This is a genomic window from Deinococcus betulae, assembly GCF_020166395.1.
GTDB lineage: Bacteria > Deinococcota > Deinococci > Deinococcales > Deinococcaceae > Deinococcus > Deinococcus betulae.
Genome location: NZ_JAIQXU010000017.1, coordinates 54,929 through 112,599, shown reverse-complemented (window position 1 = coordinate 112,599; position 57,671 = coordinate 54,929). Strand labels below are relative to the sequence as shown.

The window sequence follows — 57,671 nt, the reverse complement described above, 5'->3', positions numbered from 1 at the left end:
GGCGTCCCGGTACAGGGCCAGGCGCTGCACGCCGTTACAGTTACTGAGGACCAGCAGGCGGCCCAGGCCCGGATTCTGGGCTGCGCGCACGTAACACACAGGGGTGAAGCCTGGGGCCGGGAACGTGCCCTCCAGCGCCAGTTCCGGAGTGCGGGTCTCGGTGGCCTCGGTGCGCACCAGCACGAAGCGCCGGGCGTCGGCGCCTGGATGCACACTGACGCCGCCCGTCACACTGACGGGACTGCTGGGTGTGGCCGCCGGCGAGGTCGAGGTGGCGGCGTTCGTCACCGTGATGCCGCGCAGGGTTGCCGCGCCTTCAAGCACGATCAGGCGCAGGGCCGGCGTGGTTTCCTCGGTGCCGGTGCAGGCGGCCAGGAGGCCAGTCAGGGCCAGAGAGAGAAGGGGCAAGCGGCGCATGGAGAACCTCCGGGGGTCATACGGACTCCGATTGAATCGCTTGCAAAAGCGATTTAATCCGAGCGGGGCGGGGGGGGAGAAAAACGGGTTCCGGGCGTGGAGCTGGCATATCGGCTCTTTTCCGATTTGTCGGCGGAACAGACGGAATCCGTATCAGGGCAGGGTCGGCAGCAGCGGCACGTTCACGCGCTCGCGCTCCAGGTCAAAGAGGGGATAGGCGGTCTGGCCCGGCAGGCCCACCGCCACCCGGAAACGGCGCTGGCCCAGGTCGGCTTCGGCCTGCAGCGCCCAGCAGCAGCGGTCAATGGTGAGGCCCAGGACGGGCGACAGCGGCTGCGGGTTTTGCCGCACGCCGTCCAGCCAGGTAAAGGTCTGGCGCAGCCCGGCGGTGACGTAAGCGCCCGGCGGCTGCCCCGCCCGCCCCAGCCCCAGGCTGAACCGCAGCGGGTCCAGGGTCAGGGTGTCCAGCGGTTTGTCGTCCGGGAACGTGCCCACCCGCGTGCGGGTGTACAGCGCGCGGCCCGCCAGCGCCACCCGCTCGGCGTTCCAGGCGGCGTCCAGCTCGGCGCGCGTGAGTTCCAGGCGCGGCTGGTCCAGGCCCGGCACGTTGGCGGTGGCGCCCAGGCGCAGGGTCTGGCCGGGGCGGGTGGTGGCAAAGTTGGCGCTGAGGGTGGGCCGGGTCCAGTCGCCCCGCACCAGGTCGTAGGGCCCGCCGTAAGTGACGTTCCAGTTGGTCGCCGCGCCGCCCACGGTGCCCACGCTGAAGGTGATGGGGCCGTTGTCCGTGGCGCCTGCCGGGCGCTGAAGAAAGAGGCTGTGGGCTGTTTTGAGTTCGTACTGGCCCCGCCAGGTCAGGGTGGCGTCCCCGCTGATTTGCCCGGTGGGCGGCAGCAGGGTTTCACGGCCACTCAGGCGCAGGCTGTTCAGCACGCTGTCACGGGTGCTGGTCAGGTTATAGGTGACGGCCACTGAGTTGATGTCGGGGGTGCGGATGTTGTGCGCCGCCGACACCGAGAAGGTGTTGGTGCGGTCGCTGCCCGTCACCGTGGCCGTCACTGTCAGGGGGCTGAGGCCGCCCGCCTTGGTGTACCCGCCCGAGGCGCTCAGGGCCAGGCCCGGCGCGGGCCAGCGGCTGCTGCGGGTGGTGACAGCGGGGCGTGCGGGGGTGGTCGCCGTGGCCGGCTGGGCCGGCGTGACCGTCACCGTGCCCGAATTGGGGTCGCTCAGGGTGGCGCTGAAGTTCAGGCTGTCGAGTTCTTTCGTGTACAGGTTGACGCTGGCCGAGGCCGAGAGGTTCAGCGGCACGCGGCTCACCCCCAGGGTCAGCCCCAGCGGCCCCTGCTCCTCGGGCTTCTTGAACAGGTCGCGGGTGTAACTCACCCCAAACGTCACGTCCTTGACGGGCACCGTGTTGACACTCAGGCTGACCGGCGCCGTGAGGCTGCGGCCATACAGGGCGTCAAAGGCAAAGGGGCTGGTGCCTTCCAGGCGGTTGTACTCGCTGCGCAGAGTCAGCGTGTTGGTGGTGTTAAAGCGCTGGGTCAACTGCGCGCTCAGCTTCAGGTCCACGGTCCTGGCCCCGTTGCCGTAGTAGCGCCCGGTAAAGGAGTTGCTCAGGCTCAGGTCGGCGTCCCGCCAGGGCTGGGCCGTGTAGGCCAGGGTGTGGCTTTCTTCCAGGCGGCTGGTGGTGGTGTTGGGGCCCTCACCGGGGGCATTCCGGGAAAAGAAATTGCGGCGCCCGGTGTAGCGCCCTGCCGAGACCCGGAAGTCGGCGCTGAAGCCCCCATTCGTGTAGACCTTGGGGTCAATGATGATCTCGGGCGTCTTCAGGGGGCTATCGAGGGCGGTGGTGGGCTCGGGGCCAAAGCGGCCGACATAGTTAAATTCGGCGCTGAAGAGGGGGTACTCGGCCTTGGCGCCGAAGGTGACGTTGGTCACGCCGCGCGCGGGGTCATCGGCGGCCCTGCCGATATCGCGCTGGTTGACGGTGAAGGTGTAGTCCAGGTCGCGGGTGGCCGTCACCAGCGGGACGCGCCCGCGCACGCTGAAATCGAGGTCGAGGTCGTAGCCGCTCTGGCCCACGGGTCTGGGGTTGGCCAGGGTATAGAGGGTTGCCCGGTCAACAAACGGCAGCGGCGCCACCGAGCGCAGCGCCACCCCGGCGCCCAGGCTGGGGCTGCGGTTCTGGTAGTAGCGCAGCAGCGTGGTCCCCAGCGTGCTGCTGCCAATGGAAAAGGGCAGGTCGGCTTCGGCGGTGTAGCCGTCTGTGGCGTCCCGGCCAATTTCCAGGCGCGGCTGGCGCTCTTTGTCGTTCAGGGGCAAGACCAGCACCGGCAGAAAAAACACCGGAATATCGGCCAGCAGCACCTGGGCGTTGTAGGCCACCAGGCGGTCACCGGGATACACGATCAGGCGCTCGGCGCGGAAGGCGTAGTCATTGGGGGTGCGCCCGCAGCGCGCACAGGTGGTGAAGTAGCCGCCTGTGGCGCGCAGCTGGCCCGGAATGCGCTCCACCTCGGCTCCCCGGATTTCCAGAGCCGCGTCGCTGATCAGCACGTCCTCGCCGGTGACCTGTTCCTGGCCCAGTTCGACCACCAGATTCTCGCCGCGCAGGTCCTGGGCGTCTTTGGCACTGCGGTAACTGGCCGCGCCCACCAGGGTCAGGGTACGGCGGGTGCGGTTAAATTCGACCCGTTTGGCGCGCACCACATCCTCGTCAACACGCAACTCCACGTTCTCGCCGGCGATGATGACGAGTTCCTGGCCGTCCACCTGACGCAGTTCCAGGGTGTCGGCGCTGATGATTTTGACGGTGCGGGCCTGGGCGCCCCCCAGCAGCCCCAGGGCCAGGAGCGCGCCCACCAGCCGCCGGCGGGCGCGGCGCTGGGGGCGGGTCACTGCGGGGCTCCGGGGGTGGCAGCCAGCAGGTCCAGCCCAGGCAGCGCCGGACCCTGCGCCAGCGCGGGCGCCGCCCGGTCACTGGCGGTCAGGGTGCCCAGGCTGGTGCCGGGGTAGTAAAAGCCCAGCACATGCAGGTGGGTGTAGCCGGCCCTGGCCATCCCCAACGCGCCGTACTGCGACAGGCCCACCCCGTGCCCCGCGCCGCTGCCCTCCATGACCAGCGGGGACAGGCCGCCCAGGGTCAGGCGAGTCCCCGGCGCCCCCAGCGCCCGCACGAAGCCGCCCGCTTTGGCCCCGCCCAGTTTTAGGGTGCCGCCCGCCGCCGTCAGCGTGAGTTCGGTGGGCCGCCCCGACGCACTGAGTTTGCTGATCGTCACGCCGCGCAGGGCGCCGCGCGCGCCGTACTGTTCGGCCACGGCCTGCACGCGGCTCAGCGGCACCTCCAGCCGCCAGCGCGCGCGCGGCCCACCGGCTGAAAAGGGATCGGTCCTAGCGCCCAGATAGGGCAGGTCGGTGCCCCAGACCTCGGCGCTCGACGCCGTAAAGCCGCCCGAATCGCTGCTGAAGTAGGTGCTGGCCGCGCGCCCGCCGTAGGCCACGACCTGCGCGCGGGTGGCGTTCACGGCGGCGTCGGTCTGCGGCTTTTCGGTGCCCAGGCCGGGATAGACCTGGCAGCTTTCGGTGGCGCAGGTGTCGTACGGCGCGGCCGGGTTCAGGCGCGCGGCGACGTAGGTGCGGGCCACGACGGCCTGCGCGGCCAGGGCGGCTGGGGGCCAGGACGCGGGCATCTCGGCCGGCACGACGGCGCGCAGATAGTCCTCGACATCCACCACGTTGATGCCCTGCACGCCGCCGGATTGCACGCGCACCTGCACGCCGCCCCGGTAGGTTTTGCCTGCAATCTCGACCGTCTGGCCCGGCGCAGGGGGGAGGTACAGGCTGGCGTTGCCGGTGGGCTGGCCGTTCAGGGTCAGTCCGCCGCCCGCTGCGCCTACCGTCCAGGTCTGGGTGGGCAGCGGCGCCGACGCCAGGGTGGAAGGCAGCGGCGCGCTCAGTGGCCCTGCGGGCGCGGCGGGCGCCACCGGCAGGCGCACAGTCAGTTGCGGCGCGCTGGCCACCAGCACCCGCACATTCAGCGCCGCCCCTCCGGCGCTCAGCAGCCACAGACTGCCCATTACAGCGCCGCAGCGCACCAGGAAACGCATGATTAAGCCCGAGTATACGTGCGTGTACCTGCGCGCCGCCTGACAGCCGCGTGAGAAGTGTCGCGTCGCTGGACAGAGCGCGCCCAGCCCTGTAAGCGCGGCATCATGGCCAGCATGACACCGAACTGCGGCAGGCTGGCCATGATGCCAGGGCAACCATGACCCCGCCCGCCCCGCCCGGCCGCGTGTGGGCGCATGTGGGCCAGCCATTTGAGCCGGCCGCCTACGACGTGCTGGTGATCGGTGCCGGGCGGATGGGCAGCGCCGCCGCGCTGTTCCTGCGCCAGCTGGCCCCGGAGGCGCGCCTGCTGCTGATCGAGGAGGGTGGCCTGCCCAACGAGGACGGCGCGACCATCCTGGCGCCGGGGGTCTGGACGCTGGCGGGCCTGCCTGAAGCCCACCACGCCGCCGCCCACTGGACGCGCGGGGCGGCGCAGACCCTGGGCGACGTGTCGTGGCAGGCCCGGCCGCACGTCACCCTGCACCCCACACCGGGGCCGGGCCGCCTCCCCGTTGAGGAGGCGCTCAGAGAGCACCCGCAGAGCCTGGCTCTGCTGGACCCAGCCGCTCTGCCCTGGGCTGAAGTGGACCCGCATGCGGCGACCTACCGCCCCGGCAGCCTGGCTCTGCGCGCGGCGCAGCAGGCCGTGGCGCTGGGAGCCGACCTGCTGCTGAACACCCGCGCGGCGCTGTGTGGGGGCGGTGAGGTGCAACTGGAGCGCCTGACCGTGACCAACACCCATCAGATCGTCACCCATGAGACGCACCGTCAGGGCGCCCCCACCGTCATTCTGGCCGCCGGGGCCGACGCGCCGCACCACGCCGAACATGCCCTGGGGGTGCACACCCGCCACGCCCGCGCCTACCGCCAGACGCCGCACCTGGCCGCGCCCAGTGACGACACCAGCCCCGTGCTGCGCGCCGCCGGCCTGACCCTGCGCCCCCAGCACGGGGCTTACACCCTGATTCCGCCGCTGCATTGGCGCGACCCCCACGGCTACCAGCCGGCCGGGGGGCAGCTGACCGGCGTGCCCACCGGCCTGCGCCGCGAGACGCTGGAAGACCTGGTGGCGCAGATGAACGCGCTGCCGGTCCTGGCCTCGGAGGCCCTGCACCTGGGCCGCAGTCTGTCCGATGTTCCCGGCGCGTGGCTGGCCCTGCCAGGCGGCACCCCAGGGGGGCGGCCCACCTTCGAGCCTCTGGACGACCACACCTGGCTGCTGCTGGGCGGCCCGCAGGCCGATACCCTGGGCCTGCACACGGCGTATGCGCTGGCCAGCACCCTGGCGCAGACACTGGTCGCCCAGACCGCAGAGCTCTGACTTCATTTGGCATGAAGAACCCAGGCCAGAGAGGGCAAGGCCTGGGTGGATGACTGGTCTTGAGGACGCTTCATACGGATTCCGTGCAGCACATCTAAAGACAGGCACCGTCTGCGCGTCCATATTCGCGAAACCCGTATATCTTCTCGCTCTTCTGCGCCGCTTTCCAAGTCCGCTCAGATTCCCCCCGGCATTCTGCTCGGTTCAATCGGAATCCTTATCAGCGGGAGAGAGAGCCGTTGGTCTGTGCCTGACCTAACCCAGCAGCGCTGACCAGAGCCGCGCGGCGCCTTCGGGTGCGGCCTCGCCCGGTGTGACAAAGAAAAAAGCCAGGGCCAGCGCCAGGTACACCGCCAGCAGCAGCACGCCTTCAAACCAGGTGGTTTCGCCGTCCTTGGTTACGCTGGTGACGATCAGCGCCACGGCAATAATCGCAATCAGTTCCAGCGGCGAGCTGAACACCAGATTCATGGGATGGCCCAGCAGCGCCCCGATAATCACCAGCAGCGGGGCCGTCAGCAGCGCCACCTGAATGGTGGCCCCCAGGCCGATGTTGACGGCCAGGTCCATCTGGCCCCGGCGGGCAAAGTACACGGCGGCAATGTACTCGGCAAAGTTGCCCACCACCGCCAGCACGATGATGCCCAGGAAGAACTCGCTCAGGCCCAGCTGGCTGGCGGTGGCTTCCAGGGCGCCTGACAGCAGTTCGGATTCCAGGGCAATCAGGGCTGTGCCGCCCAGCAGCACCCCCAGCGCCGTGGCCAGCGGCCAGGGTTTTTCAGGGCCGTGCCCGTGCCCAGCTTCCTCGCTGATGGCAAACACGTCCTTGTGCGTCACCAGGGTGTAGACCAGATTCAGCAGGTAGACCACGATCAGCAGAATCGCGACCCCGATGCTCAGGCGCTCGTCTAGGTTGGCGCGCGCCTCGGTGCCGGCCGCGAAGGCGGGCAACTGCTCGGTGTAGTCAAAGATGGCCGGCAGGGTGAGCATGATGACCGTGAGAAACAGCATAGCGCTGAGCTGCCCGGCGTTGGCCGCGTTGAATTTCTGTCGTGTGCCGCCCCGGACAAACCCGGCCGCCACAATTGCCAGCCCCAGCCCCAGCAGCGCGTTGCCGATAATCGAGCCCGTAATCTGCGCCTTGACCACCTGGGTATTGCCGTCCAGCAGAATAAAAATGGCGATGATCAGCTCGGCCATATTGCCGAAAGTCACGTTCAGCAGGCCACCGATGGTGGGCCCGGCGTGGACTGCGACGTGTTCGGTGGCTTTGCGCAGCCAGTCGGCCAGCGGCACGATGGCCAGCACCGCCGTGACAAACACCCACAGCGGCGGCGCATGAACCACGTAATTCAGCAGCAGGCTGATGGGCAAGAATGCCAGCAGGCTATTCATGAGCATGCGCGCAGTGTAAGCGGGCGCGCCTCTGGGCCACGCTCAGTTCATTTACATACACGCCTCGCACTGTCCGGACCAGTCAGGCTGGGGGCTATGGACGTTGCTTCTGCCGCCCTGTGGCCGCTGCTGATCCAACTGCCTCTGCTGGCGGTGATGGGCGTCGGCTTGGGGTTGGCAGGGCTGCGCTTACATGCCCGTCTCGCCCTGCGCTGGGTGGTGCTGGCCTCTGTGCTGCTGGGGGCGTGCGGGTGGCCGGAACCGTCCTCACAGCGGAACTTAGCGGAGTTGAGGGGAGTTGTTGGGCCCTCAATGGAACTGGCAGCCGCTGTGAGTGTCTGGCTGCTCCTGTGGGCGCCGCCGCAGGGCCGCTCAGTCAGCGAGATTCTGCCGCTGATGAGGGCAGCCGGCCGGAGTGGGCTGCTGCTGGAACTGGTGGGGTGGGTCTGCTCGCTGATGGGGCTGTTCAGCGGGCGCCCAGCTGGTGAGGCAAAGGCTCGGGGTCAACTGAACCACTGCTAGAGGCGGCAAAGCCTGCTCCTGCCGCCCACGTTCCTTATGACCAGGGCAGGCCTGAGCGGGTGGCCCAATAGGTAGAGGCGTCCTGGGTCAGCGCCCGCAGCAGAGGTGCGGGGCTGGCATCCAGCGTCAGGGCCACCAGATTCTGGCGCAGTTGTTCGGGGGTGCTGGCGCCACTCAGGACCACATCCGCCCAGGGCTGGGCCAGGGCCGCAGCCAGCGCCACTGCATCTGGGGTCACGCCCACCGTCCGGGCCGCGTCAGCCAGCACTGGGGGCACGTCGGCCTGGCCGGTCAGGCCGCGCGCGCTCAGGCGGCCGTTGGCCACGGCCTCTTTCACCACGACGGTCCAGCCGGCTGCGTGAGCCTCGCCAAGGGCTGCGCCCGCTGACGGCTCCAGCAGATTCCAGGTGGCCTGCACCGCCGAAAAGGGACACACGCCGCCTACCCGCACGGCCAGCGCCCGGCGCAGTGTCTCGGCCTGGCCAGGGCCGCTGGTGGACAGGCCCACCCGCACGCCCTGGGCGGCCAGGTCCGACAGCCGCGCCAGCACCTCGGCGTTGTCCAGCACCCCCGACTCCAGCGTGGCGGAATGAATCAGGTAGACCGCCGGGGCGCGCCCCAGCGCCGAACAGGTCTCGGGCCACTGCCGGTCCAGCGTGGCGAGATCGTGGGTCTTGACCTCGTGTGTCTGGGCGGCCACCTGCCAGTCGGCCACATAGGTGTAGCCCCACTTACTGCCCAGCACGGCGCCGGTGTGCCCCCGCTCGCGCTGCCACTCGCCCAGAAAAGCTTCGGCGCGGCCATAACTGCGCGCGGCGTCAAAGTACCGCAGGCCCGCCGCCCAGGCCGTGTCCAGCACCGCCCAGGTCTGCGCCTTCAGGCCCTCCACGTTTTTGTGGGGCAGGTCGGCGCCGTGCCCCAGGTTGAGGTAGCCGGGGCGTCCCAGCGCCGCCAACCCCAGCCCCAGCCGGGGAGTACCGGGGAGCAGCAGACTCAGAAGTGCCCCGCGTCCCCACCTGCGCCGCTGCCCGCGTCCTGGCCAGGCGTGAAGTGAAAGTCAGCCGCCGCGCCGCCGCGGGCCCAACGCCGCTGCGCCCGCCAGTGTTCACGCACCGCGCGCAGCTTGGTCCGCAGGGTCAGCAGATTAAGCAGCAAATGGATGAGGGGCCATTTCATGCCTTCAGGTACGCGGGGTTGCCGGGGTGCGTTCCCGCAGGTCGCGGGCCAGGGCTGGGGGTACGGTCAGCCGCAACTCGCTGGCCAGGTCCAGTGTCCAGGTGACGGCGCCGGCGTAAGCCCTTTCCAGGTCAGGCAGGCCCGCCGTGATGCCCGCGTAGCGCGTCAGACTCGCCACGCTCAGTTCCTGTTCGGCGCGGCGTGAGGGGTTGGGCCAGTGGTCGGTTCTCTTCTCCTGCAAGCGGGCCAGACGCAGCAGGCCGCCCTGAACCCAGCCCAGCAGCTCATGGGCGCGCACGCGTTCACCGCGCGCCAGCACGTTCAGCCCAAAAGCCAGCCAGTTCAGCAGCTGGTCAAGGATGAGCCCAGCGTCGTCGGCAGGCTGAACGGTGCGCCCCGCCAGCACCGCCAGATGCCGGGCCAGGCGCCCGTCCTCATCCTTGACCAGCATCTGTGTGGGCCGAACATGCTGGGGCGTCCAGTCCTCGACTTCAGGCAGACGTGCGGCGGACACGACATGCAGTTCCACCCGCCGCAGACCCGGCAGCAGTGCCGTGGGCGTGCCGAACTCGTTGACCACAAAGTGCTGCACGTCCAGCTGCGTGCTCAGCCAGTCCTGCGCCTCGACGGCGGCGCCGGGTGCCAGGAACGCCCAGTACTCCAGGTCGCTGTGGGCGTCCGCCTGACCCTGCGGGACACTGCCGTAGGCGGCCACATGCGAGAAGCCGCCTTCGGCCTGCAGGGCCGCGCGCAACTGGGCGTCCAGCGCCAGCAGCCCGGCCAGCCCTCCGGTCACGGCCCGTCTGGGTACAGTTCGCCCTCGCGCGCGGCCAGCGTCCAGTCCTTGACGGCCCAGCCCTGCGCGCCGCGCGTGAGGTTGATGGTCATGGTGTACCGCTCGCCGTCAATGTATTCGCTGTCGGTGGTCTCGTTGGTAAAGCCCAGGCTGACCGGCAGAACGGCGCGGGCCTGCGCGGCGCTGTCCTGGCTGAGTTCCAGACTGTCAAAGCCGAAGTTGCCCAGCGTGCGCGCCGGGGGCAGGTCGGCGTTCGTCAGCTTCAGCCACGGCTGGGCGCGCGCGGCGGCGGCGTCAATCCGGCGCTGCACCTCGGCCACCTGCGCGGGGGTGCGCCGCACGTCCCGGTACTGTGAGGCCACCTGCTTGGCCACGTTACTCAGGTCGCCCAGCAGCCGGGCAGTCACCGCCAGCGCGTCGTCTTTCAGTTCGGTGACGGCACCCGCTGACACCCGGTAGGCCAGGTAGCGGGCGCTGCCGCTGCGCTCGTCGAACACCAGCGCGTCGTCGCGGCCTGAGGCCCGGCGCACGGTGGTCAGCGGAAACCAGGCGGTGTCCAGGTAGCCGTCTGCCTGGCTGCGAATGGGCCCGCTCAGCAGGGCTGGTCCGGCCACAATCTCCGCGCCCTGTGGGCGGTACAGGCGCAGCGTGGCCGCATTGCCCTGCGCCACCAACCCCAGATATTCACGCTTGCCCGGCGCCGTGAACGCACCCCCCAGCCCCAGGCGCGCGGCGCTGAACGGCACGCCCGCGCGCACCGGCCAGTCGGTCATGCCGTAATCGTTCATGACCTGGCGGATGTCCGGGCCGTAGTTGGTCAGCCAGGCCCGGAAGCGGGCGGGCAGCTTTTGCACGTAGCCCTGCGCCTCGCCCGGCTGCCCGATGGCGACCAGCGTGGCGTAGTTGGCCAGCACATCGCCCCCGCTGGACTTGTCATTGACCGTGCTGGCCGGCCCCGTAAAGCCGCGCAGGAATCCCGGAAAGGAGCGCGTGTTGTCCACGTATTGCCCATTCACATACGAGAACACCACCGGCAACGGAATGCTCTCGGCAAAGCTGAGGCCGTAGGCGTAAGCAAAGCGCCAGTCGGACCCCACCAGTTCCAGCGGGCCCTTGCCGTCCAGCTGGCGGGCGTCCAGGCCGTCACTGTGGGCACCGAAGTAGGTCAGCAGCTTGCGCGGCGGCGTGGTCAGCGAATACAGGGTGTGGGTAAAGCAGCAGTGCGCGCCGCCCGAAAAGCCGGACAGCAGCACTTCCGGCACGCCGTCGCCGGTCACGTCACGGCACCAGTTCACGTCCACGGCCGTGTCGCTGATGGTGGCGGAGGTGACGCCGCCCCGGGTGATGCTCACGCGGTCGGCGGGGTCGTCAAAGCCGTTCTCACTGAGTTTGAGGGTGTAGGCGCCGCAGGTCTTGATGCTGGTTTTGATGGGCGCAGTGGGTTCTTCCTGGGCCGCAGCGGGGGTTGTTAGCAGGGTCAGCAGGCCCGTGAGGACCAGAAGGGATGGAGCGGGGCGAACCATAGAAAACCTCCGGGATAGGGGAGAATAGAGAAGCCGGCGAACGCCCGCATCATCCCGCGCCGAGGGGCTGAAAGGAAGACGCGAATGATGAGGGCTTTGTTGATGACTGGGGGAGCGCCAAGCCATCTTGATGCTTGCGAAGTCAAGCGCGGGTCTGCCCGGTCAGGGGCTGAGGCGCAGTGTCCTCCGGGCCGGTGGAGGACACGTAGGGCGGAACATCCCCGTCCACACAGGGAAAACCTCCTGCGCACCTGCTAGCAAACGTGCGCCCTCGCAACATTCCTGCCCATAGGGGGAAAACAATTGAGGCGCGAGCGAAATTTTGCCCGTCTGCGTAACATCTCCGCCCACACGGGGAAAACGACACCGCCCTTCTCTGAGTCCACACTGATCACGGAACATCACCGCCCACACGGGGAAAACGGGCCATGCGCCCGCAGCATGGCGACAATGTGCGGAACATCCCCGCCCACACGGGGAAAACTCTATCTGAAAATGAGCTGGGTCATGCGTGAACGGAACATCCCCGCCCACACGGGGAAAACGTGCCACCGGCAAAGAGAAGAAGGCCTGGTGTAGGAACATCCCCGCCCACACGGGGAAAACCAGAGTCGGCCATTGTTAAGATATTAGCCCTTAGGAACATCCCCGCCCACACGGGGAAAACGCGGGGTCAGGGGCGCGGGGTTCGGTCTGCGCCGGAACATCCCCGCCCACACGGGGAAAACGCCCCAGTCGGCGGCGAAGGTGGCGTCATGACCGGAACATCCCCGCCCACACGGGGAAAACGATTTCCTGCATCACTTCCGGGTCGATGTCCTCGGAACATCCCCGCCCACACGGGGAAAACCCGAACAGCGCCCAGCCCAGGCGCTCATACCACGGAACATCCCCGCCCACACGGGGAAAACCAGGATGTCGCCCGAACTGAACTTCGCAAACGCGGAACATCCCCGCCCACACGGGGAAAACCAGCACCAGCCACTGCCGGGTCCACCCAACTGCGGAACATCCCCGCCCACACGGGGAAAACACCGACCTGCACAGGCAGCTGCTCGGTCTTGACGGAACATCCCCGCCCACACGGGGAAAACACCCCGCAACTGTGCGTCCACAGCGCGGGAATCGGAACATCCCCGCCCACACGGGGAAAACATTTTTAGCTGAAAATGGTTATAAATTCACAGCGGAACATCCCCGCCCACACGGGGAAAACGTTTTGCTGGGACATGGAAGTAGTGATGATGTAGGAACATCCCCGCCCACACGGGGAAAACTCCTTCGGATCCCGCTTCTCTTTCTGGCTGGCCGGAACATCCCCGCCCACACGGGGAAAACAATTGGGTGGCGTAATAGCCACCCGGAACGGTCGGAACATCCCCGCCCACACGGGGAAAACGAGCGCAAGCTGTACCGCGAGACGTTCCCCAGCGGAACATCCCCGCCCACACGGGGAAAACTAGCGTGTACGACGCAGAATCCGCCGCACGCGCGGAACATCCCCGCCCACACGGGGAAAACCGCGGCTGGGTTCTGCTGGGCCGCGTCCTTCACGGAACATCCCCGCCCACACGGGGAAAACGCTGGTGGTCAGGGTGGCAAATCCAGCGATGGCGGAACATCCCCGCCCACACGGGGAAAACCTGGCCTACACGGAACGCGTCTTGAACGAAGATGGAACATCCCCGCCCACACGGGGAAAACCTCCGCCCTGGTGCGCCTGTCCTGGCTGCCTCCGGAACATCCCCGCCCACACGGGGAAAACACTTTGGGATAACGGTACCGGCCGCCCCTCACCACTACCAAGGGCCTTACACCTCGTGCTTTTCAAGTCACAAAGTTTCAAGTTCCTCGGGAGGTTGATAGTCCCGCATCAATTCTGCGTGGCGGGCGTCGCGCACAGCCACCAGCGCGTAACCTTCTAGGTCCAGCAGCGTGCGGTGCTGCTCGCCGTGCATGCGGATGGCAAAGCCCTGCTCGGTGTTGGTGCGGTACACCTGCGTGCAGCGGCCCGCGCGGGCGTGCTGTACCACCTTGTCCCACAGCAGGTCGCGCACCGTGGCGCTGACCCGCCCCACGTAGACGCCCGTTTGCACCTCTATCAGCCAGCGGGTCAGCTCGCCGCGCAGGCTGGGGGGCACCTTTTCAAGCGTCATCACCAGCATGATTCACCCCGCCAGCCACGTCGCCGTCGGGGTCCCACAAGTCGCCCACATCGTCGTCATCGCCGTCCTCCTCGTGGTGGTCGTCCAGCAGGGTCAGGAGGTCGTTGGCCATCCGCTCCAAGAGCCGCAGGTTCGTCATGTGGTCCCGTAGGCCCTGGCGCACCCGGCGGTCAAGCTCGTCTGGGCCGCGCGCCGCCTCGCGGAAGGCGGTGGGCAAGACCACCTCCAGCTTGTACAGGTCGGCCACGTCATACACGAAACTCAGCTGCTTGCCCGTGTGAATAAACCCCAGGCCCGGACTGTACCCGCAGCTGAGGATGGCCGCGTGGGCCAGCCCATACAGGCAGGACGTGCCGCTGCTCAGGGCCTTGTTGATCGGCGTCGCGTCGTCCCAGTTGGCCCGGTTGTATTTGCGCTCCGTCCATTTGACGCCGTGCGCCCTGCTGTAGCGGGCGTAGGCGTCCCGCACCCGCGCGCCCTCACGGCCCCGAATCTGTTGCAGGGTCAGGCCCTGGGGGAGCCCCTCCGGGAAGCGCATGGCATACATCTGCCGCACGACGCGCAGGTGACTTTTGGGGTGGGCCCACAGCCGGGCTTGCCGCTGCAACCGGACCGAACCGCGCGCCTCGCCCACCCCGCTGGCGTACAGGCGCACCCCCTGTTCCCCCACCCACAGCACCGAGCAGCCGGTGTCGGACATGGCCTTCATGGCGCTGTGGCTGACGGTGCTGCCCGGCCCCAGGAGCAGCACCCCCAGGCTGGCAACCGGAATGGTCACCATGCCGTCAGGGTGAAACGCCTGGATGCTACGGCCGTCCTGCTCCAGCCGGGTGTGTTCCAGGTACAGGTAGCCGGTGCCGTCACGGAACTTGGGCAGCTCGCGCAGGTTCTGCCGTTTCCAGATGATGGCGTTGCCTTCGCCGGTCACGGCTTACCGCCGCGCCAGGCTCAGCAGCCCAAAGCCCAGCGCCTTTGCTTTGCCGAGACCGTGCCCGACGGTCTGCCCCAGCTGTGCGGTGTCCTCCACGTGCAGCACGCCTTCAAAGGTCACGGCAAACAGGGTCAGGGGCCTGGGGTTGGCCGACTTGTACAGGCGGACGTTGCCGCTCTGGGCAATGTCGGCGCCCAGCACGCGAAAGCCGCCGCGTTCGCCCTGGCGGTCCAGCCACGCCAGCTGTTCGCGCGCGCCGCGCAGGGCTTCCCGCTTGGTGCGGGGGTCGCGTTCCCGGTCCTGCCCGTCGCGGAAACGGCTGACGGTCACGTTGGCCCGCAGCCGAAAGCGCAGCTGGTCGCCAGTGCGCAGGCCCCCCAGGTCCAGCACTTTAACCTCCGGGGCTCGCCGGAAGTACCCCGGCCAGCGGTCCTCTACCGCTTGCCAGTCTGGGTGGGTGACGCTCTGGCAGACGATGAACGCTTGTTCCTGGCCATCTTCCGACCAGGTGTCTTTGCGCCACAGCAGGCGCTCGCCGCCCGGCAGTGGCACACCAGCCTCACCAGCACCGGGAAAGCCCCAGCGCAGGGTCTGGTGCAGGCCATAGGCGCTGCGCAGGTCGCCCGCCGCCTGGCGGTGGCGTTCACTTAAAAAGAGGTGAGAAAGGTACATCAGCCCACCTCCTGCGGCGCAGCGCGGCTGACCCAGGGGTCGGGGGGCACGTCCAGTGGAACGGTCAGCGTCAGCACGTCGCGGGACACGTAACGCCGCCCGGCAAACGGTCCAGCTGGCACGTCCTGCCAGCGCGAGGGAGACGCTTTGGCGCGCTGCGACTCGGGCACAGCCTCGCGGTCCATGACCAGCGTGTAGGGAGAGGTGTCTGTGTCCTCCCAGGGCTGGGCGGGGGGCCGGCGGAGGCTGGGCGCCTCACTCAAGGCCTCCCACAGAGGCAGGTCCAGCGGCCCGTGTTCCGTGAAGATGGGCAGGCTGGCCTGAAACGCCCGGCGGCCCAGCGAGAGCGGCCAGTGCGGATTTTTCAGCGCTGCGTTCAGGCGGGTCAGCAGGTCAGGGTCACCTTCCAGGCCGGCCCAGAATGCGGCGTCGGCCAGGTAAAAGCGGGTGGTGACATCGGTCTTGGTCTTGGGATGGCCGGGGACCAGCTGCGCGGTGTGGTAGTCGCGCCCGACCCCGCCGGGCCGGTCAACGCGCACGCCAAAGCCCAGGGCCACCAGGTCATCAACAGGCGCGGCGCGGTCAATCCCCAGGGCGGCGGCGCACAGCCCCAGCACCCCGCTTCGGCTGGGGGCCCTTTCGGTGTCGCGGTCATCAAATTTGCTCTGGGTGCCCCACGTCTGCATGGGGCCCACCAGCCGGAGCAGCAGGGTCGCCACGCTCAGGCCTCCAGGGCGCTCATGGCCTCCGCCACCGTCGCGTCAATCAGGGCGTCTACGGTCTCCATCGGCTGCCCAAACACCTCATCGGTGCCCTCGCGGGCGATATGGCGGGCGCTGCCGGCGTCCCCAAACACGCTGTTCTGCCAGCGCATTTCTCCAGCCAGGGCCTCGGTGCTGGGCTTCAGGTAGCCGCCGCCGCGCTCGGCCTGCACACCCCGCTCAAAGGCGTTGGCGAGGTTACGCGGGGAGGTGTCCCGCCGGACGACCTGCACCATCAGGCCCGGCAGGTTGTGGGCGGCGAAGGTGTTCTGCTTGCCGGTGGGGGCCGCAAAGACGCTGGCATAGAGAAAGGCCCGCAGGCCACGCGCCAGCAGGTCGCGGTCACCCTGCAGGTTCTCCAGCAGCTTGGCCAGGTCAAGGCAGGCGTAGCGGTAAACGGTCGCGCTGGCAAACTCGACGGTCCCCAGCATGTCGGCCCCAGCGTTGTCCTGCGGTTTCAGGTCGTCCACGGCCGTGTAAAAGTCATACTGCCGCTCGCGCAGGGCGTGGGTGCTGATGGGGTGAGCCACCTGCGCCGCCGCGTCGGCGTTCTTGTCAGGCAAGTCGGCCAGCATCCGGCCAAACAGGGCCACGTCCACTGCCTTGCTGCCGTTCAGGGCGCCGGCCAGCTGTTTGCCCAGATCGCCGCTGAGGGCGGCCTTTTTGCTGGCTTTTTTCTTTTTGCCGTCACCGCTGTCGGGTTCCGGGGCCGCCGCCTGAAATTCGGCCCAGTTGGCATTCACGATGTCAGCCACCCGCTGCAATTCGTCGCGGCCCAGAAACAGCAGGTACTGGTTCTTGCCGTCCTTGACGGGCAGGCCCAGGCCGCCCAGCGCCAGCTCAGCCGCCGCCAGCCGCTGTTCGGGCGTGCGGCCTTCCCCCTCTAAGAGTCCAGCAATCGCCTCGTGCGCCCGCTTGGTGCGCTGGCCCAATTCGGCCGTACTCAGAATCTGGCGCGCGGCGAAATCCTGCCGCATGGCCCGCTTGAACGACTGCGAGGAGATGCGCAGGCGGCGCGATCCGCCAAAAAAAGCGTCCTTGGGGCTGCCGGTGTCGTCGCGGTTGAGGTTGCTAGGGGCGAAGTTTTGCAGGTAGTGCAGCTCCAGAAGTGCTTTCATCAGATACCTTCCTCGGTGTCGTCGGTGTCTATCGTGCGGGTCAAGGGTTCGTCGCCTGTGCTGTCGTCGTCGGCCGTGTCCTGGCGGGACGGGGCCTTGGGCGCGGTTTCCTGGTAAAAGTCCTGTGCCCACTGGCGGCGCACACTGTCGCCCCAGTGCAGCAGGTCGCCGGTCAGACGCACCCAGTCGGGGGTCAGGTCGCCTGCACTGAGCAGCATCACCGCCTGTCGCAACTGGTGGTTCAGGCCGTCGCGGTCGGTGTCCAGCAGGGCCAGAAAGCGCTTTTCTGTGCTGGGCCGCGCGTCCTGTGCCAGATACAGGCGGCCCATCAGTCGGCCAATGGTGTTGGCTTTGGCGGCTTTTTCTGGAGGTTCTGGGGACGTGTCCTCAGTGAGGTCGCTGTCGTCGTCGGTCTTGGGCTGCAGGGCGTATAGGCCCGCCAGCAGTTGCAGGGCCGCCCTCTCATAAGGCTGCGCCCTGTCATAGCCGGTGCGGGCGTATATCCCTTCGAGCCAGTACACGCTGCGCTCGTCGCCGCCCAGGCCACGCCGGAGTTGTGCCCGGGGGCCACGTTCCAGCCTGTTCAGTTCGGCCACGAACCGTGCAGGGCGTTCGTCGGTGGGTCTCTGTGTCATGCGTCCTCCGTCTTGAACTGAGCCAGGGCAGCAAACAGCGGCCTCCCGGCTACCTGCACAGCCCGTAGCCCCACCGCGTTCAGGCCCGCCGCTTCCTCGGCGGTGCGCCAGGCGGCCCGGCCCGCGCGGCTCAGGGCGTGGTGCCAGCCCTGCCGGGCGGCGGCCGGGTCGCTGTCCAGTGCCAGCAGGTAGGTGCGGAACGGTGCCTCCAACCCGGCCCAGTACGTCAGTTCGGCGGGAATCTGAGAAGCAAGTTTGCTCACGTCGTCTTTGTGCGGCTCGCGCTCGCCGCCGCGTCCCAGCAGGGCAGTGGCCAGGCGCCGCACAGCCTGTCGCAGCGTGTCGCCCAGGGCCGTCGCGTCGCCCAGTGCGTCTCCGATGTGATTCCGGAAGTTCTCCGGGTTCTGAATGAAGGCTTCGGGCAGTGTATACGACTCTTGCCGCATAGCGAACGCCTTGCCCTGGTCCGTCAATTGTCCGAAGGCCAGCATGGGAATCACAGGATGAGCGGCGCGGGCATCGGCGGTGCCTTCTGCCCAGGCGGGGGCCGCCTCCGTTTGAGAGGGGAGAGGTGGCCGCGTGGCCTCAGAAGCCCTGACCCGTTCGGCCACCGTGCGCATCACGCCCCCTGCATGCAGCAGAGTTTCGGGGGCGCGGCCAGGAAATGGCTTCGCCTTCCCTTTAGTTTCTTTGACCGTCTGTGCCGGGTCGGGCAGCAGCGCCGTCAGGTCGCGCCACAGCAGGCGGTCGCGGCGCAGTTTGTAGGGAAAGGGCTGCTCACCTGTGCGCAGCGTGACCATTGGGTCCACGTTGGCCCCGGCCCCCTCGCCCAGCCCTTCGAGTGGTTCACCCGCTCCAAAGCCGATGGTGCGCACCACCAGGCCCTCGGGGGTCTCTTCGGGCAACAGCAGGACGCTGCGGCTGGGCCACATGTAGCGGCTGACGTAGCCTCTGGCAGCCACTGGCCGTTCCGGGTCATAAAGCGCGCGGATACCGGCCACCGTCTGCTGTGGGCGCTCCCAGGACGGCAGGTCGTGGTCCTGCATGGCCTGACGGTAGGGCACGAGGTTTAAGCACAGTGTCTGGTGCAGGGTGCTACCCTCGGCTAGAAATAGGGCAGCCGTGGCGATGGGCGCGGCGCGGGCGGCTGTGGTGAAACGCTTAATCAACCCTCCCAGCGCGAAGGTCTGATGCTCGACCAGGCGCAGGGCCGCTTCCTCAGGCGTCAGGGCGTCCGAACGGCTGCCTCCGGGCCGGGCCTCCACGTTGAACAGCGCAGTGGTGTTGGCGCTGCCCTGCTCACCGCTGATTCTGGCCCAGTGGCTGCGGAAGTTTTCCCCCTCGTGCGCTGGGTCCAGACCCGCCACCTGCATGAAAGGCTGCGGCCCAAACAGATGAAACCGCGCTGCGTGCGCGTCCAGGTAAGTCTCTAGCTGTTCCCTGGGGAACCCTTGCAGATACCAGTCGGCGGCTTGCCCCTCATCCTTGGGGCCTCTTAGCGCCCGGTGCAAGATCGCCAGGTGCAGGCGGTACAGCGCGGGCGTCTGGAGCGGATGCCCAGCGTCAATCCGGCGGTACAGCGCGGCGTTCAGCAACGACTCGCGCAGAGAGACCAGCCGCCTCTGACCATCCAGCGTCACAGTGGGAATCCATTCCCGGTCTAACAACGGAAAACTGTCCAAGGTCACCTCCAAGGGGAAGTGTGCAAAGAGGGTGTCGCTTAAGTGTCACAGCTTTATAAAAGCCATGACACCCAGCAAGAAATAGGAGTCAGGCAGACTCACTAAGGCTTAGCAATAACCTTTCTGCCTTCCCCATGCTTCGGCCAGCTCGATTTCCAACTCTTGCCTGAAATAACGTATAAATTCGTCTAAATCTGCTGGCCATCTCAGGCGTGCACGTCTGCTAGCTGCTGCAAATGCCTGCCTAATATCGTCGTTGCTCATATACCCTCCCACATTTATGAGCGCGAGGAGCAAAGAGACGCTGTTCAGGCGCTAAACTGATGACAGCAATCTACGGAGGTTGCTAGTAGACCCTCCCGCCCTCTCCGGGCTGGCACCCGGAGGGGAGTGGTCTCCCAGCTACAGCTAGCATAATGTATGAATGTCTGAGGCGCGAGCTAGTTGGCGGCTTCGCCTTAACCAGTCCTTCGATGCTTGAGGTCTTTGAACATCCCCGCCTTGTACGGGGAAAACGTTGGCGGTACGCCATACCCAATCCTACGATGTGGGTCATCCCCGCTGAGCGAGGAGCATCCATGCTATCAGCTCACTTCAAGCTGGATATTTAGGCGTGCGCCTAAAGCGTCGGCCACGCGGCGCAAGGTGCCCAGGTTTTGCCCGAAGTAGAACGGGTCGGTCAGACGCGAAATCTGCGCGCGGTGGACACCCATGCGGCGGGCCAACTCTGACTGCGTCCAGTGCCGGGCCTGCAAAGCGCGGCCAATTTCTAGACTGATGGGGTTGGTTTCAGCGGGCGTCAGCCAGAGCAGTTCATCGTCGTCCTGCTCCCGCTCTACATCTGCTTCGGTGCTGGTCGCTGCAGGCACAGGCAGACCGTTTGCCTGCAAGTACAACTGACTGAGCGCCATGCCTTCTCGCAGGCTTTGAACGACGTCCTCGCGGGTGGGTTTGCTGATGACATTGCTGCTCAGGTCGAGGCAGTAGCCGCCATAACTGACGCGGCCCCCCTCGTGTTCTTCGCGTTCGACAACGCACAAATATTGGGACATCATTTCAATCCCCCATTAAGAGAGGTTTTCAATCTATGGCCTACCTAGATGAAAGGCCGATTCAACAGGACAGGGTGAGGTTTTATGGGAGAGTTCAGTCCCCTACCGCATGGCAGTCTGCCGGAACATCCCCGCCTACAGGATTCTTTCGCCTGATGTGCAGAGGAGAGGGCCTGATGTGTGGCCCAATCCTCTGGCTGGGTCCTCAGCGAAAGAAGTCTTCTGAGATAAAGGCGGTGCGGAGCATCTGCTTGAACGTGCCTTTCTTGGGTGGGTCTTGTCCAGGGTCGAGGGTCAGGTAACGGGTTTTATCCTCCCGATGTGCCCAGACCTCGTGGTCACCTTTGCCCAGACCAGATTGGGGCTCGAAGCCGAGTTGCCGCAGGAATCTCTTGAACGCCCGAATCGAGGGGACATTCAGCCGACCAATGAAACCTCACCTCCCTAGATAGGGTAGTCAAGATTTTAAGATTTGTCTACAAAAAGCGCAACTTTCGCCGCGTCATGAATAGACGCATTCGGGGGCTACGCTACTTCTATGACTTCACTCAGTCCGGTGCATCAGGCGGCGCGCAGCCTCTGGTCGAAAAGTCCAAAAAAGAACGCTGACGACTCGGCGGGGGCCAAGCTGCCGGTGCTGAATCACCTGCTGGATGTCGCCGCCTGCGCAGCCGAGATTCTGGAGCTGGAGCCGCCGCACACCCGCAACCTGTTCCGGCGTGACCTGGGCCTGCCAGAGGACCAGGCCCTGCCCTGGCTGTACGCGCTGATTGCCCTGCACGACCTGGGGAAAGTCAGCCCCGCCTTTCAGGTGTTGTGGCCAGAGGGCCGGGAGGCCGTGGACCCGGCGCTCCTCTTTGCCCCAGACCTGCGCGAGCCGTTCACGCCGCACGGGGTCGTGACCGAGGCGCTGCTGCCTGGTTTCCTGACGGGGCTGGGCTGGCCCGGCGCGGTGGCCCGTGCAGTGGCAGACGCGGTGGGCTGTCACCACGGCTTCCGCATTGACAAGCGGGAGCTGAATCAGCCGGAGTCGCAAACAGGGGACGTGCGGTGGGAGCAGGTCAGAATGGAACATGCCCGCCTGGTGACTCTGGGAACCGGGGCCGCCTGGGAAGCTGTTCCCTCTGTCCCTTCACTCTCGCCCGCCGCCTTTATGCGCCTGGCGGGCCTGACCAGCTTTGCCGATTGGCTGGGCAGCAGCTTTCCCTTACCGACCCAAACGGATTTCTCGGCCTATGACGATCCAGTGGGGTATTTTGCGCGGGCGCGGGGGCGGGCGCGGGCCACGCTGGCGCAGATTCACTGGCCTGTGTTTGCGCCCCTACGGGCAGTCTTGCCCTCTCTTCCCGAGGCGTTTGCCTACTTGAGCGCCGATTTTCAGCCCCGGCCCCTGCAGTCGGCGCTGGCGCAGGCACTGTCCGAGGTGGATGGGCCCGCCCTGGTGTTGGTAGAAGCCCCGATGGGCGAAGGGAAAACCGAGGCGGCGTTCTATGCCCACCTTCAACTGCAGGCGGCCGCTAGGCACCGGGGCCTATATGTGGCACTGCCCACCCAGGCCACCGGAAACGCCATGTACAGGCGGTTTCGGGATTTTCTCCAGGCGCAGGGCCGGGCCACGCCGCCCGACCTGCAACTGGCCCACGGCGGCACCCTTCTGAGCGAGGATTTTCAGGCTGTCGTGGCGCAAACAGCTGTGCAACACGCGCGCAATGCGGCGAATGACCCCGCCGAGCAAGACGGGCGCAGGGCTGGCGACTCCAGCGTGCGCGCCGAGGAATGGTTCACGCAGCGCAAACGCGCCCTGCTGTCCGAATATGGGGTGGGCACGGTGGACCAGGCGCTGCTGGGGGTGCTTGGGGTCGGGCACCAGTTCGTGCGGCTGTGGGGGCTGGGCAACCGGGTGGTGGTGCTGGATGAGGTTCACGCCTACGACACCTATACCTCTGAGCTGATTGCGGCGCTGGTGGCGTGGCTGCGCGCCCTGGGGTCCAGCGTGGTCATCATGAGCGCCACCCTACCGGACGAAAGCCGCCGTCACCTGCTGCGCGCCTGGGGGGCAGAGGAGGCCCCCAGTGCGCCGTATCCGCGCCTCACGGTGGCCCCAGCCGCTGGAAAGGTGCAGGTCCGCCATATTCCAGCGGTAGACGAAGCCGGGCACCGCAGCCGCGAGCAGCAGCATCTTCAGGTGCAGGCGTTGGGTAGTGCCGTCCACGAGGTCGCCCAGCAGGCGGTCAACCTGACGGCCGGGGGCGGGTGCGCCGCGGTGATTGTGAACACTGTCGGCCGCGCCCAGCAGGTGCAGCAGGCGGTGATGGCCGAACTGGCCCGCCAGAACATCACGGCCAGAACCTGCGCCAAGAGTTATCAGCGCGGGCCGCAGGAGGTCAGCGTGCTGCTGTACCACGCCCGCTATCCCGCCGATGAGCGGCTGGGCCGTGAAGGGCGCGTGCTGCGTTACCTGGGCAAGGAGCCGGAGTCCGTGCGCCCAGAGCGCTTCATTCTGATTGCCACGCAGGTGGCTGAACAGAGTTTAGATTTCGACGCGGACGTGATGATCACGGACCTGGCCCCCATGGACCTGATGCTGCAACGTGCCGGGCGCCTGCACCGCCACGCCCACAACCAGGGCCGGCGGCATGGCCATGAGGACGCCGTGCTGTATGTGGCGGGCCTGAACGAATGGCCCGACCGCAGCCTGGAGCAGGAATTCTGGGGCCGGGTCTACGCACCTGCCCTGCTGTACCGTTCGTGGCTGGCCCTGACCCGCCGACCTGGGCAGAGCCTGACCCTGCCCGATGACTTAGACGAGTTGGTGCAGACGGTCTACCGCGCTGAATTTGAGACTGCCGGCCTGACCGACGAGCAGCGCGCCCAACTGACGGCCGCCGACGCAGACCTGCACACCCAGCGGGGCAACCAGGCGGCGGGTGGCATGTTCGCCCACATCGGCCGGCCTGACGACTTCTGGCAGACCCCGCTGCACCGCCAGGACGAGCCGGACACCGAAAGCGTGAATGACGACGGCGCTGCCGTGGGCGCCGAGACCGCTGACTTTCCCCGCACCCGCCTGGGGGAACAGGGGGTGCGGATTATTCCCGTTGAGCAGAAAGACGGCACCTGGTGGGTGGTGCCCACCGCCCTGCCGGCAAAGGGGCAAAAGCCAGAAGCACTGAGGACCCAGTTTCAGAAGCTGGAAAAGGACAAAACTGGCCAGGCCCACGCCCTGAAGATCTATCGCCGGTCCCTGAGCGTGTCGCGCTGGGAACTCGTGCGTTTTGCGGCGCGCGAATGGGAAAAGACAGGTCAGGCTCTGGGGACAGACCGCAAAGGCTGGAAGGCGCATCCCCTCCTGCAGGATGTGGTGCCGGTCGCTTTCAGGGATGGTCAGGCCGAGGTTGGCGGCCTGCGGATTCGGCTGGACAGGGAATTGGGCCTGGTGTTTGAGGCGTAATACGGACTCCGATTGAATCGTTTGCCAAAACGATGAAATCCGAGCGGAGCGAGGAGGAGCAAAACGGGTTCCGGGCGTGGAGTTTGCAAATCGGTTCTGTTCCGATTTGTAAACGAAACAGACGGAATCCGTAGAACAGGTAGGCGTGGACCGTTGGTCTGAAGCGAGGAGGACACAGCCCCGCGAGGAAAGGGTTCCACAGCCTCTGGGCGCAGTCCGCTTTGTTACAGCTCAGGCTCTTGGGGGCCTGGTGTGTCGTATCGCCGCAGCGTTTCGCGTAACTCCTGCAGCCAGTGGGCGCGGACGTGCGGCGGCCCCAGCACTTCGGCGCGTGGCCCCCAGCTCAGCAAAAAGGGCATGAGTTCCAGAGGAAAGCCCTTGCTGTCGGTGCCCGCACTGAACTCCATGTCCACAAAACGGTCACGCCTGACCTCGCGGGCATTCGGAAAGCCGCCTTCTATGACGCGGTAGGCGGCTTCGGGGGCAAAGCGCACCAGCACCTTGATGGTCTGCGCGCCGCCAATAACGCCCCAGGCATCGCTCAGGAAGTCTCTGGGGTCAAACTTCGGGTCGGGGTCGTAGCTGCCGGGCAGCAGCTGCAGATTCTGCATCCGCGAGAGCTTGAAGGTGCGAATCTTGTTCCGGTGGCGGCGCTCCAGGCCAATCACGTAGGGAGCCAGGTTGGTGCGGCTGATTTCAATGAAATACACGCACAGCTCGTTGCCGCGTTCGAGTAGGCCATTGGGCCGCTGATAGTCAAAGGACAGCACGCGCCGGTCCACCCAGGCCAGGGCGACCTGCTCCATCTGCCGCTCGGCAAACTGCGCGGCCCCGGTGTCGCGCACGCTGGCATTCAGGGTGTGGCGAATATGGTCGGGCAGGGCGCGCGACAGGTAATCCAGGGCGTGTCGGTAATGGTTGGCCAGCGCGGGCGCGTGATGGTGTGCCAGCCGCAGCGCCGCGTAGGCCGCCAGGGTTTCGGCGGGACGCGGCAGGTCTGCTTTCAGGTGAATAAAGTAGTGGCCCCGTTCGTCCCTCTCCAGGCCTACGTCCATGGTGCCCAGCACTTCCATGTCCCGCTGAATGCTGCGCGGCCCCACCTCCAGCTTCCGGGCCAGTTCGGCGGTGCTGTACGGCCGGGTTTTAAGCAGGTCCTGAAGCCGGACCAGCCGCTTGGCCTTGTCCCAGGTTTTGGCTTCCCGGCGGGCGCGCTGGGGGGTGGGAGGCGTGGCTGGGGTGTCAGGGTCATCCATGCTGGGCAGCGTACTGGGCGGCTGTCGCCCTCATGTCGCTGAGGAAGGCACAAGTCACCCTACCGCCAGTCTTCTGAGTCGCCCTGACGCAGATGCTGTTCACGTTCAGTCGCCCAGGGCAGGTGAATGCCAGTGCAGTAGGCCTCTATCGTCTGGCCCTTCCTAAGGGCGTCCAGCACGTCAGAGGTCCACTGCACGCTCTGGTCCAGATGGTAGGCGCGGTCCCGGCTGATAACGCTGCCCTCCCAACCCAGCGCGGCCCGCACCTGACGCACCGCCGCCGAGACCCGCTGCCCCGCCTGACGGGCACTGCGCGGCATGTGGTCGCGTACCACCTCGGCTAGGGCTTCGGCAGTCAGCGAGCCGCGCGCCTCAACCAGCGCGCACAGCGTCAGCAGGGGCGCCGCTGACAAGGATACGGCGCGGCCTCCTACCTGCACCTCGGGCACCCCCAGTACCCGGAGGCTCACCCTCAGCTGCGCCGAGCGGGGTAGGGGCTGGGGGCGCTCTGCGTCTGGCAGCAAGGCAAACAACTCTGGGAAGGCGTGCGCCTCTTCCCGAATCCACAGGCCACCTTGGTGCAGGGTGCCCAGCAGATCGCGGGCCGCATCCGGCTGATCTGCTCGGCGTAGACCCTCGGCCTGGACCAGCGTGGCCCGGCCCTGGTCTTCTGTACCCAGGGGGCCGGTGCGCGATAAGAACTCGCGGATGACGGTTTCGTTCAGCTCTGCGCCGTGCGGTGGCCAGCTGCTATAGGCCGCCGCCAGGTCAACATGGACCCACGAATAACCGGAGGTCCGGTCGGCCTCTACTGCCACCGCAGCGGCGTGCAGAGGCTCCAGCGCGCGGGTCACCTGCCCCGCCAGCCTCCAGGTGTGGCCCAGCCCCCGCAGGGCTTGGCGCAGGTCGTCCTCGTCGCCTGTGCGCCGGGCCAGCCGCGCCGCCTGGTCATAGAGCGACGCGGCGCGCGGCCACTCGCCAAAAGCCCGCCGCGCCGCCGCCAGCCCTGAGAGCGCCCGGCTGGCGTGGGGCGTGTTCAGCCGACTGGAACGGCTGTAAAACGTCTCGGCCTCTTCTAGTTGGGCCAGGCGCAGGCACACCGTCCCCATATTGTTTAGCGTCCAGGCCTGATAGGCCGGGTGGCCGCTCAGCAGCGGCAGCGCCTCGCTGAACAGGCCCATGGCCTGCGCTTCCTTCCCCTGGTGACTTAACGCCGCGCCCAGGTCCAGTAGGGTCAGGCCGCGGCTCATCCCCTTCAGGTCGCGCAGGGCCTCCTTCGCGGCCTCCTCCCAGCTGCTGTCGGCCCCCAGCATGAGCAGAGAGCGGGCCAGCGTCCGGTAAGCCAGGCGGCGTTCGGCCGGCAACAACTGGGCTTCCTGGCTGAGGGCCTGCTCGGCCAGGGCCTGCGCCTCCTGAAACCGTTCCTGCTTGGCCAGTGCCCAGGCCTGGTACGCCTGCATGAACGGCTGAAGAGGCTCTGTCTGGGCGGCGGCCTGCACCAGCGCTTCTATCTGCCGGCTACCGTCCTGTAGATTGGCGGCGCAGCGCCACTCCCAGCGCACGGCGTCTGGCCCCAGCGTCCAGACAGCGCCGGCCTCCCGCAGGAGCGTCAAGAGTTCGGCGTACTCGGCTGGCCCCCGCACGGCCTCGGTGGCCTGCCTGAAGGTCATGACGAGTCCGGCTTCAGGACCGCTGGCGATGAGGACCTGAAGCGAATGCCGCCAGGATGCCCAGGACAAAGCAGAAGACTGCACATTGACAGCTTAAAACGCTCAGAAGCAGAGTGAGGTCTTCTCTCACCCTGCTTCCTCTTGGAAAGGCTGGCTTAGCCGACGGGCGTGCCTCCCTTGGTGTCGTCTCCGGCGACCATTGGCCCGGAGACTCCCGGTGTAGTTGGTAACGTGGCACTGACTAAACAGAGCGCAGCGAGGACAGAGCAGACAGCGAAAGCGAATTTCGACATAGCAACCCCTGACATGGCCCCGGCTGGGGTCATGGATGACAAAGGCTTCTAGGCACCAGCCGCGCCGTACGCTCGCGGGTGGGCTCTAGGGAGCCGGGCGGAAAACGGTCCAACCGCCACCTGATCAGGGGAGAAGGGCCGCAGGCAGTCCTCTCTGGCGATGACTTCAGCTTGCTGGGCGTAGGCGTCCAAACGTGACGCTGTGCTCTATCGACACATCGGGCCCTACACTGAGGAGGGCTGCACGCCGGGGCGCATGAAAATGTAAGCTGTATCTACCCTGGTGGCAGAGACCTGCGGCCAGGATTCGAGCGAGAACGCCGATGTTCCGAAGTGTTTTCCCCGTGTAGGCGGGGATGTTCCGTGTGAAATGGGATGTTCAGCGTCAGGCTAATAGTTTTCCCCGTGTAGGCGGGGATGTTCCGCGAACATCCATACCCGTTTTGACAACTTGATCGTTTTCCCCGTGTAGGCGGGGATGTTCCTTCCCCAGCGTGGTAGATAAATAGATCAGCCAAGTTTTCCCCGTGTAGGCGGGGATGTTCCGCGTTCGCACTGGGGATGGGTTACGACTGGCCGGTTTTCCCCGTGTAGGCGGGGATGTTCCGGCCCTTGGTTGACAGCTGAGGCTCTGCCTCTAGTTTTCCCCGTGTAGGCGGGGATGTTCCGCCTGAGCGCGTGGCGATGCTGACCCCTATTGCGTTTTCCCCGTGTAGGCGGGGATGTTCCGCCGCTGCACACGCCAGAGCTGCCTGACTGGGCGTTTTCCCCGTGTAGGCGGGGATGTTCCGCTAAGCTGCGCCCCTTCGTCACGTCGGGCCGCGTTTTCCCCGTGTAGGCGGGGATGTTCCGGGGCTTGCGGCCTGTGTCCTGCATCCACTGAGGTTTTCCCCGTGTAGGCGGGGATGTTCCGCCCATCGGCCCCGGCGACGTGGCAACCCTGAGGTTTTCCCCGTGTAGGCGGGGATGTTCCGAACTTCCGCGCTGAGCAGGCAGCTGCCGATGAGTTTTCCCCGTGTAGGCGGGGATGTTCCGGCGCTCACCAGTGCGGGCAACAGCGCTGGTGCGTTTTCCCCGTGTAGGCGGGGATGTTCCGCACCTGGACATGCTGCGCCGCGCCCGCACACAGTTTTCCCCGTGTAGGCGGGGATGTTCCGTCCGCCCTGGTCAACAGACTCACGGCCCAGGTGTTTTCCCCGTGTAGGCGGGGATGTTCCGGTCTCGGGGGTATCGGCCGGCACAGGAAAGGTGTTTTCCCCGTGTAGGCGGGGATGTTCCGACAGGAGAACGGCACTCCCACCACCTGGGACGGTTTTCCCCGTGTAGGCGGGGATGTTCCGCACGATGACCCCGCCTACCACGGCGAGGATGAGTTTTCCCCGTGTAGGCGGGGATGTTCCGCTGGCGGGCCTGTTGGAATCGGATGAGCCTGAGTTTTCCCCGTGTAGGCGGGGATGTTCCGAACAACCCGCGCGCCCGTTCTCCCTCCCCTGTGTTTTCCCCGTGTAGGCGGGGATGTTCCTCCAACGGGGCTTGGGGGCCACCAGCTGAAACAGTTTTCCCCGTGTAGGCGGGGATGTTCCGAGGACGTGGAGAGCCCGAAACTGATCGGGAATGTTTTCCCCGTGTAGGCGGGGATGTTCCGCCCTGATGACCCAAATCAGTGCGGGCATACACGTTTTCCCCGTGTAGGCGGGGATGTTCCGGGTGGGCAGGGGAGGGTAAACCACATCTCCGGGTTTTCCCCGTGTAGGCGGGGATGTTCCGCATCGCAACATCAAACGCGCAAAAGCCCGAGAGTTTTCCCCGTGTAGGCGGGGATGTTCCGCCGGTATCTACGGGCAGCAGGAACACCACGGCGTTTTCCCCGTGTAGGCGGGGATGTTCCGCCCTCGCCTCGCTGGACGGCTTGGCCCTTGGTGTTTTCCCCGTGTAGGCGGGGATGTTCCGTAGATACCCTGTAGCAGTCGCCAGTAAAAACCGTTTTCCCCGTGTAGGCGGGGATGTTCCGTCTCAACCTCTTTGGTGTTGGTGCTTCCGCAGGTTTTCCCCGTGTAGGCGGGGATGTTCCGCCGCCGCAGGGAGCTAAATGTTCAGCCGCGATGTTTTCCCCGTGTAGGCGGGGATGTTCCGAATGTCGTGACCACTGGAGTCAATCAAGCCATGTTTTCCCCGTGTAGGCGGGGATGTTCCGGCGCGGTAGGCCGCTGTCAGACGAGAGATTAGGTTTTCCCCGTGTAGGCGGGGATGTTCCGAAGTGACCGAGGCGCAGGCGACTGAACTGATCGTTTTCCCCGTGTAGGCGGGGATGTTCCTCCACGCCCGCCCACAGCAGGCTTTGGTGCCCTGTTTTCCCCGTGTAGGCGGGGATGTTCCTTGGTTGAACTGCTGGGCGCGGAAGCTGCCGCCGTTTTCCCCGTGTAGGCGGGGATGTTCCTCACTTGACGGGTTGCCTTATCCACAACCTGCGGTTTTCCCCGTGTAGGCGGGGATGTTCCGACATGGGCCTGCTGACGGAAATCACGCAGGCGGTTTTCCCCGTGTAGGCGGGGATGTTCCGATGGGGTCATTGACCCGAGTGAACAGGCGCAGGTTTTCCCCGTGTAGGCGGGGATGTTCCGCTGCTGGAGTTCCGCAGCCTTGAGGAGATTTCGTTTTCCCCGTGTAGGCGGGGATGTTCCGTCCTTCCACCAGTCGCCCGTCTTGGCGTTGGCGTTTTCCCCGTGTAGGCGGGGATGTTCCGTCACCGGCAGCATCACCATGCGGGCCGGCGCCGTTTTCCCCGTGTAGGCGGGGATGTTCCGTGGCACATGCCCTGCTGGGTGACGGGGCGCTAGTTTTCCCCGTGTAGGCGGGGATGTTCCGTTCAGCACAAACTGCTGGGCCTGCTTGAGTTCGTTTTCCCCGTGTAGGCGGGGATGTTCCGTCTTCATTTTGCCTGAGTGACTTTCCATCCTAGTTTTCCCCGTGTAGGCGGGGATGTTCCGCATCCTGAGGCGCATCTATGCTGAGCAGGACCGTTTTCCCCGTGTAGGCGGGGATGTTCCTAACCGAAGCGAGATTTACAATCTCGTTAATAGGTTTTCCCCGTGTAGGCGGGGATGTTCCGGCCGTTAGTAGGAGAATGATGGCCGCCGCCGCGTTTTCCCCGTGTAGGCGGGGATGTTCCTGCATGACTTGCCATCAGGCGACGATTTAAAACGTTTTCCCCGTGTAGGCGGGGATGTTCCGCCAGGCCATTACTCGCCTTCCTCTTGACCAGCGTTTTCCCCGTGTAGGCGGGGATGTTCCGTGTGCTGCCCATGCTGCATTGTGTCCTTTCGTGTTTTCCCCGTGTAGGCGGGGATGTTCCGGTTGCGGCTGGTAAGAGGCCTTTCTCTGCTTTGTTTTCCCCGTGTAGGCGGGGATGTTCCGAATTTTTCTGGTTTTCTCGCTCGTTCTCGCTCGTTTTCCCCGTGTAGGCGGGGATGTTCCGCACCAGGTCGCCGTCCTGCTGATGCCACACCCGTTTTCCCCGTGTAGGCGGGGATGTTCCGGCGGTGCTGGTGCCGGGTAACCCGGCGCAGCGGTTTTCCCCGTGTAGGCGGGGATGTTCCATTCGCATGGCCCATATGGAATGTTATCGGGCTGTTTTCCCCGTGTAGGCGGGGATGTTCCGGGTCAGGCTATCTAGTAGAACGCTTGACACATGTTTTCCCCGTGTAGGCGGGGATGTTCCGCAGGGAGGAGCTTGGGGAGGGCGTTGCGGCCAGTTTTCCCCGTGTAGGCGGGGATGTTCCGCTCCTCGGCAGCACCCCACTTACAAACGTAATGTTTTCCCCGTGTAGGCGGGGATGTTCCGGTGCCGCCGATAATCGTCACGCCCTGCCAGAAGTTTTCCCCGTGTAGGCGGGGATGTTCCGGCTCTTGACGCCGGGGCACCTCGTGGGGGTGGGTTTTCCCCGTGTAGGCGGGGATGTTCCGCCAATGAACGCTTTGTGCAGCGTATGGCGGACGTTTTCCCCGTGTAGGCGGGGATGTTCCGAACGGGGATTCGTTCCCGATGAGTGGGTGCAGGTTTTCCCCGTGTAGGCGGGGATGTTCCGGCCCAGGAGCTGCTGCTCCCGCTCTGCCTGCGGTTTTCCCCGTGTAGGCGGGGATGTTCCGAACGCGGCAGATAACGAGATTGTTCCGATGTAGTTTTCCCCGTGTAGGCGGGGATGTTCCGACGTCCTCCAGAATCTGGTCCAGCGTGTGGTTGTTTTCCCCGTGTAGGCGGGGATGTTCCGGACTACTGACATGACTAAACTGATCTACACCAGTTTTCCCCGTGTAGGCGGGGATGTTCCGTCACCCGCTCGCGCATCGCCCTCGACTGGGACGTTTTCCCCGTGTAGGCGGGGATGTTCCGGCGGACGTCGCGGTTTAATGCCCGCCCAGACGGTTTTCCCCGTGTAGGCGGGGATGTTCCGCCGACACCAATCTGACGACATTCAGCGACCACGTTTTCCCCGTGTAGGCGGGGATGTTCCGAGGATGTAAGAGCACAGCGTGTCAAATATCTTGTTTTCCCCGTGTAGGCGGGGATGTTCCGCTCGTTCTCGTACCTCTGTCCTCGTCCGTAAGGTTTTCCCCGTGTAGGCGGGGATGTTCCTCAGCGGGCGGCACGATCACCACGGCCGCGAGCGTTTTCCCCGTGTAGGCGGGGATGTTCCGTGCCGTCTTCTGCTGCTTTGATCTCGGTGTGAGTTTTCCCCGTGTAGGCGGGGATGTTCCGTTATCCGCGCGCCGGTTGTCCTGTATCCGCACGTTTTCCCCGTGTAGGCGGGGATGTTCCGCACATTGCAGCGCTGGAAGCGAAATACGATGTGTTTTCCCCGTGTAGGCGGGGATGTTCCGGCGTACGAATGGCTAGGGCCGCCACCGCGCAGGTTTTCCCCGTGTAGGCGGGGATGTTCCGCCCTCATGGGCGCTGTGCAGGGGCGCGCGGTGGTTTTCCCCGTGTAGGCGGGGATGTTCCTAACTGCCCCAGCACGGCGGGTCCGTCGTGTCTGTTTTCCCCGTGTAGGCGGGGATGTTCCGCTGCCCCTGTCGGCCTTTGGGCGGGAATATCAGTTTTCCCCGTGTAGGCGGGGATGTTCCGGCGCGGGCGGCCTCCAGCGTGGCCGGGTCCAGGTTTTCCCCGTGTAGGCGGGGATGTTCCACCGATGCCCAGCCGCACTGAGTACCTGGCGGGGTTTTCCCCGTGTAGGCGGGGATGTTCCGACAGTGTGCGGGTCAGTCCCAGCACCAACGTCGTTTTCCCCGTGTAGGCGGGGATGTTCCTGATTTCAACGTCGGTATTCCACTGGGCACGCTGTTTTCCCCGTGTAGGCGGGGATGTTCCGTCCTGATGCTCGGACCATGTGGCTGTCATGCCGTTTTCCCCGTGTAGGCGGGGATGTTCCGTTACTCAGAAAAACACCATCTGGAAAGGTTTCGTTTTCCCCGTGTAGGCGGGGATGTTCCGTACATGGCAGCCGGCGCGGTCACGCTGAACCTGTTTTCCCCGTGTAGGCGGGGATGTTCCGGCGCCACCTGCACCTGCTCTGCCAGTCGCATAGTTTTCCCCGTGTAGGCGGGGATGTTCCTTTCTATTGAACACGCCCCTGGCCGTTCCCCAGGTTTTCCCCGTGTAGGCGGGGATGTTCCGCGGTACAGGGACCATCACCATCCGGGATGAGGGTTTTCCCCGTGTAGGCGGGGATGTTCCGCGGTCTAGCGCCTTCCCAATGTCAGCACCATCGTTTTCCCCGTGTAGGCGGGGATGTTCCGAGGCGGCAGACGCGCTGGTCGCCGCCCTGAACGTTTTCCCCGTGTAGGCGGGGATGTTCCGTAGTCCATGTCTTCTGCGTACCGCTTGCCGAGGTTTTCCCCGTGTAGGCGGGGATGTTCCGGCCATTGAGCAGGGGATAAAGTTTGAGGTGTAGTTTTCCCCGTGTAGGCGGGGATGTTCCGAGATTGACAATCGCGTCCACAGAAAACCCCCAGTTTTCCCCGTGTAGGCGGGGATGTTCCGAGAACGGCAGCAACAGGGAACAGGGTGCACAGGTTTTCCCCGTGTAGGCGGGGATGTTCCGATCAGGCTCTGACCATCTGCGACGAGGTCGGCGTTTTCCCCGTGTAGGCGGGGATGTTCCGTATCTGGCCGAGGATCTGGCCTTCGTTGAAGCGTTTTCCCCGTGTAGGCGGGGATGTTCCGTACAGCTGCGGGAAGGTCAGCGCCATGACCTGGTTTTCCCCGTGTAGGCGGGGATGTTCCGGTTTCCAGCTCGGCCACCACGCGCAGACCACGGTTTTCCCCGTGTAGGCGGGGATGTTCCGGCGGCACTTCCGAGTGCTTCTATCTCGCTGGGGTTTTCCCCGTGTAGGCGGGGATGTTCCGTTTGGGGAGCTGGTCTTTGTGGACGGCCTCAGGTTTTCCCCGTGTAGGCGGGGATGTTCCGTATCGCCGGACAGCGGGCATGTTGCTGCCGCTGTTTTCCCCGTGTAGGCGGGGATGTTCCTATCCTTGCCGAACAATTCCCACACGCTCTCGGGTTTTCCCCGTGTAGGCGGGGATGTTCCTGAGGATTCGGGGCCGCTGTTTGGTCATGGGGCGTTTTCCCCGTGTAGGCGGGGATGTTCCGTCAGTAAACCAACGAGAGGCGAGGGTGGGGGCGTTTTCCCCGTGTAGGCGGGGATGTTCCGCTGCCGCAGCAGCGTTTCGGCCTGCGTGCGCGGTTTTCCCCGTGTAGGCGGGGATGTTCCGTCAAGCCGCGAACGGTCAGCGGGCCAGATGGTGTTTTCCCCGTGTAGGCGGGGATGTTCCGCTGTCGCAGGGCATCCGGCCATCCGTTGACCAGTTTTCCCCGTGTAGGCGGGGATGTTCCGAATTTTTCGATACCGGCGTCGTTCTCTGCCCCGTTTTCCCCGTGTAGGCGGGGATGTTCCGTGGGGCGCGGCTGAAGAGATGACCAAATTGCAGTTTTCCCCGTGTAGGCGGGGATGTTCCGACCAGGACGAACAGAGTCAGGGGCCAGAGACCGTTTTCCCCGTGTAGGCGGGGATGTTCCGCGGCTGTCAGGCGGGAAACCAAACCCGTGTCAGTTTTCCCCGTGTAGGCGGGGATGTTCCTAATCTTTTCGGTAATCATCTTCGGTTCCTTCGGTTTTCCCCGTGTAGGCGGGGATGTTCCGACGCTTTGGTCATGTACAACCCCATTGACGCCGTTTTCCCCGTGTAGGCGGGGATGTTCCTCTCGACAGAGGCCACCGGCAGATTGATGACCAGTTTTCCCCGTGTAGGCGGGGATGTTCCGGCCATCCCCAGGCCGGGAAATTTGCCAACAGAGTTTTCCCCGTGTAGGCGGGGATGTTCCGTTTTAAGCGGAAACAAAAAATCCACTCGCACTGTTTTCCCCGTGTAGGCGGGGATGTTCCTTTGGCGACTTTCAGGGTTTGCGTAATAAACGGGTTTTCCCCGTGTAGGCGGGGATGTTCCGCGCGACCGTTGCTCATCATCCTCGACCCCGGCGTTTTCCCCGTGTAGGCGGGGATGTTCCTGATGTTGGGCAATTTATTGAACTTCAGTGCGGGTTTTCCCCGTGTAGGCGGGGATGTTCCATGGACATGCGGATTTCCCCGAACGTGTCCTCAGTTTTCCCCGTGTAGGCGGGGATGTTCCTCACACGCTCCTGGGCGCGTGTCACGCGGGCATGTTTTCCCCGTGTAGGCGGGGATGTTCCGGCATTTCGCAAATTCCTGTGATGCTACTGGGAGTTTTCCCCGTGTAGGCGGGGATGTTCCTCTGCTCGGTATGCTGCCGGATGGCGTCACGGGGTTTTCCCCGTGTAGGCGGGGATGTTCCGCCAGTTGAGAAAATGGGCTTTTAATTCTGGGGGTTTTCCCCGTGTAGGCGGGGATGTTCCGGCCCTGCCGAGTAACAACGCCCTGCGGCAGTTGTTTTCCCCGTGTAGGCGGGGATGTTCCTTTAGGCAGCCGCTCCCGGAGAAATTCACGCAAGTTTTCCCCGTGTAGGCGGGGATGTTCCGAAATCACGCCTTTGGCTTACTCCGGTGCTCCCGTTTTCCCCGTGTAGGCGGGGATGTTCCGCCATACGCCCCCCTCCAGGTGCTGCCCAGCCTGGCCGAAGTTTTCCCTGTGTAGGCGGGGATGTTCCGTCGCCACATCATTAGCACTCGCCATCCTTCTTGTTTTCCCCGTGTAGGCGGGGACGTTCCGCTGATGATGTCCAGCGCCACCGACGCCATAGTGTTTTCCCCGTGTAGGCGGGGATGTTCCGCCCTCTACGCGGCAGCGGAAGCGGGAGGTGACGTTTTCCCCGTGTAGGCGGGGATGTTCCGACGGTCACGGTGCGCGTGAATGACGCCATTGCGTTTTCCCCGTGTAGGCGGGGATGTTCCGGCGCGGGGGTGGCCCAGGGAGACCGCGCGCTCGTTTTCCCCGTGTAGGCGGGGATATTCCGGCGGAAACAGAGGTCGCGGCCGCCGCGTTGAGGTTTTCCCCGTGTAGGCGGGGATGTTCCGGAGTCTATGACTCGGTTAACAATCTTCGGGAGGTTTTCCCCGTGTAGGCGGGGATGTTCCGCACAGGAACGAGTGGCCAGTCCAACATAAATTGTTTTCCCCGTGTAGGCGGGGATGTTCCGAGCCTTTAGAGTTCGCGTGTTTGACAGATGTGGTTTTCCCCGTGTAGGCGGGGATGTTCCGTTCTGCCAGATTTCCGAGTGAACGACCAGCCAGTTTTCCCCGTGTAGGCGGGGATGTTCCGCCGTCTGAGAGGTCGAATATCTCTGTGTAGTTGTTTTCCCCGTGTAGGCGGGGATGTTCCGGCGTTGATCAGGGCACTGTCCAGCCCCCCGACGTTTTCCCCGTGTAGGCGGGGATGTTCCGCCGTCGTCGATCACGCTTGAGCGCGGGCTGAAGTTTTCCCCGTGTAGGCGGGGATGTTCCGGACAAGCTTTGGAATCGGAACCCTCTGTGGACGTTTTCCCCGTGTAGGCGGGGATGTTCCGTCATCGCTGACACGACGCTGGTGTTCCTGAAGTTTTCCCCGTGTAGGCGGGGATGTTCCGTTCAGCCAGCCAGTCTCGTTCAGCATCCGCATGTTTTCCCTGTGTAAGCGGGGATGTTCCGAGCCTTACCCGACTGGTCTGGTTGCGCGACCTATCTTCCCTTTGTGGGCTACCTCGTCTCCAACCATCCTCACAACTCCCTTTTCATTCAGAGCGGGGCACAGGTCGCGCCAGAAATGCCTCAAAGTCGGTGGGGAGCAGCGGGCGGGCGAACAGGTAGCCCTGAAAGCGGGTGCAGCCCAGACGCTGCAGCGCGCGCCACTGCGCCCCGGTTTCGACGCCTTCGACAATCACGCCGATCTCCAGGCGGCGGGCCAGCGCCACCACGCTTTCCACCAGGGTGCGGGCGGCGGGGCTGCTGAGCAGGTCGGTAATAAACGAGCGGTCTATCTTCAGGTCATCAATCGGCAGGGCTGTCAGCACCGACAGGTTGGCGTAGCCCGTGCCAAAGTCGTCAAGAGCCACCCCCACGCCCATTTGCCGCAGGCGCTGCAACTGCGCGCGGGCCGCCGGAATGTCGGCCAGCACCGAGCGCTCCGAGAGTTCCAGCTTCAGGCGGCGGGGCGAGAGCCCAGCTTCACTCAGGGCCGCTGAGACCTGGGCCCCCAGGTCACCGGCTTCAAACTGGGCCGCCGCCACATTCACGCTTACCTGGGCCTGGGCGGCGCTCCCCGTCCAGCGGGCCGCCGCCCGGCACGCCAGCCGCAGGACCTGCTCGCCCAGCTCGGGCAGCAGCCCGGCGTCTTCGGCAAGGTCCAAAAAGGCGCCGGGGGGCAGCAGGCCACGTGCCGGGTGAGGCCAGCGCACCGGGGCCTCGGCGGCGGCCAGGCACCCGGCGGCCGTGTCCACGATGGGCTGCAGGGCCACTACCAGCCCGCCCGGCGTGCCCAGCGCGGCGCGCAGTTCGGTTTGCAGGGTCAGGCGTTCACGGGCCTGGTCCATCCAGGGCGGGGCGGTAAGCCTCCAGGGTGGCGCCGCTGCGCCCGCGCGCGTAGGACAGGGCGCTCAGGCTGGTGCGAATCAGGGCGTCGGCGGTCTGGCCATGGGCCGGCGCCCAGCTGATTCCGGCACGCAGCCGTGGGCTGACCAGGTGGCCCTGCACCGTGAATTCGGCGTCCAGGCGCTCAGCCAGCTGACGCAGCGTCGCCATGCCCTGCTCGCTGCCTGAACAGGCAAAGGTCAGGGCAAAGAGGCTGCCGTTCGTATGGGCAGCCAGTCCCCCTGGAGGCAGGTGATCGCGCAGCCGCCGGGCCAGCGCCTGCTGGGCCAGGTCGCCCGCCGCGTAGCCGTGCGCGCTGTCCACCTCTTCCAGTCCCGTGAAATCCAGCTGCGCCAGGCACACGCTGGGCTGGGCGGCCGCGTCTGCCGGCGCCGGATCGGCTGGCAACTCACGGAGCAACTCGTCCAGGCGCGCGTGCAGTGAGGTGCGGTTGGGCAGGCCGGTCAGGGGATCGTGGTGGGCCTGATACCACAGCTGGCTGTCCAGGGTCCGGGCGTGTTCCTCTTTCAGGCGCAGTTCGGTCAGGTCCCGGACGAACAGCACCTCGCAGGGAGTGCCGGCGGTGTCCACCACCTGTCGCGTCACGGCCAGGTGGCGGCGCGGGCCCTGCGGCAGGTCCAGGGTCACCTCGTATTCGCCGCTGTGGCTGCTTCCGTTCTCGTGCCAGCCGCGCTGATCGCTGATGGGCCGGCCCACCACCTCGGCGGCGGAAGCGTTGAGCAGCCCCAGCAGCGCGCCGTTGACCTTGACCACCAGACCGGTCTGGCGCTCGACCAGGGCGGCCCCCACCGGCGAGGCGTCAAAGAGCGCGCAGGTGGGCCTGGTCCTGCCGCGCGCGGGTATACAGCCCGGCGCGGTCCAGCGCCTGGGCGCACTGCCGCGCCAGCGTGGTCATGAACGCGCGGTCGTCCGGCGGAAACTCACGGGGCGGGACGAAGGTCAGGGCCATGGCCCCGCGCGTCTCGCCGGCCCAGAGGGGCAGGGCTGCCCCCGACGCCGTCCCCATCAGGAGTTCGTAGACGGCCAGTTCAGGGTTGGTCTGTGTGGCGCCGGGCATATCTTCCAGCCACAGCACCCGGTTTTCGCGCATGGCCCGCATGACGGGCATCTGGGACTCCGGGGCAATGGTGGCGTAGCGGGCCTCGACCTCTGGTTCATAGCCTGCGGCGCCCACCAGCGTCAGGCCGCCCTCTGCGTTTTTCAGCAGCACGGCGCCGTTGTCGGCCCCAAAGGCCGCCATGCCCTGACGCAGCATCACGCGGACCACCTCCTCGGTGGTCACGGCGGAGAGCAGGGCCTGGGTCACCTTGGAGAGGACCCGGACACGCCGGTGGGCCGACACAGGCAGGGTAGGAAAACGCAGAGGCAGCCTGGAGGACATGATCCATCATGCACCCTGCCCCCAGCCAGAAACAGCGGGGGAGCCTACCGCCTGGGCGCGCCGGGCAGGTCCACGGGCGTTACGGGAATCGGCTCGCCAAACTGGGCGTAGCGCCGGCCCCGGTGCGGCTCGCCGCGCCCGCACAGCACGGTGACCTGCGGCAGACCATGCACGTTGACCTCGGCCACGGCCAGGCGCCCAGTTTCGTAGGCACCCAGGTCCAGGTACAGGTGGCGGCTCAGGCGGCACGGCGTGGGCACCGGCGTGTGGCCGTGCAGCGAGTAGGTCACGCCCTGCGGCAGGGGAAACGGGCCTTCGTAGGGCCGCAGCCACAGCGCCGCCGACAGCGGGCTGTCGTGCTGCGGGTGCTTGACGGGGGGGGCGGCGTGGGCAATCAGCACGCTGCTTTGCCCGGCCGGCACCTCGTCATGAATCTCGCCGTCAGCCGTGACGTACACCACGCGCCGCAGCACCTTCAGGTACGCCTCAAGCAGCGGCGGGAACTTTTCCAGGGTCAGGCCGCCCAGTTCGTCGCGCACGGTGGCGCCGCCCGCGCGCATCCACCACTGGTAGCCCTCCATGGCCTTGCGGTAATCGCCCAGATCGTGCGTGCCCTCGTACAGGCGGTACCACTTGATGCCTTCTTGCATCATGCGCTCGTGGTTGCCCATCAGCAGGGTCGCGCGCCCCGCCTGATGCAGTTCCAGCAGCTTGTCCACGGTGGCCAGGCTGCGCGGTCCCCGGTCAATGGCGTCGCCCAGGCCCACGTAATGCGCGTCGGGAAACTGGTCCAGCGCGGCGCGCAGCAGGTCCGGGCGCCCGTGCAGGTCGGGAATGACGACAATCTGGCGGCTCACCGGTCTTCTCCGGGCGCGTCACTGAAGTCCAGCAGGGTCTGCTTGCTGCGTTCGCGCAGCAGCCGCGCGGCGTCGGCAAATGGGGAGAGCGTCAGGGTCTGGCCCCGTAGTTCGGCCTGGTAGCCCGCGCCGTCAGCGGCGCCGGGCAGCCACTCGGCCGGCAGCTGATAGGTGCGGCCCTGGCTGTCTTCGACATCCGCCAGACCGGCCTCCTCATCCAGAACATCAATGACCAGCAGCAGGGGCACAGACATGGAGGCAAGTCTAGCGCGCCCCTCTTTCGGCGGATGCCCCCGGCAGGGGCGCTGGCGTAGGGTCGGGGCATGGCAATGGTGACGAGGCGGCGGGTGCTGCGTGCCCTGGGCGGCGGCGGCCTGGGCCTGCTGGCGGCGGGCGGGCTGGGCACGGCGCAGGCCTACCGCTTCGGCGTGACCCGCCACGCCCGCCCGCTGCCGGGCCTGAAGGCGCCCCTGCGTGTGGTGTTCCTGACCGACCTGCACTACGGCCTGTATATCGGCGCGGGCAGCGTGCGCGCCTGGGTTGATGCGGCCAATGCCCAGACACCAGACCTGGTGCTGCTGGGCGGTGACCAGCTGGACAGCCGGCTGGATGAGGAACCGCAGGCGCTGCTGACCGAACTGGCCCGGCTGCGGGCGCCGCTGGGCGTTTACGGCGTGTGGGGCAACCACGATTACGGCAGCTTTGGCCGATATGGTGGCCGGCACTATGGCCCAGCGCGCACCGACTGGTCGGCCAAACGTGGGGTTCTGGAAGCGGCCTTTGCCAACGCGGGCGTAACCATCCTGCGCAATGCAGGCCGCCCCCTCAGGGATGACCTATATGTGGGCGGCGTGGATGACCTGTGGCACGGTCAGCCGGATGTGGGAACGGCGCTGGCCGGCGCCGGGGAGCGGGCCACCTTGCTGGTGACACACAATCCTGACCTGCTCCCCGCGTTGCCGCAGGAGGTGGGGCTGACCCTGTGCGGTCACACGCACGGCGGTCAGGTAAGGTTGCCCGTCATCGGCGCGCCAATGGTGCCCAGCCGCTACGGGCAGCGGTACGCCATGGGCTGGGTGGAAGGGGCACACGGCACGCCCGCTTATGTCAGCCGGGGGCTGGGCCTAAGCGGCATTCCATTTCGTAACCTCTGCGAGCCGGAAGTGACGGTGGTGGATTTGCAGCCTTGGTAGAGAGAGCATCCCTTCTACGTCACGGAGCGCTCGGACACCCAGCCCCGGCCTAAGCCGGAGGGGTATGAGGACCTCAGTGAGCAATGGGTCGGCGCAGGCCACCTCAAGATTGGCGATCAGATCAAGCAGGCCGATGGCACCATTGGGTTGGTCGCCAACGTCATCAACGTTCAGAAGACGCAGGAGATGTTCAACCTCACCGTCAGTGAGGCGCATACGTACTATGTGGGGTAGGACGGTTGGTTGGTGCATAACACGGATTGTGGTGATCTTCTCCTAGGTTTGAACGGGAGAATTCGTGGCAGTACAGGAGTTGGCCCCTTTAAGAAGCAGATACCTAATGGTATGCATTGGGAGGACTTAGGTCTGGACCCTCGAGCGGCAAATTTCGGTGAACAATTACTTAACGCCATGAAAGGTAATGATCGCATCCACTTTGATTTGACGGATATGATGATGATAACTGGCGAGGAAGTTGTTCTATTTGGGTCTAAGAATCTGATTCCTCTTGGTTTCACTAGCTAGGAATTAAGAACTATTTGGGACAAACCAGAATTAAGAGCAAAGACAACTTTCTGCCTCAATGGGAAGCCAATATCACCTAATAAGATATTGAAATTAAAACTATAGGAGATAAAATGGAATCCATAAGATATCTGATATGCAGGCCGAGGATGTATACGGTGCAGGGTACTGTTAATGAGATATTTTCGTTTCTAAATGGATACGCTGCAAGACATACAACCACTGCTGAAAGAGAGGTGATTGGAGAATGGGAATCTTTCAAAGACTTCCTTAGATCAAGATATAGCTGTGGAGATGATCATATCTTTATGTGTTTCTTCGACAAATTCGGTAATGGGGCAGAGGCATATGAGGAACTCAAGACAGCTTACGACAGTTTCGTAAATCATAGCGAAAGTCATAATGATCACAATATTTAAGCTTTTCATAAGGATTTAGCTTTCTGATTTATCTACACCACCTCATCTCCCCCAAGAGAATCCGCCACACGGCGGATTCTTTGTTTGGCAGCTACGGAATAACTACGGTGGTAAGGAGCAGGGCCACGTCCTCACCGCTCTCCGCTTCCGCAGCAAGCCTTTCCACCATCCCAGACGGCACTTTCGGCGGTTTCTCCAGTCCAGAAGGCCAGCAGCGAAGGTCTTGGGCTAGCCAGTAGCCCATTACGCGCCATAGCCACGCCCACAATTCCGGCGCACTTTCCCACCATTTGGCAAGTAACGCCCCTATCGCAAGGAAGCTGGCCTCTTCTCCTCGCTGGACTGCCGAGGCCCATTCTTCGTACAACGGTTGGAAAAGCGCGTCGTGTTTGCGCTTCCAATCGGGGTCAATCCTCGCCCATTCCCGCAGGGCTTTGCCAGCCCAGTCTGTCCACGCGGCGACCCATTGGGCGTGCAAGGCTACCTCTGCCTGTTCCAATTTCCTGCGCTTCGCTGCCGTGGTCATGATTTGTCCTGCTTCATGCCTGCCACAGCAGCCTCCAGTGTTTCCAATCGGGCCTCGTCCTCGCCAAGCGGGTACACCTTCACGGCAGAGGGCGACAGTACCGCCAGAAGTTGCGTGCCCTTGTTCCGCTTGGCCTCGTCCTCGCTGCTCGTCAATCCTTTGACGTGTTCCAGAGCGTTATCGGTGCATTCCACCAGCAGCTCACGGATATGGGGCAACCGCAGTTGCTCGCGTCTCGCCATTCGCGCCAAGTGCAGCCCGGCTCTGTCTGGGCGTCATCCCGACTGTCGCCGCACCTTCCCTTTGCCAACAAAAGGACGCAACACACCTTTAGACCCGTTATAAACAACGGGCCTGCATAGACATGCATCTGTCTGTATCGTGATTCTAACAGCCTGCACCCTGCAGGCACGTTTTACGCCAGAGGGGAGTGTCCACATGAACCGAACAGACAACCGGGTGACGCCGGAGGCAGTGCCGCACACCCCACCGAGCCCACAGGAGCTGCAGCAAGCGCGCGCCCAGGGCCTGTACGCCGCGCAGGAGCACGACGCCTGTGGCGTGGGCATGGTGGCGCACATCAAGGGCGTGCGCAGTCACAGCATCATCGCCCAGGGCCTGAAGATTCTGGAAAACCTGGACCACCGGGGCGCGGTGGGCGCCGATCCCCTGATGGGTGACGGGGCCGGCATCCTGATTCAGATTCCCGACGAGTTGTACCGCGCCGAGTTGAGCAAGCAGGGCGTCACCTTGCCGCGCCCCGGCGACTACGGCGTGGGCATGATCTTTCTGCCCAAGGAAATCGCCTCGCGCCGGGCCTGTGAGCAGGAATTGGAACGCGCCATTCGCGCAGAAGGGCAGCTGGTGCTGGGCTGGCGCGACGTGCCAGTCAGTGCCGAGATGCCCATGAGCCCTGCGGTGCGCGAGAAAGAACCCGTCATCCGGCAGGTGTTCATTGGTGCGGGCGCCGATACTCTGGTGCCCGACGCTCTGGAGCGCAAGCTGTATGTGATTCGCCGCCGGGCATCGAACGCCATTCGTGCCCTGAATTTCACCCACGGCGCGGAATATTACGTGCCGTCCATGTCGTGCCGCACAGTGATTTACAAAGGTCTGCTGCTGGCCAATCAGGTGGGCGAATACTACCTGGACCTGCAAGACGAGCGCGTGACCTCGGCGCTGGCCCTGGTGCATCAGCGCTTTTCGACGAACACCTTTCCCGAATGGCCGCTGGCGCACCCGTACCGCATGGTGGCCCACAACGGCGAGATCAACACCGTCAAGGGCAACTTCAACTGGATGCGGGCCCGTGAAGGGATCATGGTGTCTCCCGTGCTGGGCGACGACCTGAAAAAGCTCTACCCGATTTCCTTTGAGGGCGAGTCCGACACCGCCACGTTCGACAACGCGCTGGAGCTGCTGACCCTGGCGGGTTACCCCATGGCGCACGCGGCCATGATGATGATTCCCGAAGCCTGGGAAGGCAACACTGGCCTGGACCCGCGCCGCCGCGCCTTTTACGAGTACCACGCGTCCATGATGGAGCCCTGGGACGGCCCCGCCGCGATGGTCTTTACGGACGGACGGCAGGTCGGCGCCACCCTGGACCGCAACGGCCTGCGCCCCGCGCGCTACGTGCAGACGCGCGACGACCTCGTGATTCTGGCGTCCGAATCGGGGGTGCTGCCCATCCCCGAAAGCCGGATTGTCAAGAAGTGGCGCCTGCAACCGGGCCGCATGTTCCTGATTGATCTGGAACAGGGCCGAATTATTGAGGACGACGAACTGAAGATGCAGTTCGCCTCGGCGCGGCCCTACGCGCAGTGGGTGGAAAACACCCGCTTTCGCCTGGACGACTCTGAGGAAACCGGCACCGTGGGTCAGTTCCGCGAGTCGCTGCTGGACCGCCAGCAGGCGTTTGGCTACACCCAGGAAGACCTGAAGTTCCTGCTGGGGCCGATGGCGCTCAGCGGCGAGGAAGGCATTGGATCTATGGGCAATGACAGCCCGCTGGCCGTGCTGTCGGGCAAAAACAAGCCGCTGTACAGCTATTTCAAGCAGCTATTCGCCCAGGTGACCAACCCGCCGATTGACCCTATCCGCGAGGCCGTGGTCATGAGTCTGGTGTCGTTCGTGGGCCCGCGCCCGAACCTGCTGGACGTGAATGCGGTCAACCCGCAGCTGCGCCTGGAAGTCGAGCAGCCCATCCTGGATTTTGACGACATGGCCCGCCTGCGCACCATCGGTGAACACACGCGCGGCAAGTTCAAGGCGTATGAACTGGACATCACTTACCCCGCCGACTGGGGCCCGCGCGGCATAGAAGCCAAACTGGCGACCATCAACGCCCGCGCGGTGGACGCACTGGAGAACGGTCACAACATCATCATCGTGACCGACCGCCGCCTGGACCGCGACCGCGTGGCGATTCCCTCGCTGCTGGCGCTGAGTAGCGTACACCACCACCTCGTCAAGGCCGGACTGCGCATGACTACGGGCCTGGTCGTCGAAACCGGCGACGCCCGCGAGGTGCATCATTTTGCCGCGCTGGCCGGTTACGGCGCCGAAGCCGTTCACCCGTACCTGGCCCTGGAAACCCTGATCAACCTGCACACCGACGTACCCGGCATGCCCAGCCTGGCCGGGGTGGACGCCCACAAGGCCATTCGCAACTACATCAAGGCGATTGGCAAGGGCCTGAGCAAGATCATGTCGAAGATGGGCGTCAGCACCTACATGAGCTATAGCGGCGCGCAGCTGTTCGAAGCGATTGGGCTGAAGGCCGACTTCGTGGGCAAGTATTTTTACGGCACGCCCACCCAGGTCGGCGGCATCGGCATTTTCGAGGTGGCCGAGGAAGCGACCCGCAACCACCGCGCCGCCTTCAGCGCCGACCCCACGCTGGCCCATCACCTGGACGCGGGCGGTGAGTATGCCTGGCGCGTGCGCGGGGAAGATCACCTGTGGACGCCGGATTCGGTGGCGAAGCTGCAACACGCCGTTCGCAGCGGCTCGGCGGGGACCTACGAGGAATACGCCCGCCTGATCAACGACCAGAGCCGGCGGCACATGACCCTGCGCGGCCTCTTTGAATTCAAGACCGAAGGCGTCACCCCCGTACCGCTGGAAGAAGTAGAGCCCGCGAGCGAGATCGTCAAGCGCTTTGCCACCGGGGCCATGAGTCTGGGGTCTATTTCGACCGAGGCCCACACCACCCTGGCGGTCGCCATGAACCGCATCGGCGGCAAGAGCAACACGGGCGAGGGCGGTGAGGACCCGGCCCGCTACGAGCGCGAGATGCGCGGTGAAACGCTGGAGGAGGGGCACACGCTGGCCTCCCTGCTCGGGGACAGTCGCGTGGCTGTGGACTACCCGCTGCAAGCCGGCGACAGCCTGCGCTCCAAGATCAAGCAGGTGGCGTCGGGCCGCTTTGGCGTGACCACGACCTACCTGGCTTCAGCCGACCAGATTCAGATCAAGATGGCGCAGGGGGCCAAGCCCGGAGAAGGCGGTCAGCTGCCCGGCGGCAAGGTCAGCGAATACATCGGCTTTCTGCGCCACAGTGTGCCGGGCGTGGGCCTGATTTCCCCGCCGCCTCACCACGACATCTATTCCATTGAAGACCTCAAGCAGCTTATCCACGACCTGAAGAATGTCAACCCGCGCGCCGACATCTCGGTGAAACTGGTGTCGGAGATTGGAGTGGGAACGGTGGCAGCGGGGGTAGCGAAGTGCAAGGCCGACCACATCGTGATTGCCGGGCACGACGGCGGCACTGGGGCCAGCCCCTGGAGTTCCATCAAGCACGCTGGTAGCCCCTGGGAACTCGGCCTGGCCGAGGCGCAGCAGACGCTGGTGCTCAACCGCCTGCGCGACCGGGTGCGCGTGCAGACCGACGGGCAGCTCAAGACGGGCCGCGACGTGGTGGTGGCCGCCCTGCTGGGCGCCGATGAATTCGGCTTTGCCACCGCTCCGCTGGTCGCCCAGGGCTGCATCATGATGCGCAAGTGCCACCTGAACACCTGTCCTGTGGGCGTGGCGACCCAGGACCCGGTGCTGCGCGCCAAATTTACCGGCAAGCCCGAGCATGTCATCAACTACTTTTTCTTCGTGGCCGAGGAAGTGCGCGCGCTGATGGCCAGTCTGGGCATCCGTCAGGTGGACGACCTGATTGGTCGCAGCGACCTGCTCGACACCCGGAGGGGCATTGAGCACTGGAAGGCGCAGGGCCTGGACTTCAGCCGCGTGTTCTACCGCCCCGAGGTGCCCGAAGAGGTGGGCACCCGCCATCTGCACGCCCAGGAACATGGGCTGGAAGGGGCCCTGGACCTCACCCTCATCGAAAAGTGCCGTCCAGCCTTTGAACGCGGCGAGAAGGTTCATTTTCTGCAAGACGCGCGCAACGTCAACCGCAGCGTGGGGGCCATGCTGTCGGGTCAGCTGGTGCGGGTGCGCCCCGAGGGCCTGGCCGACAACACCGTGTTCGTGCAGATGGAAGGCACGGGCGGCCAGTCGTTCGGCGCGTTTCTGGCGCCGGGGCTGACCCTGTACCTGATCGGTGACGCCAACGATTACACCGGCAAGGGCCTGTCGGGCGGGCGCGTGGTGGTGCGGCCCAGCATCGAGTTCCGGGGCAAGGCCGAGGAGAACATCATCGTGGGCAACACGGTGCTCTACGGCGCGACCAGCGGCGAGGCCTTTTTCCGGGGTGTGGCGGGGGAGCGCTTCGGCGTGCGCCTGAGTGGAGCCTCTGCCGTCGTGGAAGGCACCGGGGACCACGGCTGCGAGTACATGACCGGCGGCACGGTGGTCGTGCTGGGCCAGACGGGGCGCAACTTCGCGGCGGGCATGAGCGGCGGCGTGGCCTACGTGTACGACGTGGACGGCCGGTTCGCTCAGCGCTGCAACCTCAGCATGGTCGGCCTGCATCCGGTTCTGCCCGAGGCCGAGCAGCTGGCCCAGACGCCCCTGGCGCTGCACGGCGGTCAGAGCGACGAAGCCCACCTCCGCACCCTGCTGGAAAGCCACCACAAGTGGACGGGTTCTCAGCGCGCCTCCGACCTGCTGGACCACTGGGACGCAGCCCTCAAACGGTTCGTGAAGGTGCTGCCGCATGAATATGCGCGGGCCTTGCAGGAGCGCTGCCGGCTGACAGACGGCACGGTTCAGGCCGCCGACACCACCTCTCTGCAGACCGGCCAGCCCGCTCAGAAGGTGGCCGGTCAGGGCACACTGACGAAATGACGCAGTTGGCTGAAGGCAAAAGGCCGTTAGGGACAGGCGCGCGCCGCATTCCACGGAGTACTCCATGAGCAAAATCACCGGATTTCTAGAGCAGCCGCGCGTGAAAGACCAGTACGCCCCGGTGGACGCCCGCCTGAGGCACTATCACGAGTTTCTGCTGCCTCTGGACAGTGGCAAGGCCCGCTTGCAGGCCACGCGCTGTATGGACTGCGGCATTCCGTTTTGCACCAGCGGATGCCCGGTCAATAACATCATTCCTGACTTCAATAACCTCGTGTATCAGGACGACTGGCGCAGCGCCCTGGACACCCTGCACTCCACGAACAACTTCCCGGAATTCACGGGCCGCATCTGCCCTGCGCCCTGTGAAGCCGCCTGCACCCTGAACATCAGTGACGACGCGGTGGGCATCAAATCCATCGAATTGGCGATCATCGAGCGGGGCTGGCAGGAGGGTTGGGTGGCACCACAGCTGCCCGCGCAACCCACGGGCAAGAAGGTCGCCGTGGTTGGTTCTGGGCCAGCAGGGCTGGCCGCTGCCCAGCAACTGGCCCGTGCCGGCCACGCGGTCACGGTGTTCGAGAAAAACGACCGTGTAGGTGGCCTGCTGCGCTACGGGATTCCCGATTTCAAGCTGGACAAGCACCATATTGACCGCCGCGTGGAGCAGCTGCAGGCCGAAGGCGTGACCTTCCGCACTGGTGTTCTGGTAGGCGCCTGGCCCGACGGCAGCCGCGTGACGAATCTGAGCAAGGAGACGGTGACGCCCGAGGAGCTCCGCGCCGACTTTGACGCCGTGCTGCTGGCCGGCGGCGCCGAGCAACCGCGCGACCTGCCGGTTCCGGGGCGCGAACTGGACGGCGTGCACTTTGCGATGGAATTTCTGCCGCAGCAAAACCGTGTCACCGCAGGCGACAAGCTGAAAAAGCAGCTGCGGGCTGAAGGCAAGCATGTGGTGGTGATCGGCGGCGGCGACACCGGCAGTGACTGCGTGGGCACCAGCAACCGCCACGGCGCGGCCAGCGTGACCCAATTTGAAGTCATGCCCCAGCCTCCCGAGCAGGAAAACAAGCCACTGGTCTGGCCGTACTGGCCCCTAAAGCTGCGCACCAGCACCAGCCATGAGGAAGGCGCTGTGCGTGAATTTGCCATTGCCACGAAGGAATTTATCGGCAAGGGCGGTAAGGTAACAGGGGTCAAAACCGTGCGCCTGGAGCTGCGTGAGGGCCAGTTGCAGGAGGTCGAAGGCAGCGAGACCGTCCACAAGGCCGACCTCGTGCTGCTGGCGATGGGCTTTGTCAGTCCAGTGGGCAGCGTCATGGACGCCTTTGGCGTGGACAAGGACGCGCGGGGCAACGCTCAGGCTGGAACCGACGAAGCCAGCGGCTACGCGACCAACGTGCCGGGCGTGTATGCCGCCGGCGACATGCGCCGGGGCCAGAGCCTGGTCGTCTGGGCCATCCGCGAGGGCCGCCAGGCGGCGCGCGCCATAGACGAAGCGCTGATGGGCGTCACGGCCCTGCCGCGCTAAAGCGTCAAGATCTGGCCGTCTCATCAGTTGACTGAGGCGGCTTCTTGCTGCCTGCCGTCCTCACCCAGTCCTGGCCGGTCCTTTACCCGTTCTTCAACGAGTGTCAGGGCCTACCCTCTGGCTATGCTGCGGGTGATGTGCTGGGCCGCATGACGAGTGCAAACGACAGCGGCACCACCCAGGCCTTCATGGCCGCCCTGCAAAATGCCGAGGCGTCCGGGCAGCTTGACGATCTGCTGGCCTTACATGCCGAGGGGGTCACGCTGCGCAATCTCAGCGCGCACAGCTGGCAGGGGCTGGACGGCGCCCGCGACTTCTGGCAGACGTACCTAGACAACTTTGACCAGATTCACAGCGAGTTCTCACGCAGTCAGGAGGCCAGCGGCCTGGGCCTGATGGAGTGGGAGGCCACAGGTCAGCTGAAGGGCGGGCGTGACATCGCCTACCGGGGCGTCAGCCTGATTGACCTTCAGGACGGCAAGGTGACGGCCTTCCGCACCTATTACGACAGCGCCGCCTTCGTGGTGCCGGCAGCCGAGTAAGCCACATGGATTCTCGTTAGAGGGAGGCCGGAGCAACAACCCGGTCTCCTTTGCTTTTTTCACTGCCCACAACCTACTCCCCACTTCCCAGCCCAGGTACACTGCCCCCTATGTTGCTGTACGGGCGGAATCCGGTGCTGGAAGCGTTACAGGGGGGCCGCGTCAGCGAGGTCCTGGTGGCGCGTGGGGTCGAGGACGCTTTTGTGGCGCAGCTCAAGGCGACGGGCGTGCGCCTGCGGTTTGCTCCCCGCATAGAACTGGATCAGTTGGCCGGCACCACCGCCCACCAGGGGGTGCTGGCCGAAGTCGAGGAACTGGCCTGGGCTGAGGTGGACGATATTCTCGACCTGGCTGAAAAGCGTGGCGAACCGCTGCTGATCGTTCTGCTGGACGGTATCACCGACCCGCGTAACTTTGGCGCCATCATCCGCAGCGCCGAGGTGCTGGGGGCCCACGGTGTGGTGGTGGAAGAACGCCGCAGTGCGCCTCTGTCGCCTGTGGTGGCCAAGACGGCGGCCGGGGCCACCTCTTACCTGCCAGTGGCCCAGACCAAGAACCTGCCACGCTTGATGGACGCCCTGAAAAAAGAAGGGGTCTGGGTGTATGGCGCGGCTGGCGAGGCTGCTGAGGACGTGCGGCGGCTGGATTTCAGCGGCGCCGTTGCGCTGGTGATTGGCGCCGAGGGCGAGGGCATGCGGCGCCTCGTGCGCGAAAAGTGCGACGCCCTGGTCAGTATTCCGGTGCGTGGGCAGGTGCAGAGCCTGAATGCCTCGGTGGCGGCAGGGATTCTGCTCTTCGAGATCACGCGGGGCCGCCCATGAGTGACCCTGGCCCGGTGGTCACACTGCGCAGCGAGGCCCTGACCCTGGAGGTGCTGCCAGAGCTGGGCGCCAGTGTCCTGAATCTGCGGGCGACCTCGGGGCGGCCTGTGCTGCGGCCTGTGGCGCTGGCCGACGTGCACAAGAGCAGCAACTGCGCCAGTTTTACCCTGCTGCCTTATAGCAACCGCATTCGTGGCGCCCGGTTTCCCTTTGGGGGCGAGGAGGTGGTGCTACAGCCCAACACAGGGGGCGGCCTGGCCCAGCACGGCGACGTGCGTAACCGCCCGTGGCAGCTGGAGACGCAGTCAGAGGCCCATCTACGCGCCGCTTTCGACAGCCGCACCTTTGCCGATATGAACTGGCCCTGGGCCTTTACGGCGGCGGTGGAGTACCGCCTGCACGGGCTGCACCTTGACACGACAGTGACGCTGACCAACGCCGACACGCGACCTATGCCCGCCGGGCTGGGCCTGCATCCGTATTTTGCGCGGCAGGTGGGGGGCGGGCCTGACCCCACCCTGGAAGTGGGGGCCGAATTGATTTACGACACCGGCGCCGATCTGCTGCCGACGGGGGCCGCCCGTCCGCTTCAGGCAGCCGAGGATTACCGCCAGCCGCGTGCGGTGGGGCCGCGTCAGATTGACGCCGCCTATACCGCCTGGGACGGCACCGCCCGCCTGGACTGGGGGGAGCAGGCCATTGTGCTGACAGCCGACAACGTGTACTCGCATCTGGTCGTCTTTACAGCGCCCGACGGCAGCCTGGCGCTAGAGCCGGTGTCGCACGCCACCGACGCGTTCAATCTGGCCGCACGTGGCGTCGGCGGGGTAGACCTGCGCGTCCTGGCGCCTGGGCAGACCCTGGCGGGCACGGTGCGCTTCACACTCGAAGGCGATTGGACGGCCGAGGAACCTCAGGGCTAGCGGTCAGGCCCTGCGGATGCCGCTTCTGGTCAAGGGACGTGAACGGCATCAGGCGCCAGCAGCTCGAAAGTTATAAGAAGCCCCAACAGCTTGAAGGGATATGGCCCTCAACTCTGCTGGGGTGAACGAACTTGCGAAGCGGCGCGGTAAGGGAACTCATGCGACGAATGGGCAGCCTCACGGCAGCGGCAAATGCCGCCCTTCAGCCAACACTTCCCCTCAACTCCATTTCTGTCTCTTGGGCACACTGCCCTCGTTTGCGCTCAGGTAATTGAGAGAGAAACCCTCAGTCACTCTGGGTTCTGCGATCAATGGAGCAAATGATGGCGCTTGTTGACCGTCAATTGCACAGGAGACGATTGCCAGCACATGGCGCACAGTCAGAGACCAGGGGTACACGCGCTGGCGGTCTGCTGTCTTCCGCCCCTCGCTTCCTCAGCTGGCTGTCGCCAGCAGCACACCCTGCCCGTCGCGCAGTTCGAAGTTCGAGCGGTCCCGGCCCCTTAGCCAGCGCAGGGCGTCCAGAAGGTCATCAGTTTCTTTCACGACTTCGGGTGGGCGGCCCAGGTCACCAGGCCACAGGATGCGGTAGGCGCGCAGCGGCGGAGGCGCCTGCCAGCGCTCGCCCTCGTCTTCTTTTACAAAGGCTCTCGACATATTCCTCAGTGTGTCGCACCCCCGTGACAGAGACGTGGCGGGCAGGTACAGACGAATTCATGAGTTGGCCGCGCTTCAGCGCTGACTGGAAGGCAGGGCCAGGAGTGGCCCAGGCCGGACGGCGGTGACTTCACCGTGGGGCGACACCGCCAGAATGTGCTGCTCAGCCAGCGTCCAGAGGGCGCGGTGAACGGCCATTTCGTGTCCCGCGCCACCGCCGGGGGCCAGGCGGTCCAGCAGTTCGGTGTAACGCAGCGTGCCAGCCTCGCCGCCTGCCCAGGGGGTCACGGCAACCACAGCGCGCAGCACCTGGCGCTGCTCTGGGGTCTGGGCCTGGCCCAGCAGGGTTTCGCGGGCCCGGAGCTGGGCGGCGCGCGCTTCACGGGCAGCGCGGCGCGCGGCCAGGGCGGCCAGGGTTTCGGGGTCACCGGGTTGGCCCGCGCGGCGCTCGTCAAGCAGCTGCTCTAGCCGGCTGTCGGCGCGGGCCTGGGCCTGATCACGCAGGCCGCGCGCGCCCGTTTTCAGGCGTCCGGCCGCCCCCTGCACTGCCGGCGTGACCAGGGCCGAAGCGGCCTGCCGCGCGGCGCGCAGTGGGCTGGCCGGCGCGTCGTCCTGAGGGTCAGGCTCGCGCAGGGCGCGGCCCAGGCGAATCAGGGTGTTCAGGGTGCGGCGGGGTTGACTCATGGCATGCGTCCTCTGGTGCCCAGCTTACGCTCTCAGGCCCTGCCGCCGCGTCCACCCAAAGCAGGAGCGCGGCCCCTATGGTGGGGCCGCGCTCAGGACTGACGGGCTTCAGGCGGCGGGGGCCTGGGCCGTCACCTCGGCGTTGGCCGAGGGGGTCAGGGTCAGGGTCTTGGGCTGGGCTGGGGCGCGCTCGGGCCGCAGGGCGCCGATGGCCATGCCGCTCAGGCTGACGGCCGCGACAGCCGCCCACAGCCAGCGGCTGGGTGTGGGGTCCAGCAGGGTCGCCAGCAGAATGAGAGCGCTGGAGACCGCGCCGTGCGCCAGGGCGGGCAGCAGGAAGGCGCCACCGGCCCGGTGCGCCTGTGCGAAGCGGCGGCCAAAGTGCAGGCCCGAGGTGAGGGCAATCAGCGCGCAGAGCAACAGGGTCGGTTCCATAGCGCTCACCTTACGCACTGCCCTCTCACGAAAGCGTCACGGCACCCCAAACTCAGATTGCATTAAGATGAAAAACCTGCGCCCAGCGGTTGTTTTTAATGCGAAGTGGTCAGCCGTTGGCAGAGGCAAGGGTGATGACCGTCCGTCTTCTTCTCGTGGCTAAAATATGCGTGTAGAACGTTATTTTCTCTTCCTTATGACGGTGGGCCGCTGGTCCCACGGAGTATCGGGCGCCCCTGTCTTGTCACAGTGCAGTTGTAAGACTTTGACAGAGGCGAGCCTCGGAACAGGACCGACGATGAACGCCGGGTCAACTCCGCGTCAGACGGCGGCCATCCCAGGCGGAGTGAAATAGGAGGCATGAAGCGACGCCTGACCTCACTGTCTGCCGCCCTCCTGCTGGGGACAGTGCTGCTGGTGGCCTGCGGTTCCTCGGCACCAGGCAGTTCGGCCCAGCCCGTCACTGGGGATGTCACCGCCCTCACCGAGCAATTGCCAGTCAGTGGGGACGTCCCCACCAGTGGCCGGCTGCGGCTCAGCCGCGTGGTGCCAGCGGCTCTGCGGGTCACGGTCGACAGCACGCCGGCTGGCGTCACGGTCACGCCCGGTCCTCCGGTGGCCGATGGCCCCGACAGTCTGGTCGCTCTGGCGGTGACAGGGCGCGGCGCTGGTCTGGTGACCCTGAGTGTCAGCGTCGGCGGTAGCCCGGCGGCGCGGGTGACTGTGCCGCTGGCCGAACTTCAACTTCAGTCGCTGGGCGGCGCGGCGCCCTACGTGGCGGCGGCAGGTGTGGCGGCGCCGGGCGGCGTGTTGCTGCGCGCCCCGGCCAACGCCGAGGAGGAGCGGCGGCATAGCCTGCGGCTGGTGGCGGGCCAGACGGTCACCCTGCTGCCCTTTGCGCTTCAGGGCTTCGAGGCCATTACCAGCCATGCCACGCGCGGCGCCGAGGTCTGGGTGGCGGTGCGTGGCGTCACCAGTGCGGGCAGCTTCCTGCTGCGCCGGGAGGCGAACGGTCAGGTTACCCGCTTTGCGGCCGGCACCACCGACACCCTGAACCATCTGACGCCAGCGCCGGACGGCCGGGTGTGGTTCACGGCTTACGGGCAGGCTGCCCTGCTGAGCCTGGACCCGGTCAGCGGCGCCGTGCGGCGGCAGGAGGTCGAAGGCGGCCTGCCCGAGACCCTGGTCAGCGCCCCCGACGGCACGCTGTATTACACCCGGCGCGGCACGGCCCCGGCTGTGGTGGCCTTTTCGCCGGTGACTGGCCAGACCCGCGCCTACCCGGTCGGGACAGCCAATGTCAGTGTGCCTGAAGCCCTGCACGCGGCCCCTGACGGCACCCTCTGGTTCACCGAGACCCGCACCGGCGCTGTGTGGAATCTGGAGCCCCACAGCGGCGCCCAGCGCAGCCTGACCCTGCCAGCCGGCACCCGGCCCAGCGCCCTGGCTGTGACGGCCAGTGGCACGCTCTGGGTGGCTGACCAGAGCCGCGCAACCCTGCTGCGTGTGCCAGCCGGGGCGTCCTCTGGAGCATTCTTGCCAGTGCCGGCGGCGGCCCCGACCGGGCCCCGCGCCCTGACCGTAACGCCCGAAGGTGCGCTGTGGTTCGAGAGTGGAGGGCAGCTGGCTAAGGTGATTAATGGCGGATGAGGACGCCTCAGCCAACCACGGGGCTGTGACGTGTGGTGTGGAGCACAGCCCAGAGCCAATGAGGAAAGCTCTGGGCAACTTTGGGAGAAATAGGTCGAGGCGACGGGCTAGCGGTTGAAGTGAAAGTGATGGATCTCTTCTCCTGCCTTGCATGCAGAGGAATACGGTTCTAGCCGCTCTCCAGCAGGGACTGAAGTGGAAAGGACTTGGAAGGCGGCACGAGTAGGGTGCAGGGCATGAACTTGGCAGACTGACGCTCTCCGGCGGGACATGCCACAGACGACCATCTCTACTCTCAGCCGCCTACAAATCCCGCTGGCTGAAGCGCCACATGGCGCCGGCCACCGCCAGCAGAGTCAGGACCACAGCCCAGCCCACCAGCGCCGGCGCCACCGGGTCGGCACTGAAAAAGGGGTTGGCGCCGCGCGTCATCTCGCCCACCTGACGCAAAAAAGGCGGCTGAAGGTGATAGCTGGCGCCCAGCCACAGGGCGTTGGTGGGCATCAAGGTATTTGCAGCGCGGCCAAGAGTGGTCAGCGTAGGGGTGGCGGCCAGGCCACCGATAGCGCTGAGAATCCCGCCGGTAAAGCCCACGCCGTACAGCACAAAAACGCCAATGCCGTTGGCCAGGGTGGTAAAGAGGGTGCTGCCCAGCACCGTCAGGGCGGTCAGCAGGGCCACCGCCAGCAGCAGCAGGGCCGCCGCCGGCAGGGCGCCGTCTGGCAGGTAGCCGGTAATGGCGTAGATGCCTCCTAGCAGTCCGGCCGACAGCAGGGCCACATACACGACATTGACCGCGGCAAACCCCAGCCAGCGTCCGGCAACCAGCTGCGCGCGGGTGACGGGCCGCGCAATGACGCTCTGCATCACGCCGCTTTCGATGTCGCCGCTGACGGCCCCCACCGTGGACAGCACAGCCATCAGAGACCCCAGGAAGTACACCAGGTACATGCCAAACAGGGCGGCATAGATCACGGGGGCATTGGACGCCCCTGTCAGGCTGCGCCCGTCCAGGCCGGCGTCCAACGCGCGCTGGTCCAGCGTCAGGTCCAGGCGGTACACACCGTAGAGAAAGAAGCCCAGAAAGGCCGCGCTCAGGAGCAGCAGCACGCTGACCAGGCGCTTGCGGGTGGCCTCGCGCAGCGAGAGTTCGGCCATCAGCAGGACATTACGCACGGGCGGCCTCCTGGGCGGCGCGGCGGCGGCGCTCGGGCGTGTCTTCAATGAGGTCCAGAAACATTGTTTCCAGGTCGGGACGGCGAGGACTGAGGGCATACAGGCGTGCGCCCGCCGCGTGCAGGGCGTCGGCCACGGCAGGCAGAACGTCTTCGCCGCTCAGCCACAGTTCCAGGTCGGCGCGGCCGGGCGTGTTCGTGTCGGTGTGCCGGACCTCGCCCAGCCCCCGCAGGGTGTCCAGCAGCCCTGATGGCAGATGCGACACCCGGATATCGACTGGCAGTACCCCGCCCATCAGGTCGCGCATGCTGCCCTGCTGAAGCACCCGGCCGCGCTTGACAAAAGCCACGCGGTCACAGACCTGCTCCACCTCGGCCAGCAGGTGAGAATTCAGGAAAACCGCCACCCCGTCGGCGCGCAGCCGCTCGATAATCTCGCGCACCTCCACCCGGCCAATGGGGTCCAGGGCGCTGGTGGGCTCGTCCAGAAAGACCAGCCGGGGCCGCGCCAGAATGGCCCCGGCCAGACCGGCGCGCTGAAGCATGCCCTTGCTGTAGCCGCCCAGGGTCTCGCCGCCGCGCCCACCCAGACCCACGGTTTCCAGCACCTCGGGCACCCGGCGGCGCAGTTCGTCAGCCCTCAGGCCCGCCAGGCGGCCGTGGAACCGCAGAAACTCCTCGCCCGTCATCCAGGTCTGAAATCGGAATTGCTCGGGCAAAAAGCCTAGCTGGGCGCGGATCTGGGGGCTCTGGGGTCGCCCGCCCAGGACCTGCAGTGCGCCGCCCGTAGGCTTCACCAGGCCCAGCAACATCTTGACGGTGGTGCTTTTGCCGGCGCCGTTGGGGCCCAGAAACCCGAAGACCTCGCCCTGTGGCACAGTCAGATTCAGGCCGTCCACCACCGCCCGGCCCCGGTAGGCCTTGCGGAGGTCCTGCGTTTCGATGGCATTCACTCTTGTCAGCATAGGCGTGTGCCTAGTCCGGCCGCGTCCTCCTTTTGCAGGGGACCGCTGGCTGGCCCCGACCCCCCCCAGTTCCCCCACTAGACACTGAGACCTTTTTCAGGGTTCTGCTGGACTGGGCGTGGAGAATAGGAGGGATGCCGGCGGCCTGCGACCCCAAGACCCAGCCCAGGCCGGCCCAGGCACAGACGCCGCTGTGGGACGTGCTGCCCCCTGACACGCCCGCTCACCTGACCGAGCAGTTGCATGCGGCGCCCCCTGGCGAGGCCCGTGCCCTGGCCCTAGTGGCCCTGGCCCGTGCCGTGCGCGACACGACCCCTAGCGGTGCGCTGACCCTGGGGGAGGCCGCGCTGGACGAGGCCCTGCGCGCCGACTCGCCGCGCGCGGCGGTGCTGGCTCTGGTGGGCCTGGGGTACGTGAGTGCCAGCCTGGGGCAGCCCGCGCGCGCCCATGACGTTGTGTCGCGCGCCCAGACCCTAGCCGAGGAACACGGCCTGATGGACCTGCGTTCGGCGGTGCTGAACAACCGCGCCCTGACCCAGATTGTCAGCGGGCAGTGGAGCGGCGCCGCCCAGGACCTGAACGACGCCTTGGACGCAGCGCAAAGTGCTGGCAGTCCCCAGGACTACGGCAACGCCCTGATTAACCTGGCGTGGCTGGCCAACCTGCGGGGGGACGCTAAGGGGGCGCTGCACCAGTTGAACGTGCTGGAGGAACACATTCACCGGCAGGACGCGCCCCTGCAAAACGACCTCTGGCCCTACCTGCACGAGAACCGCGCCCACGCCTACGTGACGCTGGCGCGGCAGGCGCGGGCCCTGGGGCGCGCCGAGGCCCAGCAGCAGGCCGCTGCGCAGGGCCTGATGGTGCTGCGCGCCGCCGACGCGGCCCTGCGGGCTGTGCCCAACCTGACCACCGAACTGCTGTGCGCCGCCCACCGTTCGGCTTTGCTGCTCCTGCAAGGTGACCTGGACGGCGCGCGGGCCGCCGCCTGCCGCAGCGCCGACCTGAGCCAGCACACCCAGCAGCGCCTCTACACCGAGCCGCACCTGTCGCTGGCCGAGGTGCTGGACGCCCAGGGTGACCCTGCGGGCGCGCTGGCCGAGTACAGCG

Annotated in this window: 43 protein-coding genes, 1 pseudogene and 2 CRISPR repeat arrays (2 of these 46 running past the window's edge); of the genes and pseudogenes, 12 read left to right on the top strand and 32 right to left on the bottom strand. The window is 65.7% G+C overall.

The annotated features are described in order from the left end of the window. From K7W42_RS13705 to K7W42_RS13695, 3 genes are all read right to left on the bottom strand, one after another. Window positions 1-417, bottom strand: partial view of a hypothetical protein gene (locus tag K7W42_RS13705; protein WP_224575372.1) — the 5' portion only. It extends 666 nt beyond the left edge of the window; only the first 417 of its 1,083 coding nucleotides appear in the window; its start codon is at window positions 415-417; its stop codon lies beyond the left edge, outside the window. 153 nt (window positions 418-570) lie between these two features. Then, window positions 571-3,315 (bottom strand): LPS-assembly protein LptD, encoded by a 2,745-nt coding sequence (locus tag K7W42_RS13700; RefSeq protein ID WP_224575370.1) that lies wholly within the window; start codon window positions 3,313-3,315, stop codon window positions 571-573. After that, a complete protein-coding gene (locus K7W42_RS13695) occupies window positions 3,312-4,523 on the bottom strand; it encodes a SpoIID/LytB domain-containing protein (protein WP_224575368.1) in 1,212 nt (403 codons plus the stop codon). The genes K7W42_RS13700 and K7W42_RS13695 overlap by 4 nt, the downstream gene beginning before the upstream one ends. A 158-nt stretch (window positions 4,524-4,681) precedes the next feature. Here K7W42_RS13695 and K7W42_RS13690 point away from each other — a divergent pair, with 158 nt between their 5' ends. Continuing rightward, window positions 4,682-5,845: an FAD-dependent oxidoreductase gene (locus K7W42_RS13690; RefSeq protein ID WP_224575366.1), complete on the top strand. Its 1,164-nt coding sequence runs from the start codon at window positions 4,682-4,684 to the stop codon at window positions 5,843-5,845. A gap of 255 nt (window positions 5,846-6,100) precedes the next feature. Here K7W42_RS13690 and cax read toward each other — a convergent pair whose 3' ends face one another. Then, entirely contained in the window at window positions 6,101-7,246 is a 1,146-nt protein-coding gene (gene cax, locus K7W42_RS13685; RefSeq protein WP_224575364.1) for a calcium/proton exchanger, read from the bottom strand. A gap of 90 nt (window positions 7,247-7,336) precedes the next feature. On the opposite strand from cax, the gene K7W42_RS13680 reads away from it, so the two are divergent. Further along, window positions 7,337-7,762, top strand: coding sequence for a hypothetical protein (locus K7W42_RS13680; RefSeq protein ID WP_224575362.1), 426 nt, complete (start codon window positions 7,337-7,339; stop codon window positions 7,760-7,762). 34 nt (window positions 7,763-7,796) lie between these two features. Here the strand turns inward: K7W42_RS13680 and K7W42_RS13675 are convergent, their stop codons facing one another. The 14 genes from K7W42_RS13675 to K7W42_RS23290 form a co-directional block, all read right to left on the bottom strand. Next, on the bottom strand, window positions 7,797-8,717 hold the full coding sequence (locus K7W42_RS13675; protein ID WP_224575361.1) for an aldo/keto reductase: 921 nt from the start codon (window positions 8,715-8,717) through the stop codon (window positions 7,797-7,799). A 38-nt stretch (window positions 8,718-8,755) separates the two neighbouring features. Next, window positions 8,756-8,938: a hypothetical protein gene (locus K7W42_RS13670; RefSeq protein ID WP_224575359.1), complete on the bottom strand. Its 183-nt coding sequence runs from the start codon at window positions 8,936-8,938 to the stop codon at window positions 8,756-8,758. Between the two features lie 4 nt (window positions 8,939-8,942). Further along, entirely contained in the window at window positions 8,943-9,734 is a 792-nt protein-coding gene (locus tag K7W42_RS13665; protein WP_224575358.1) for a hypothetical protein, read from the bottom strand. Then, window positions 9,731-11,257 (bottom strand): hypothetical protein, encoded by a 1,527-nt coding sequence (locus tag K7W42_RS13660; RefSeq protein ID WP_224575357.1) that lies wholly within the window; start codon window positions 11,255-11,257, stop codon window positions 9,731-9,733. The genes K7W42_RS13665 and K7W42_RS13660 overlap by 4 nt, the downstream gene beginning before the upstream one ends. Window positions 11,258-11,468: 211 nt before the next feature. Then, window positions 11,469-13,022: a CRISPR direct-repeat array (repeat unit 29 nt; unit sequence CGGAACATCCCCGCCCACACGGGGAAAAC). 67 nt (window positions 13,023-13,089) lie between these two features. Beyond that, window positions 13,090-13,413 carry a type I-E CRISPR-associated endoribonuclease Cas2e gene (gene cas2e / locus K7W42_RS13655; RefSeq protein WP_224575356.1) on the bottom strand — a complete coding sequence of 108 codons (324 nt, stop codon included), beginning with the start codon at window positions 13,411-13,413 and terminating at the stop codon, window positions 13,090-13,092. Next, window positions 13,403-14,350: a type I-E CRISPR-associated endonuclease Cas1e gene (gene cas1e / locus K7W42_RS13650; protein ID WP_224575355.1), complete on the bottom strand. Its 948-nt coding sequence runs from the start codon at window positions 14,348-14,350 to the stop codon at window positions 13,403-13,405. Before cas1e ends, cas2e begins: the two co-directional genes overlap by 11 nt. Window positions 14,351-14,353: 3 nt before the next feature. After that, the gene (gene cas6e / locus K7W42_RS13645) at window positions 14,354-15,025 is read right to left on the bottom strand and encodes a type I-E CRISPR-associated protein Cas6/Cse3/CasE (protein WP_224575354.1); all 672 of its coding nucleotides are present in this window, start codon (window positions 15,023-15,025) and stop codon (window positions 14,354-14,356) included. Continuing rightward, window positions 15,025-15,744, bottom strand: coding sequence for a type I-E CRISPR-associated protein Cas5/CasD (gene cas5e, locus K7W42_RS13640; RefSeq protein ID WP_224575353.1), 720 nt, complete (start codon window positions 15,742-15,744; stop codon window positions 15,025-15,027). The genes cas6e and cas5e overlap by 1 nt, the downstream gene beginning before the upstream one ends. Before the next feature lie 2 nt (window positions 15,745-15,746). Further along, on the bottom strand, window positions 15,747-16,904 hold the full coding sequence (gene cas7e / locus K7W42_RS13635) for a type I-E CRISPR-associated protein Cas7/Cse4/CasC (protein WP_224575352.1): 1,158 nt from the start codon (window positions 16,902-16,904) through the stop codon (window positions 15,747-15,749). Next, window positions 16,904-17,539 carry a type I-E CRISPR-associated protein Cse2/CasB gene (casB, locus tag K7W42_RS13630; protein ID WP_224575351.1) on the bottom strand — a complete coding sequence of 212 codons (636 nt, stop codon included), beginning with the start codon at window positions 17,537-17,539 and terminating at the stop codon, window positions 16,904-16,906. The genes cas7e and casB overlap by 1 nt, the downstream gene beginning before the upstream one ends. Further along, the gene (casA, locus tag K7W42_RS13625) at window positions 17,536-19,221 is read right to left on the bottom strand and encodes a type I-E CRISPR-associated protein Cse1/CasA (RefSeq protein ID WP_224575350.1); all 1,686 of its coding nucleotides are present in this window, start codon (window positions 19,219-19,221) and stop codon (window positions 17,536-17,538) included. Before casA ends, casB begins: the two co-directional genes overlap by 4 nt. A 108-nt stretch (window positions 19,222-19,329) precedes the next feature. Next, a complete protein-coding gene (locus K7W42_RS13620; RefSeq protein WP_224575349.1) occupies window positions 19,330-19,485 on the bottom strand; it encodes a hypothetical protein in 156 nt (51 codons plus the stop codon). A 320-nt stretch (window positions 19,486-19,805) separates the two neighbouring features. Then, window positions 19,806-20,261, bottom strand: coding sequence for a helix-turn-helix domain-containing protein (locus tag K7W42_RS13615; protein ID WP_224575348.1), 456 nt, complete (start codon window positions 20,259-20,261; stop codon window positions 19,806-19,808). A 217-nt stretch (window positions 20,262-20,478) separates the two neighbouring features. Next, window positions 20,479-20,679 (bottom strand): type II toxin-antitoxin system HicA family toxin, encoded by a 201-nt coding sequence (locus K7W42_RS23290; RefSeq protein WP_369411361.1) that lies wholly within the window; start codon window positions 20,677-20,679, stop codon window positions 20,479-20,481. A 132-nt stretch (window positions 20,680-20,811) separates the two neighbouring features. On the opposite strand from K7W42_RS23290, the gene cas3 reads away from it, so the two are divergent. After that, window positions 20,812-23,724, top strand: coding sequence for a CRISPR-associated helicase Cas3' (gene cas3 / locus K7W42_RS13605; RefSeq protein ID WP_224575346.1), 2,913 nt, complete (start codon window positions 20,812-20,814; stop codon window positions 23,722-23,724). A 224-nt stretch (window positions 23,725-23,948) separates the two neighbouring features. Here cas3 and K7W42_RS13600 read toward each other — a convergent pair whose 3' ends face one another. The 7 genes from K7W42_RS13600 to K7W42_RS13570 all read right to left on the bottom strand — a co-directional run bounded on the left by K7W42_RS13600 (window position 23,949) and on the right by K7W42_RS13570 (window position 39,525). Continuing rightward, window positions 23,949-24,977, bottom strand: coding sequence for a helix-turn-helix transcriptional regulator (locus K7W42_RS13600; RefSeq protein WP_224575344.1), 1,029 nt, complete (start codon window positions 24,975-24,977; stop codon window positions 23,949-23,951). Between the two features lie 59 nt (window positions 24,978-25,036). Next, window positions 25,037-26,647 carry a tetratricopeptide repeat protein gene (locus K7W42_RS13595; RefSeq protein ID WP_224575342.1) on the bottom strand — a complete coding sequence of 537 codons (1,611 nt, stop codon included), beginning with the start codon at window positions 26,645-26,647 and terminating at the stop codon, window positions 25,037-25,039. A gap of 628 nt (window positions 26,648-27,275) precedes the next feature. Continuing rightward, window positions 27,276-36,094: direct repeats of the CRISPR family, unit length 29 nt; unit sequence GTTTTCCCCGTGTAGGCGGGGATGTTCCG. A gap of 83 nt (window positions 36,095-36,177) precedes the next feature. Further along, the gene (locus K7W42_RS13590) at window positions 36,178-36,975 is read right to left on the bottom strand and encodes an EAL domain-containing protein (protein WP_224575340.1); all 798 of its coding nucleotides are present in this window, start codon (window positions 36,973-36,975) and stop codon (window positions 36,178-36,180) included. Next, window positions 36,959-37,822: a sensor domain-containing diguanylate cyclase gene (locus K7W42_RS23285; RefSeq protein ID WP_224575338.1), complete on the bottom strand. Its 864-nt coding sequence runs from the start codon at window positions 37,820-37,822 to the stop codon at window positions 36,959-36,961. Before K7W42_RS23285 ends, K7W42_RS13590 begins: the two co-directional genes overlap by 17 nt. A 10-nt stretch (window positions 37,823-37,832) precedes the next feature. Then, entirely contained in the window at window positions 37,833-38,414 is a 582-nt protein-coding gene (locus tag K7W42_RS13580; protein WP_224575336.1) for a GAF domain-containing protein, read from the bottom strand. A 44-nt stretch (window positions 38,415-38,458) separates the two neighbouring features. Then, window positions 38,459-39,271: a metallophosphoesterase gene (locus K7W42_RS13575; RefSeq protein WP_224575334.1), complete on the bottom strand. Its 813-nt coding sequence runs from the start codon at window positions 39,269-39,271 to the stop codon at window positions 38,459-38,461. Beyond that, on the bottom strand, window positions 39,268-39,525 hold the full coding sequence (locus K7W42_RS13570) for a hypothetical protein (RefSeq protein ID WP_224575333.1): 258 nt from the start codon (window positions 39,523-39,525) through the stop codon (window positions 39,268-39,270). The genes K7W42_RS13575 and K7W42_RS13570 overlap by 4 nt, the downstream gene beginning before the upstream one ends. Window positions 39,526-39,594: 69 nt before the next feature. Here K7W42_RS13570 and K7W42_RS13565 point away from each other — a divergent pair, with 69 nt between their 5' ends. Further along, window positions 39,595-40,464 carry a metallophosphoesterase gene (locus tag K7W42_RS13565; protein ID WP_224575331.1) on the top strand — a complete coding sequence of 290 codons (870 nt, stop codon included), beginning with the start codon at window positions 39,595-39,597 and terminating at the stop codon, window positions 40,462-40,464. 90 nt (window positions 40,465-40,554) lie between these two features. After that, window positions 40,555-40,698, top strand: a pseudogene (locus tag K7W42_RS13560) (hypothetical protein); the annotation flags it as partial. Between the two features lie 801 nt (window positions 40,699-41,499). Here K7W42_RS13560 and K7W42_RS13555 read toward each other — a convergent pair. Together K7W42_RS13555 and K7W42_RS13550 are read right to left on the bottom strand one after the other, a co-directional pair. Continuing rightward, window positions 41,500-41,934 (bottom strand): hypothetical protein, encoded by a 435-nt coding sequence (locus K7W42_RS13555; RefSeq protein ID WP_224575330.1) that lies wholly within the window; start codon window positions 41,932-41,934, stop codon window positions 41,500-41,502. Then, window positions 41,931-42,176: a hypothetical protein gene (locus tag K7W42_RS13550; protein WP_224575328.1), complete on the bottom strand. Its 246-nt coding sequence runs from the start codon at window positions 42,174-42,176 to the stop codon at window positions 41,931-41,933. Before K7W42_RS13550 ends, K7W42_RS13555 begins: the two co-directional genes overlap by 4 nt. 196 nt (window positions 42,177-42,372) lie before the next feature. Here K7W42_RS13550 and K7W42_RS13545 point away from each other — a divergent pair, with 196 nt between their 5' ends. The 5 genes from K7W42_RS13545 (at window position 42,373) to K7W42_RS13525 (ending at window position 50,995) form a co-directional block, all read left to right on the top strand. Further along, window positions 42,373-47,178, top strand: coding sequence for a glutamate synthase-related protein (locus tag K7W42_RS13545; protein ID WP_224575327.1), 4,806 nt, complete (start codon window positions 42,373-42,375; stop codon window positions 47,176-47,178). Between the two features lie 64 nt (window positions 47,179-47,242). Next, entirely contained in the window at window positions 47,243-48,709 is a 1,467-nt protein-coding gene (locus K7W42_RS13540; RefSeq protein ID WP_224575326.1) for a glutamate synthase subunit beta, read from the top strand. Window positions 48,710-48,858: 149 nt separating this feature from the next. Then, the gene (locus K7W42_RS13535) at window positions 48,859-49,251 is read left to right on the top strand and encodes a nuclear transport factor 2 family protein (RefSeq protein ID WP_224575325.1); all 393 of its coding nucleotides are present in this window, start codon (window positions 48,859-48,861) and stop codon (window positions 49,249-49,251) included. Window positions 49,252-49,361: 110 nt separating this feature from the next. Next, window positions 49,362-50,072, top strand: a complete 711-nt coding sequence (rlmB, locus tag K7W42_RS13530; RefSeq protein ID WP_224575324.1) for a 23S rRNA (guanosine(2251)-2'-O)-methyltransferase RlmB — start codon at window positions 49,362-49,364, stop codon at window positions 50,070-50,072. After that, window positions 50,069-50,995: an aldose 1-epimerase gene (locus K7W42_RS13525; RefSeq protein ID WP_224575323.1), complete on the top strand. Its 927-nt coding sequence runs from the start codon at window positions 50,069-50,071 to the stop codon at window positions 50,993-50,995. The genes rlmB and K7W42_RS13525 overlap by 4 nt, the downstream gene beginning before the upstream one ends. A 435-nt stretch (window positions 50,996-51,430) precedes the next feature. On the opposite strand, the gene K7W42_RS13520 is transcribed toward K7W42_RS13525, so the two are convergent. The 3 genes from K7W42_RS13520 to K7W42_RS13510 form a co-directional block, all read right to left on the bottom strand. Further along, window positions 51,431-51,652 (bottom strand): hypothetical protein, encoded by a 222-nt coding sequence (locus tag K7W42_RS13520; protein WP_224575322.1) that lies wholly within the window; start codon window positions 51,650-51,652, stop codon window positions 51,431-51,433. 75 nt (window positions 51,653-51,727) lie between these two features. Next, window positions 51,728-52,336, bottom strand: a complete 609-nt coding sequence (locus K7W42_RS13515) for a hypothetical protein (protein ID WP_224575321.1) — start codon at window positions 52,334-52,336, stop codon at window positions 51,728-51,730. Window positions 52,337-52,444: 108 nt separating this feature from the next. Beyond that, entirely contained in the window at window positions 52,445-52,771 is a 327-nt protein-coding gene (locus tag K7W42_RS13510; protein WP_224575320.1) for a hypothetical protein, read from the bottom strand. A gap of 360 nt (window positions 52,772-53,131) precedes the next feature. On the opposite strand from K7W42_RS13510, the gene K7W42_RS13505 reads away from it, so the two are divergent. After that, window positions 53,132-54,421: a Vgb family protein gene (locus K7W42_RS13505; protein WP_224575319.1), complete on the top strand. Its 1,290-nt coding sequence runs from the start codon at window positions 53,132-53,134 to the stop codon at window positions 54,419-54,421. Window positions 54,422-54,724: 303 nt separating this feature from the next. On the opposite strand, the gene K7W42_RS13500 is transcribed toward K7W42_RS13505, so the two are convergent. Together K7W42_RS13500 and K7W42_RS13495 are read right to left on the bottom strand one after the other, a co-directional pair. Next, window positions 54,725-55,597 (bottom strand): ABC transporter permease subunit, encoded by an 873-nt coding sequence (locus tag K7W42_RS13500; RefSeq protein WP_224575318.1) that lies wholly within the window; start codon window positions 55,595-55,597, stop codon window positions 54,725-54,727. Further along, window positions 55,590-56,561, bottom strand: a complete 972-nt coding sequence (locus tag K7W42_RS13495) for an ABC transporter ATP-binding protein (protein ID WP_224575317.1) — start codon at window positions 56,559-56,561, stop codon at window positions 55,590-55,592. The genes K7W42_RS13500 and K7W42_RS13495 overlap by 8 nt, the downstream gene beginning before the upstream one ends. Before the next feature lie 134 nt (window positions 56,562-56,695). Between K7W42_RS13495 and K7W42_RS13490 the strand changes: the two genes are divergently transcribed. Further along, window positions 56,696-57,671: the 5' portion of a GGDEF domain-containing protein gene (locus K7W42_RS13490; protein WP_224575315.1), read on the top strand. The gene runs 767 nt beyond the window's last position; only the first 976 of its 1,743 coding nucleotides appear in the window; it begins with the start codon at window positions 56,696-56,698; the stop codon falls past the right edge of the window.

What these genes read in the sequence shown, in the direction of transcription:
- K7W42_RS13695 (WP_224575368.1), bottom strand. Translation starts at nt 4,523, where the DNA reads ATGCGTTTCCTGGTGCGCTGCGGCGCTGTAATGGGCAGTCTGTGGCTG.
- K7W42_RS13690 (WP_224575366.1), top strand. Translation starts at nt 4,682, where the DNA reads ATGACCCCGCCCGCCCCGCCCGGCCGCGTGTGGGCGCATGTGGGCCAG.
- cax (WP_224575364.1), bottom strand. Translation starts at nt 7,246, where the DNA reads ATGCTCATGAATAGCCTGCTGGCATTCTTGCCCATCAGCCTGCTGCTG.
- K7W42_RS13680 (WP_224575362.1), top strand. Translation starts at nt 7,337, where the DNA reads ATGGACGTTGCTTCTGCCGCCCTGTGGCCGCTGCTGATCCAACTGCCT.
- K7W42_RS13670 (WP_224575359.1), bottom strand. Translation starts at nt 8,938, where the DNA reads ATGAAATGGCCCCTCATCCATTTGCTGCTTAATCTGCTGACCCTGCGG.
- K7W42_RS13660 (WP_224575357.1), bottom strand. Translation starts at nt 11,257, where the DNA reads ATGGTTCGCCCCGCTCCATCCCTTCTGGTCCTCACGGGCCTGCTGACC.
- cas2e (WP_224575356.1), bottom strand. Translation starts at nt 13,413, where the DNA reads ATGACGCTTGAAAAGGTGCCCCCCAGCCTGCGCGGCGAGCTGACCCGC.
- cas6e (WP_224575354.1), bottom strand. Translation starts at nt 15,025, where the DNA reads ATGTACCTTTCTCACCTCTTTTTAAGTGAACGCCACCGCCAGGCGGCG.
- cas7e (WP_224575352.1), bottom strand. Translation starts at nt 16,904, where the DNA reads ATGAAAGCACTTCTGGAGCTGCACTACCTGCAAAACTTCGCCCCTAGC.
- casB (WP_224575351.1), bottom strand. Translation starts at nt 17,539, where the DNA reads ATGACACAGAGACCCACCGACGAACGCCCTGCACGGTTCGTGGCCGAA.
- K7W42_RS13620 (WP_224575349.1), bottom strand. Translation starts at nt 19,485, where the DNA reads ATGAGCAACGACGATATTAGGCAGGCATTTGCAGCAGCTAGCAGACGT.
- cas3 (WP_224575346.1), top strand. Translation starts at nt 20,812, where the DNA reads ATGACTTCACTCAGTCCGGTGCATCAGGCGGCGCGCAGCCTCTGGTCG.
- K7W42_RS13600 (WP_224575344.1), bottom strand. Translation starts at nt 24,977, where the DNA reads ATGGATGACCCTGACACCCCAGCCACGCCTCCCACCCCCCAGCGCGCC.
- K7W42_RS13595 (WP_224575342.1), bottom strand. Translation starts at nt 26,647, where the DNA reads ATGACCTTCAGGCAGGCCACCGAGGCCGTGCGGGGGCCAGCCGAGTAC.
- K7W42_RS13590 (WP_224575340.1), bottom strand. Translation starts at nt 36,975, where the DNA reads ATGGACCAGGCCCGTGAACGCCTGACCCTGCAAACCGAACTGCGCGCC.
- K7W42_RS13580 (WP_224575336.1), bottom strand. Translation starts at nt 38,414, where the DNA reads ATGTCCTCCAGGCTGCCTCTGCGTTTTCCTACCCTGCCTGTGTCGGCC.
- K7W42_RS13570 (WP_224575333.1), bottom strand. Translation starts at nt 39,525, where the DNA reads ATGTCTGTGCCCCTGCTGCTGGTCATTGATGTTCTGGATGAGGAGGCC.
- K7W42_RS13565 (WP_224575331.1), top strand. Translation starts at nt 39,595, where the DNA reads ATGGCAATGGTGACGAGGCGGCGGGTGCTGCGTGCCCTGGGCGGCGGC.
- K7W42_RS13555 (WP_224575330.1), bottom strand. Translation starts at nt 41,934, where the DNA reads ATGACCACGGCAGCGAAGCGCAGGAAATTGGAACAGGCAGAGGTAGCC.
- K7W42_RS13550 (WP_224575328.1), bottom strand. Translation starts at nt 42,176, where the DNA reads ATGGCGAGACGCGAGCAACTGCGGTTGCCCCATATCCGTGAGCTGCTG.
- K7W42_RS13545 (WP_224575327.1), top strand. Translation starts at nt 42,373, where the DNA reads ATGAACCGAACAGACAACCGGGTGACGCCGGAGGCAGTGCCGCACACC.
- K7W42_RS13540 (WP_224575326.1), top strand. Translation starts at nt 47,243, where the DNA reads ATGAGCAAAATCACCGGATTTCTAGAGCAGCCGCGCGTGAAAGACCAG.
- K7W42_RS13535 (WP_224575325.1), top strand. Translation starts at nt 48,859, where the DNA reads ATGACGAGTGCAAACGACAGCGGCACCACCCAGGCCTTCATGGCCGCC.
- rlmB (WP_224575324.1), top strand. Translation starts at nt 49,362, where the DNA reads ATGTTGCTGTACGGGCGGAATCCGGTGCTGGAAGCGTTACAGGGGGGC.
- K7W42_RS13525 (WP_224575323.1), top strand. Translation starts at nt 50,069, where the DNA reads ATGAGTGACCCTGGCCCGGTGGTCACACTGCGCAGCGAGGCCCTGACC.
- K7W42_RS13520 (WP_224575322.1), bottom strand. Translation starts at nt 51,652, where the DNA reads ATGTCGAGAGCCTTTGTAAAAGAAGACGAGGGCGAGCGCTGGCAGGCG.
- K7W42_RS13515 (WP_224575321.1), bottom strand. Translation starts at nt 52,336, where the DNA reads ATGAGTCAACCCCGCCGCACCCTGAACACCCTGATTCGCCTGGGCCGC.
- K7W42_RS13510 (WP_224575320.1), bottom strand. Translation starts at nt 52,771, where the DNA reads ATGGAACCGACCCTGTTGCTCTGCGCGCTGATTGCCCTCACCTCGGGC.
- K7W42_RS13505 (WP_224575319.1), top strand. Translation starts at nt 53,132, where the DNA reads ATGAAGCGACGCCTGACCTCACTGTCTGCCGCCCTCCTGCTGGGGACA.
- K7W42_RS13495 (WP_224575317.1), bottom strand. Translation starts at nt 56,561, where the DNA reads ATGCTGACAAGAGTGAATGCCATCGAAACGCAGGACCTCCGCAAGGCC.